Genomic DNA, 57,106 nt, shown 5'->3' with positions numbered 1-57,106 from the left:
CGACGTGCTGGACTGCGCGCAACTGGTCGAACGTGCTTTGCATGAGCAGTTCGGCCGCATAGACATCCACTTCCCGAGGCGCCAGGCAGACGACCTGGCCCACCGCTCGGCCTTGATCACGGCCAACCAGGCTGATTTCGCCAAGCGGATCGAGGAGCCCGTCGATGGATGTGGCGTGCTGATGCTGGCACGCGGCCGCCAGGCCCACATCGGGCTGTATTGCTTGATTCAGGGCGTGCCCTATGTGCTGCACAGCGATGCGCTGTTCGGGTCGAGCATGCGCCAGCCCCTGGCACGCTTGCCTCGGTGCTACCGTGTGGAGGGTTTTTACCAATGGCTCTGATGCCCACACTCTCAGTCATCTGGTGTCCAAACCCGTTGCGCCCAGCCAGTGACCGGAAGGTACTGTCCATTGCCCTGGCCGGTACCGAAACTCTGCAGGGCATCATCCAGCGTCTGGGCCTGGCTGAAACACCCCTAGCCGTCATGTTCAATGGTCTGCCCGTGGCGGCCGAGGATTGGGCCGCGACGCCCGTGACCGTATCTGACCTGATCGTCATCCACCAGGTAGCCAAGGGTATCGTCGAGGGCAGCACAATCGCAGCCAAGCTGGTTATGTATGGCGAGATTGGCTGGACTGCTGCCTTCGCTCTGGGAACTGTGGCCGCGTTTGCTGCCAATGCCGTGATCGCCTTCGCCATTTCCGCCTTGGCCGGCAGCTTGTCCGCCCGGAGCGCTGCCTCTGCCCAGGGTGATGATGCGCCCACGGCGTACAGCATTGAGGGCGGCTCCAACTCGGCCCGCAACTATGAGCCGCTGCAACTGGTACTGGGCGAACACCGTGTATTCCCAGACTACGCTGGCCGTCCGTTTGGCGAATTCGTCCCGGACCCTAGCACGGCCACCGAGGTGATCAACAACACCCCGGTCTATGAAACCCGTACCCATCCGCAATTCGGCTTCGAGGGCACAGCAGTCATTGCACCATGGGTGCTCATTCGCACAGATGTCTGGGAAAGCGGAACGATTGAGTACTACGGAGACCAAGCCAGCCGCACCTATACCAGCAGCAGCGGCGGAACGGTCACCCAGCCGCATACCTTTGTAATTAGTCACCAAGGGCTGTTCGACTCGGTGACGACCTATGAGGACTACCTGGTGCAGATCACCCCACCAGAAAGTGGTGGAGGAGACTGATATGGCTTGGAATCCTTTGGGCACGCCGATGCCAGTCCTGGTGCGCTATGGCTACACCATCATCTACAACACGGAGCGCGTCACGAGTGTCTTCAATTATGGGTTTGGCGACCTGACCATCAGCGACGAACGCATCGGTGCCAACGCTGTCAGCCAGTACAACGCCATTGAGCTGCACAGCAGTGCAACTCCGCCTGGCCAGGCCGACCGCACAGTGCTGCGTGGTTACGCAAGCGCTGGCTGGCCGACGGATATCTACCCTGGCAACGTGCAGACCGTCGATGGCGGCGCCTTGGAACAGCGGGCAAATGTCGAGAATGACGGCTGGATAGAACGCCGAGGCTCTGTCGCCGGCAGATTCATACAGATGGATATTTCGGGTCGTCTGCTGCGGCAAGCAAGCGGCGGCTTCGAGAATCTGACCTGCCAGGTGGTGGCTGAGTATCAACTGCCAGGATCGAACGCCTGGCAACCGATGCCGTTTTCTCCCATGACTCTCAGCAATGGCAGCACCCGGCCGTTGCGTGAGACGTTTTCGGCCATGCTCCCTCAGGCTGTGGCCAAGTTCCGCGTGCGGCGTGTCACCCCTGAGTACACCGATGCCAGCAATGTGGCCGAGATCGAATGGACACGCCTCAAGATCTTCCGCGATACCGATGCTCTGTACCCAGCGCAGTTGCGTCGGGGGATGATGGTCAAGGCGACAGGCCAGCTCAATGGCCGAATCGACCGCTACTCGGCCCTGCTGCGCCATAAATGCTGGGTCTGGAATTCGTCGGCTCCATGGGACGGCTCCATGCCGGCAGTAGGTGCCGGTGCCTGGCAGTGGACATACAGCACGAATCCTGCCTGGCTGTTCCTCTATTTCTCGCGCGGCGGGTTCCTCAACCCCACCGCTGCACCGGCCCACCTGGGCCAGGCAGGCTGGCTGGATGAACCATCAGCCAGCAATGGCGAGCGGCTTTTCGGTGCCGGCCTGCCTAATGCCCGCATCGACTACGGCACGTTGGTTGCCTGGGGGCAGTACTGCGCCGCAGCCCAACTGACCTGCCGCATGCTGCTGAGCGGCGCGCGCAGCGCTGGCACTGTGCTCGATGACATCGCTGCAGCCGGCCGAGCCAGGAAAACCTGGGCGCCCGGCAAGCTGTCGGTTTGGTGGGAAAGAGATGGCCAGCCCTGGGTGGCGGCCTTCGGTGCGAGCAACATCATCGCGGGCACGTTCAAGATCGCCTACATCACGGACGACACGGTCGACGAGTTCGGGCTCTCATACAGCCAGGCCGATAACGACTATGAGGCAGACACGGTCTATGCCAAGGTTCCAGGCGTCACGCTGCCCGTCAATCAGCAGGTCAGCCAGGCTACGTACAGCATGCCAAAGGCCCAGGCCCAGCGCCTGGTCAACCTGCTGGCAGCCTCGAAGTACTACCACCGCCGCACGATCACCTGGGAGAGTTCCATCATGGGGCTGACCGTGGCGACGGGCGACATCATCCAGCTCGGCCACGATCTGACCCGCTGGGCCTTCAGCGGTCGCCTGATCGGCTTGGGCTTGACGGGCACCCGCGTAGCTTGGGTGGATTTGTCGGCTGAGGTGGAGCTGCCAGACGGCAATGACTTCTATTTGATGGTCACACCGCCAGGTGGCGACCCTTTCAGCGTGCGGTGCGCCAAGCCTGTAGGCCGTACGCGCCGGCTGGCCCTGGTGGGCAACTGGCTCGCCTCGGCCGCGCCAGGCTGGCTGGATGCAGGCACACCGAACCCGCAGGCGTCCGTAGAGTGGGAGGACACGGCACCCGAAGACTGGACGTTCCTGGGCGGCCCACAGCAGACGCCCGGTAAGCGCGTGCGCGTGATCAGCATGGAGCCAAGCAGCTCCAGGCGCGTGCGTATGACGGTCAGAGACGAGTATGAGCAGTACTACCCACTGGAGTGGGGCTTGGGTGTTGTGCCCGAGGTGCCCAGCGGTGAGCGTCGTGTGGCCAGGGCCTTCAATCTGTCGGCCGCACCGCTGCCCGATGGCGGGACACGCCTGGCCTGGGAGCTGGAAGCCGCTCATGGCGCCGATGTGCGAGTCTCGGTGAATGGCGGGCCCAGCCAGCAAGTACCAGTGGCTGGCCACATCACAGTCCTCGGCCGCGAGCTGCTCCTGCCACCGTATCCAGCCGGCACGCGCCTGGCTGTTTCTCTGCTGCCGGTGACGGCCGGGGCGCCGGTAGGCGTTGAAGGCGACCAAATGGAGATCAGCCTATGACCTAAACGAAAAAAAGACGGGCGACCTAGTCAGGTGCTACGAACACCTGGCCAAGCCCCAAACCGCAGAACACGCCTGCAAGTCTGGCAAGACCCGCCACCCTGTACAGAGTGCGGTGAAGCCTATCAGAGTTTCGCCACAGAAAAGAGACTTGCAATGCAGGAAATACGATGCGGCTCATGCCGTCGTAAGTTGGGCGAGGGGGAGTACTCCCGCCTATCCATCAAGTGCCCCAGGTGTGGGGCCTTCAATCAGCTGAGCGCCACGAGCGCCCCAACCGAGCCCCATCGAGGGCCATCAGCTGAGATAAATGACAAATCCCATCATCCCCTGGATCGGCGGCAAGCGCCGCCTGGTCGATCTCCTGCTCAAGAGGTTCCCGCCGCATAGCTGCTATGTCGAGGTGTTCGCCGGCGGGGCGGCTGTGTTCTTCGCACGCCACCCGGCCGACGTCGAAGTGCTGAACGACGTCAACGGCGACCTGGTCAATCTATATAGAGTGGTCACCCATCACCTGGAGGAGTTCGTCCGCCAGTTCAAATGGGCTTTGACCAGCCGCCAAGTCTTCAAATGGCTACAGGAGACACGGCCCGAGACCCTGACGGACGTGCAGCGAGCCGCGCGCTTCTTCTACTTGCAGCAGCAGAGCTTCGGCGGGAAAGTCTCCGGGCAGACTTTCGGCACAGCGACGACGGCACCGGCTATCAACCTCCTGCGGATCGAGGAGAACCTCTCGGCCGCGCACCTGCGGCTGGCGGCGGGCACTTATATTGAGCAGCTCGACTGGTCGGCCTGCATCGACCGCTACGACCGAGCTCACACGCTCTTCTACATGGACCCGCCGTATTGGGAGACAGAGGGTTATGGCGTGCCGTTCCCTTGGGAGCAGTACGAGCTGATGGCCGCCAAGCTGCGGACGATCAAGGGTAAGGCTGTTATCAGCATCAACGACCACCCAGCGATCAGGGAGTGCTTCAAGGACTTTGAGATGGAGGCGCTCAAGCTGGACTACACGGTCGGAGGCGGTGCAAACCGCGTCGAGCGGGGTGAGCTGGTGATCTACAGCTGGAACCGGGAGGACGAGCCGGCTGGGCTGTTCTAGGCGCTCCGCCCCCAAGCCTGCAGAAACAACGAAGCCGGCAGACGCCGGCTTTTCTTTCGTGGCAGGTCATTTTGTAATTCTCTTTCGTCGTGCGAAAGTTCAGGCCTTTGCATTTATCGCACCGTGAAGCTGGCATTTATCGCGCGCGGCTTCAATATTGATGAGAAAACACAAGGCGATGACAAACCATTGGTATGCCGACATTGGCTTGTCATCCATTTTTCCCACGACTGAAGGGTTCATGGTTGTATCCTTTATAAGTTGCTACGTCAGGCGTAGCTCGGCCTTGGCCTGCTCATCGCTAAAGCAGTCCATCTCGGTTTTGATGAAGCGGATTTGGGTGGTGATCAGACGCGGGATGGATACCGGCTGATTACCGTTGATGCAGGGGTACGCTTGAGAGGGTTGGGCCAGAGCAGCCCATGCCTTTCGCGTTGGCAGTTAGGCCATAAGCCTTTCAATAATCCGTCGAGCGCGATTCGCTCCCACGTCGACATGGATATCAATCATGGACTTGGGGCCGAAGCGAACCATGTTCTGATACTGCGCTTCAATCACGACCTTGTCCTCGTCAAAAGTGAGTTCAGTTTGCTCCAGTACCTTGCGTTTGACCTCCTCCACGTCCTTGGTCGGATTGGTCGCCATGGTCCAAAAGTAGTGACAGGTCGTCTCGCTCTCTGGCGTGACCCCGTGAAAGCCACGCATGTGAAACCCGCCTCTTTGCGGATCATCCATTGCGTCGGTTCCCTGATCGACAGCACCTGTCCAGATCAGCAGATGGGATACGCGAAATTCGATCTCTTGCCAACGGTCCACATTCCCTCTGAAAGGGAAAGCTGCGGAGTAAGTCGGAGGCGGTACCGAGTCGGGCATATACCGCACCACTCTTACAAAGTCTCCTTCGCTTTCGACCTTCATTTCTGCATTCATATGCAGCTTGGCATTGCCCCCGATGGTGTGCAGATGCACATAACCGAGGTGACTGAGATCCAACAGGTTGTCGTGAATGAGCTGGTACGGTGCGTTGTAGTGGTAAACATCACCTCCATAGACATACTCTGGCGAGCTGTGGACCGGATACGACGGTGCGTCGCACAGGGGCTCAGGATTCTCTGCCTTTCCGAACCAGATCCAAACGAGGCCGTCCCGCTCTTGCACGTGATAGGCCGAAACTTTGGCTTTGGAGGGAATTTTGTCTTGGCCGGGGATCTCTATGCACTTCCCCTCAGGGTTGTAGAGCAGACCGTGGTAGCCGCAGCGCAATCCGCAACTCTCCACCGTTCCAGAGGACAGAGGCAAGGCACGATGGCAGCAACGGTCTTCCAGTGCCGCCACCGTGCCGTCGCCCAGGCGAAAAAGCACCACAGCTTCTCCCAGCAACTTACGCCCGACCGGCTTGTCTGCCAGTTCTGATGCATGTGCTGCGACATACCACTGATTGAGAGGAAATTTGCTCCTTTCCGGCGCAGAGCTCTCTCGAACGGGATGAATCGAAATGGTAGTCATCGTGGTCTCCTTGGAAAATCGTTGTGGGGAAGCTGAAATCAAAGATCGAGCACCAGCAGCTTGCTGTGCGCTCGGGAGCAGCAAGGCGTGAAGCACTTGTTCGTGGCCTTCTCTGCATCCGTCAGATACTGGTCGCGGTGATCGGGAATGCCATCGAGTACCTGAGTCACGCAGGTTCCGCATATGCCTTGCTCACAAGACACGGGGATATCCAGGCCAGCTTGATCAAGCACTTCGAATACCGATGCACCGACAGGTATCTCGTATCGGCGTCCTGTGCTGGCGATCTGCACTTCGAACAGCTGATCGCCTTCCTGCGGCGATGAGTCAGCGGCAAAGAACTCCTTGTGAACATTGCCTGATGGCCAATCACGCTCCGAGGCAGTAGCAAGCACACAGTCCATAAAGCCACCTGGGCCACACACGTAGATGTGAGTGTCGGGATCTGGTCTTTTTAATAGTTCTGCAAGATGGACGTCGGCATTGCCATCCAGGTGCAAATGCACCGACTGCGCCAAGAATTCCGATCTCAGCAGTTCACCAAAGGCCGCGCGGGCCTGAGATCGACAGAAGTAGTGAAGCTCAAAGTCATGTTGCCGCAGGGCGAGTGCTTGCGCCATGCAGATCAGCGGCGTAATCCCGATACCTCCAGCTAGAAGCAGATGCTTTCTCGCTGCAGGTGCCAGTTCAAACAGATTTCTGGGTTCGCTGGCATGAACCCTAGATCCAACCGTGAGCTGCTCATGCACGGAAATCGAGCCACCGCGTGACTCTTTCTCGCGCTGAACTGCGATCGTGTACTTGGCTGAAGATCGGGATTCGCTTGGATGGCACAAGGAATATTGCCGGACTAGACCATTCGGCAAATGAACATCAATGTGGGCTCCAGGTTCAAATGCAGGAAGAACCATTCCTTGCGCAGAGATGAAGTCAAGGCTGATGATGTCCTCAGCCTCCTGCACTCTTCGTTGAACAACAAGCTCTAGCATGAGGGACTCTCTATTGAAAAAGCCAACGCCTCTCCCTGACACAGAGCGTCATGGACTTTGGCTGTAATTGGGTTGCCTGTTCCAAGTTGCCGCTACCGGGCAGCTGGACTCGCGGAGCAAGGCTTAGCGTTTGATCGATTGATGGCTCATGTTCATGATCCTGTTCACAGTTGACTGATTGGTTTCGCAAATTTAGTTGAGATATCAACCAATAAAACGCAGCTATAGTGCAATCAGAGATACGTCAGTGTATGAAAATCGGTTGAGATATCAACCAATATTTACCCTAAGTTGGGCCTACAGTGCATGAAGAAAAAAAAGAAACTTGACCTTGAGCGCTACGCGCCAGCCTTGCTGGCTTTCATCGCGAACAAGCTGTCTTCCGGGGCATCGCAGGTCTATCGAGAGAACTTCGATGTGGGCATCGTCGAGTGGCGTGTCTTGTCCATGCTGGCGGTGGAAAACCATATTCCTGCGCAGCGGATTTGCCAGGTAGTCGGATTGGACAAGAGTGCGGTGAGCAAATCTGTTCAAGTGCTGCAAAACGCAGGCTATGTGCAGGCGCAAGTCGATGCGGTAGATGCGAGGCGATACACCCTCAGTCTCACCGCAGAGGGCCAACATTTGCATGATCAGATCTTCGATGTGGCAAAAGAAAGAGAGCGTCGTCTTCTGCAAACACTGACTCCCGAAGAAGTGGAGTTGCTGATCGATATGCTCAACCGCCTCCACAAGCAGGTTGATCACGTCAATGCGTACAGACCCTAGGGATACAAAGCCACGCCGCTTCGCGGCGCGGCTGAATTCAGATGCTATAGCTGTCTGCTCTGGGTAATCATCACCCTGTCGCTGAGCACAGAAGCGGTAGTTCGATTCAGTACGCGCCTAGTTGCACCGTCGAGTGACTGGCTCCAAAGATAAAGCAGCCGTTGTAGGTGCTGCCGAGCCTCCGCAGAATTTCGGATGCTGCAAATAGTGCGGGATGAGAGCATCAAGCTTAAAGCTCGTCAGCCGTGTGACTGGTTCCCCGGGGCACGCAAGCCTTCTGCAGCATGCAATGGCAGGTGAAAAATCTCGTGGAGGCGATTGACGTGTTTCGATAAGCGGTCATCCCAACTATCAATCCTGAAACCTGCTTCATTTGCAACACTACTGCCGCCTAAGCGGTAGTCAGTGTGTTGCATCGACTGGTTGAATCCGCCACCGCTTGGGGCTGTCGCTGTTCAACACAAAGCAGTCGTTCCGAAGTGAAATCGCCGGCAAGCGTATGACATGATTCAGCGCCACCCTCGCCGCAGGCATACCCTGCCCCACCCGCAGCGTCTCGCAAGCGGTGCGCTTTCTTGTTTGCCGCTGTCCATCAACATCCCTCCGCCATGAGCACCGCCATCCCCCTTCAGCCCCGCCCTTTCATGACCGTGGATGTCTTCACGATCGTGCCCTACCGCGGTAACCCCGTAACTGTAGTGCTTGATGGGCGCGGCCTTGACGATGCACAGATGCAAAACTTTGCGCGCTGGACCAACCTGTCCGAGACCACCTTTGTCCTACCCCCGACGGACACGGGCCGTGCCCAGGGAGCCGACTATCGGGTTCGCATCTTCACCCCGGCCGCCGAAATGCCGTTTGCCGGCTACCCGACACTGGGCACCTGCCACGCTTGGCTCGCCCAGGGCGGGGTCCCCAACCATCCAGAGCGCATCGTGCAAGAGTGCGCCAAGGGTCTGATCCCCATCCAGCGCTCGATCCACGGCCTGGCCTTCGCCACTCCGCCCCACCAGGCCCTGCCCCTGCCTGACCACTTGCACCTGATCTACGAGGCTCTGGGCATAGACGCAGCCCAGGTACAGGATGCCGCCTACCTGGACAATGGAGCACGGTGGCTATGCCTGTTGCTGGACAACACGGACAGCGTTCTCGGCCTGGAGCCCGACTTGGCACGCATCAAGGCCATGGGCCACAAGGTGGGAGTGGCGGCTCTGTATCAGGCCGCCAATGCGATGCCACTGATCGGCGGCGCCTGCCAGGAGACACAGGCACAGTTGGAAGTGCGCGCCTTTTCCACCACCGGTGTGGAAGACCCGGTTACCGGCAGTCTGAATGGCAGCCTGGCTCAGTGGCTAATCGCCCAGAAGCATATGCAGGCGCCCTACGTGGCAAGCCAAGGGATCCGCGTGGGCCGCAACGGCCGAGTGTCCGTGCAGAAGGATGCACAGCAACAACTGTGGATTGGAGGCCACACAGTCACCTGCATGCAAGGCACGGTCCAACTGTAAGAGCGCCCCCGATCCATGAGGCGTGCGCCAATGATCAATGCAGCCAACTTCAGCAGCGCCTCGTGGACACCAGTAGCGACTTGTACAAGTTGGCTGGCAACTTGACCAAGCTTGAGATCACCTTGAAGTGAGATGCAGTGTACAAGGTGGCATTACAGACGCCGAACCGGTGTCTGAACGGCTGGGCCGATTGAGTCTGTCGCTGTTCGATCGAGAAGACCGCAATAGCCTTGGTAGCTGGGCCTGAAGTAGGCTCAGCTCGAAAGCACCGCACGAATCAATGCCTCTACGTGGATTTCGACGGTATCGAGGCAGGGAACAGGGCTGTTGCGGTCACTAAGGATCAGCGGCAGTTCAGTGCAGGCGAGTGCTACATGGTCGATACCTTCACGTTGCTGCAAATCCTGAATGATGGCAACGAACTCCTGGCGAGTGTTCTCTTTGACAAGGCCGTGCTCCAGTTCGGCCTCGATCTTGGCCTGGATTTGCGCAATCTGATGCTCACTGGGCACGATAACTTGTATGCCCCGATCTTCAAAAGGTGTCTTGAAGAATGTATTTGTCATGGTGAACACGGTACCCAGCAAACCGACTCTTCGTGCGCCTCGCTCCTTTGCCGCGTTGCAGGTGGCATCAATGGCACTCACTATGGGAACCGGCGACAGCGGGAGTATGCGGTCCAGAACGATGTTGGGCGTATTGCCAGTCAACCCCACCATGTCCGCACCACCGGCGGCCAGGCTGTGAATTGCGCCGAGCACATAGTCGGCAAGCTGCGCGAACTCGCGCTCACGACAAAGGCTGAACACCTTGAAAGCGTTGAGGCTTTCGATGGACAGGCGAGGCAGATTCTCCTTGCCAGTCTGTGCCTGAACGCCGTGAATGATCTTTCGGTAATAGGCCACGGTGGACTCCGGGCCGATGCCACCAATGAGGCCGAGTTTCCTCATTTCGCCGTTCCTTGAGGTAATTCCGGGTGGTTGTCCATGGCGACATTCAGCGAGGCGGCTGAATTGCCTGCTGAAACGGTGTCAACATGGGTTTCGATGAAGCGCTTTAGCAGCATCAACGGCGTTGGTGTCGGACTAACGCCTTGCAGCATGGCCGCTGGATCCAGACCTTCCGCGCGCAGCACTTGCGCTCTTGCATTGATGCAGGCTGCCATGATTTCAGATGTGAACTCTGGATGAAACTGCACGGACACTGCGGTAGGGCTGTATCGGACTACCTGATGGGGATCGTGAGTTGAGCGAGCCAGTGCCCTGGCTCCATTGGGCAGGCGCAGGATGGTCTGAAGATGTGTGAGGTGGGCCTGGAAGCGAGGTGGGCATCCGGCAAGCCAGGCGTCCGGCTCTGCAACCGCCAGTTGTTCGATCTCCAGACTCCCCATCTCTCTGCCGTCAGGGTGGTAATCCACTGCTCCTCCCAGTGCATGAGCCATAAGCTGATGCCCATAGCAAACGCCCATGAGAGGCATCCCCTGTGTCACAGCCTGCCGTATCCATATGGCGGTCGCTTCACTCCAGGGATGCTGATCGGTCACCATGGACCACGAGCCCGTGATGATCGCCGCACGATGCTGTCCGGGCTCGGGCATAGGCTCTCCTTCATACACCTTCACAATGTCCATGGTTTCGGGCCTGCAGCCGACGGCTGCCAGAAACCACTGGGGAAGATCGCCTGCGATGACTCGGATGTCCTCGGGCGGCGTGCCCGCCTGGATCAGCAGCAAAGATGGAGAGTCCACGAGAAATGTAGGAAGGTGGCAAGACCTCACACTTTAGTGAAACAAATCCATCATGAATACTGAATTCCAATGATGAGCAAATCTTTAAATGAGAAAGATCGATCTGGAATCGCTGGCGTTCTTCAGGTCTGTTGTCGATACCGGTAGTGTCACCCAGGCTGCCAGGCAGATGAACCGCGTGCAGTCCAATGTCACCACGCGCATCCGCAATCTGGAGGAGCGTCTGGGCGTGCAACTCTTTTTGCGGCATGGCAACCGGCTCAAGCTCTCGGCCGAAGGCGAGGTACTGCGCGGCTACGCCGAACGGATATTGCGACTGTCGTCAGAGGCCGAGTCCGCAATGCTGCTTCGAGCGCCGCAGGGTACGCTACGACTGGGCACACTGGAGAGCGCGGCAGCGGCGCGACTGCCTCCGTTTCTATCCAGATTTCATGAGCGCTACCCGGATGTGTTCATCGAACTGGTTACCGGATCCACATCACGGTTGCTGGACATGGTTCAGCGTTATGAAGTGGATGCAGCGCTGATTTCTGAGCCCTTTACGACACCGGGACTGGCGACCCAGAAAGCATTCGATGAGGAACTGGTGCTCATCGCCGCACGCTCGGCTACCGGTGTGCTGGATTTGGAACAGTTGTCACGCTGCACAGTGATTGCATTCCCAGCAGGCTGTTCGTACCGTCGAATCCTGGAGGAATGGTTTGCCAGTATCGGAACTGCCCCTCACCGCATTCTGGAGATGGCGTCCTACCACGCCATCGTGGCCTGCATTGCAGCCGGTACGGGCGTTGGCATCATGCCGCGCTCCATCTTGAGGGCCGTACATGCTGAACCACAGTTGCAAGTGCTTCCCCTGCCCAGACACTATGCAGAAGTGACCACGCATCTGGTCTGGTTGCCACAGCAGGAGTCAGCCTCCATGGAGGCGTTGAGGCAAATGCTGGCCGCCGACCACCTAAAGAGTGGACCTTAAGCTCCTTGAGCTTAAGCAGCCGCTTCTGGTCGTTTCCGACCAGACTCCATGCCGCAGCCGCAGCTGCCTGCTCCGAGACACTCTCGCCTGCCCGACGGGCCGCCGATCAAAATCGGCCACAAGCGCATCTACCCAACTTCTTGCAGCACCTGAAGTCCCACAACAACGACTAGCCCAGCTCATCAAAGTTCCGCATGAATAACTGATGCAGGCCAACCACGTCAACTCCTTCGACAATCCCAGTTGAAATCGATGCCAACGCCACACGCGCGATGATTGCGGTCGATGAATGGGAAATGCCTTTGGTTGAAGGATGCTGGACTTACCCAGTCAATACTAGGCGATCGGAACCTCCTGGAGTGGCTGGGCGACAAGACCGTGCAGCGTCTAAAGGAAGATCCTTGGAGTGCCAGGCAGGAAATAGCGGCATTCGCACAAAATGAGGTTCTTGCTGCTAATCACGGCGCCAGCCAAGGCCTCCAGAAGTGTCATCCCCGCCTGCCCACAGCGGCATGCTGCCTGGACCTTGATACGCTCCACGCCCCCATTCATAGCGCATATCACTGCTTCCCATCGTCTGCTGGGCACCTTGCGCTGGCATGTGTCCGGCATCACGCCCCGGCATCATCGAGCAACCCGCCAGCGTACTGGCGACTGCCGCAATTAAAAGTAGCGCTTTCATGACAACTCCTTGAGAAGAAGGAGTCTTCAAGGCTATTCCTGAGGCGTGTGCCCGCTGTAAGTTCTTGTTGAACGGCTACTTTGCTTACCTAATTCATACAACAGTCAGTATTGATGCGCTCTGTTTTTTGAAGCTTTGAAGCCATAAAACCTGGCTGTCTACCTGATGACGAGGCTGATCGGCTCTTTCTGGCAGGCTGATGAGCCCTTTGTTCCAGTGAAGGCACTGCGCGACGAATTCGTGTGCCCAGGCACGTATGCCGAGCGGCTGGACGAAAGGACCGTGCAGTGCCTCGAAGCAAAACCTTGACCCTGCTATTCACCTACATGTTCTGAGCCCCATAGAAGGCACCATCACCTCCGGTCCAAGGACGTCCATTGTCGTCATGCATCCAGCGATCCCGGTCGCCGCTCGTATTCATGCCGCCCATCGTCTGGCTGGAACTCTCGGCAGGCATAGACCCGGAACTACGTCCCGGCATCATTGAGCATCCTGCCAGCAGGCTGGCAAGTGCCGCGATTAAAAGTAGCGCTTTCATAGCAACTCCTTAAGAACGTGGAGCATTGCAGGCTAGTCTTGCCGCGCGCACCGCATGTAAGTTCTTGTTGAACTTCCTGTTTGCCTACCCAATTCGTGCACCGTCCCGGTTCAAGCGGGCTTTTTTGTTTCTGGAGCGCAATGTTCAAGAGCATGATCATTTACCGCAGTGCCGTAGGTCGGCATGTCGAGTTAAAGGCGCCAGGAAACGCTTCTACCGACATAGCCTTCCAATGACTCTGGGTCACCTTGCCGTATGCACCGATAGCTATCAAGTTCGAGCCAAGCTTTGCCAGGTCACTCACCGTAATTTTCCGGGGCCAGAATTCGGGCAAACTGTTATTTGTAACAACCAACCGCACTTTAGCGACCATTAACCGGCAATGGCTCACTCCCCTGAAAAAACACGCGGACCACCTTTGTGGGGCCCTAAGTCTTCATCGCCTCTTGCCAATGAAACTCAGCATTTCGAACGCTGGCGCAAGCGCACATGGCAGTTGCACGCTTCGGTCCTATTGAGCCATCTATATGCCTTCATGCTATTCCTCGGCCACTGCTGGGCAGGCTACGTGCCGTTGCATGCAGTGCTGCTGTATGGGCTCTGGATAGGTGCAGGGATGGCCTTCATCACCTGGGCCTACGCCAGTGGTTGGAGCCAGACACGGAGTGACCCTGGCTTGTTCTTCTGGCACCAACTGGTCTCGGTTACAGGGGTGCTGGGCTTGCTTGTCGCAGCTCCTCCGGTTGCGTTCCAGGCACTGGTTATGCTTCTGGTCTTCAGTACCGACGGCTTTCTTGCGCCGCGGCGGACCAGTTTCTGGATGACCTGGAGTTGCACGCTCATTGCAGTTGCGCTGGCTGTCTACTGGGTAGGGCCACAGATGCGCATGACCACCGACACCCTCATCGGACAGTCCCTCACTGTCGGTGTCATGCTCGGAGCAGTCGTCCGATGCAGCGTGCTGGTCACCTACTTTCGCGGCATGCAATATCGACTCAGTGCGAGTAATGAAAAACTGGCCATCGCGCTGAAGCAGATTGAAAACTTGGTGCGCAACGATGACTTGACGGGACTGGCAAACCGCCGAGGGGTCATGGATCGACTGCAACAATGTATTCATGCGGCTCAACGCAGAGACGCCCCGTTTTGCATCGCATTGCTTGACATTGACTTCTTCAAACAGGTCAATGACCGTTACGGTCATGAAGGAGGAGATCAAGTGCTTCGAGCCTTTGGACAACTTCTGTCTTCGCAGATTCGTGCAACCGATTGCGCTGGTCGTTACGGCGGAGAAGAATTTCTTCTGGTGCTCTGTGATACCCAACTGACCCAGGCAGGAGTGCTGCTCGAAAGAATTCGCGAAAGCACAGAAGCACTCCCGTGGACACAGTTAGTGCACAAAGATCTGCAAGTGACGTGTACGTTGGGTGTGACTCAGTATCGACAGGGAGAAACCGCAGAAGCCCTCATCTCGCGCGCTGATGCTGCTATGTATCGAGGCAAGGCCGCTGGACGCAATCGCGTAGTTCTCGCCTAGTTCAAATCTACCGCTAACCAAGACCCTGAGCCGTCAGCCGTCAGATCACTGCCTTGTGAATGGTCATTCCCGCCCACTGCCCACCGCCATCAAGCACTTTGCGCTTCTTGATGCGGGTATGGACGCCGAGAGCCTGCACGATCGCAGCTTTCCTTGAAATAGGAGGTGCCATTGCCAGGGACAAGCCCTCGCGCCTGACGTTCGTGAATCGCCATTGCCTTACCGGGCCTATTGCAAGAGCAGGTACTGATGCCGCTTGAATGTTTATGGCCTGACATCTACGTCGCTGGAGCTCAATCAACATCTCACTACCAATGCATGTGGCATGCTTGGCACCATTCACATTTTTTAACCGTGGAGGCTCAATGAAGATGAATATGCCGTGTATCCGCCCTCGTGTGGCAGCCTTGCTGCTTGGAGTTTCAGGTCTAGCAGCCATGTCCAGCTCCTGGGCATGCACAAGGCTGGTATTTCACGGAGCCAACGGCCAAGTGATCACTGCACGATCCATGGACTGGAAGAGCGACATCGTCAGCAACCTATGGGTCCTGCCGCGAGGCATGCAGCGCACTGGCGAAACCGGCCCCAATACTGTGCGCTGGACGTCCAAGTACGGTAGCGTCATCACTTCAGGCTATGACATTTCCACTACCGACGGAGTCAACGAAGCCGGTCTGAATGCCAACCTTCTATGGCTCGTCGAGTCGCAATATCCTGCATTTGGCACCAATAGCAAGCCAGGCCTGTCGATTGCCGCCTGGGCTCAATATGTACTGGACAACTTTGCGACAGTGCAGCAGGCAGTAGCCGCGCTAATTCAGGAACCATTCACCCTCGTATCCGACACCATGCCTGGTGAAAACCGGCTGACAACCGTACACCTTTCAATCTCCGACGCCAGCGGCGATAGCGCGATCGTGGAATACATCGCAGGCAAGCAAGTCATTCATCATGGTCGCCAATACCAGGTCATGACAAACTCGCCAACCTTCGACCAGCAACTGGCGCTCAATGCATACTGGAAACAGATTGGGGGCACCACAATGCTGCCTGGCACCAACCGTGCAGCAGACCGCTTCGCCCGCGCTTCGTTCTACGTGAACGCAATACCCAAGGATCAAAGCCCGAACAAGGCACTCGCCAGCGTGTTCAGTGTGATTCGCAATGCCTCTGTTCCTTATGGCCTGAATACTCCGGAGGAACCCAATATTTCCTCTACACGCTGGCGCACCGTGTTTGATCACGAGCGCAAGCTGTATTTCTTTGAGTCGGCACTGACACCCAACACATTCTGGGTGGACCTGAAGGCACTGGACTTCAGCAAGGAAAAAGGCAAGGTCATGAAGATCGATCTGGGACCGGACCAGAATCACACTTATTCAGGGGATGCCACTGGCCAATTCAAGGCATCCGAGCCGTTTAAATTTCAAGGCATCTGATCATTTCTCAGCAAATGATTCTGCCCTGATACAAACCCGCGCCGTGCGGGTTTTTCTTTCTGGAGCGCGATGTCTCAGCCAAGGCTGGCGGTCAGCCCCCCCGCCTCTTAGTTGCCACTGCTCCAACGCAAAAAGGCGTACCGACCTCTTCCACTTGCACTCAGCGCACCCCAGAAGATCTCTGACTGACAAGCCAGCAGGAACCCTTCAATGGGCGCGTGTCCCTAGTCCCATCAGACGATTTTCCTCAACTTCGCCACTTCAAGAATTTGGCCGATGAGTTGCTCGATCTTCAACGGCTGCATCGTCCTTGATGCGCAAACTGGAGAGCAGGAGCATCAAGCCAGACCGAAGAATCTTGATTCGTCTGAATGTTCCGGGTCCCTATCGTAAGGAAGTGGCATGTCGTATACGTTGACTGGTTTTGAAGGCAAAGTGGCCGTGGTCACCGGTGCAGGCCGGATGCGCAGCATCGGTCGCCCCATTGCACTGGCATTGGCGCAAGCCGGTTGTGATGTTGTCCTGACGGGCACGGGCCGCGCCCCCGACACTTATCCGGAAGATGAGCGCGAGGCGCATTGGCGCGATATCGAATCGGTGGCAGATGAAATCCGTCAGCTCGGGCGCCGCGCCCTGCCTATGGTCTCCGATGTCAGCAATCCAGAGTCCATCGATGCATTGCTTGCATGCACGATTGCAGAATGGGGTCGTGTGGATTTTCTGATCAACAACGCGGGCGCAACCCGCGGCGACGACCGCATCCCGGTGACAGAGCTATCCATCGATACATGGCATCGGGTGATGAATGTCAACCTGAATGGAACCTTCTATATGTCTCGTGCGTTCGCAAAACAAATGGAGGCACAGGGAGAAGGCGGCGCCATCGTCAATATTTCATCGCTGGCCGCGCAGCTGCTGGCACCCGACACTGGCGCCTACGCCACCACCAAGGTGGCCATCAATGGCCTGACCACCATCATGGCGCGAGAGCTTGGCCCCAAGAAGATTCGCGTGAATGTCGTGGCTCCAGGCATCGTGGAAACAAGTCGCCTGGATGATGTGCCTCGCGGCAAAGTGTGGGACGACATGATCGCCAGCTACATCTCTCTGGGTCGCGCAGGTACCGGCGAAGATATCGCCCACTTGGTCGCATTCCTGTGCAGTGACCAAGGCGAATGGATCACTGGTCAAAACATCTACGTCGACGGCGGCCATCTGCCAACGCCACGACGCCCAACATGAATTAACTACACTCCAACCGTGAGCCGCATGAGTGGGCTCTGACAAACCACTTCAATCAACAAACAGGCTCGCCATCGTGCGAGCTTTTTGTTTCCTGGAGCGCCGGAGCGCCATGCGCACTGCACCACTAAGCAAGCCCCATAGCCTTTACAGCCGCTTCGTAAGGTACGGAGCGGGCCACCAAGGCCGAATGGCCTGACGTCCAGATTCAGGAAGCAAGAAAGATTGCCACCTGACTCCTTCATGAGCACAGAGAGCCTGGCACAGAACCCACATCACTCTATCGAGCTTGAATATCACCGACGCGAATGACGACAGGCCCCTGACCTTGATCGTGCTTTGTCGCCGCCAGCCCATGAATTGCTTGCCAATGGGCTCTGTATGCCGCCAAGTTCTGCCCCGCTCCAGCAAGTTCCTTGGCTCTCGTCAGGCGCTCAAGCGCATCGCCACTGATAGCTGCTGATCGAGCCTCACCGTTGGTCCTGTACTCAAACACAACCCTGCGCGGGCTCATTTCATACGTTGCACTGGCATCCATTCGATCCATACATGCCTCACTGAATTAATCAGCAATAGTTTACCCATAGCTCTCCACTATGTTGCTTTTACTTTCTGGAGTCCTGTACTCAACACTCAATCTGGTAAGCGCTGCCGCAGCTGCCATTCGTCCATCTCCTCCAGCTTTCAAGAAGACCAGGGACGAGCACCACCCTACAGCCACTGCCCACAAACACCTCAGCCCGTCGCGTGCTTTTCTCATTCGAGGAGCCGAAGCTGGTTTCAACCTTGCAGGCAGCGTCTCCGCCGTGAAAGTGCCGACCTCTAAGGCAGGACCCAGCCAGTGAATGACGACTTCACGCGTCATGACTGCGACTCCAGCAGCCACGAGGCGATGACAAATGCAAGCCCCACGCTGGCAACCGCTTCCAACCAGACACAAGAAACAGCCCGCATGCGGGCCTTTTTTGCCTGTTTTCCGGGCTGGAATCAATGATTGCCCAACCAGGCCACGCTGTTGAGAAAGAGTCGCACCAGTTCGGTCTGACGACGAACCCCTGTCTTGGAGAAGATGGAGCGCAAATGGGCGCGGGCAGTATTGGGTTTGATACCCAGAGCCTCGGCCGCCTCCTCCAAAGACATGCCGTTGCTCAGATGCGTGGCCACTGCCGTCTCTGCAGGAGTCAGATGGAAAAGCTGCTGCGTGAGCTTGACGGGTGGCTCTGCCTTGCCCGTCGTATCACGCAGAAAAACCGCTACGCTGGGACGTTGCTTGCCTTCGGTCCATTCATCGGGAGAGATGCTTTGCACCACCACGCCCCAGTTGAGTTGACCGGACTGGCGAGTGATGGACATGCCCTCGGTCATGGAGATGCTCTCCAGCTTGGGAGAAAGCAAGGCATCACGGATCAGACGCTGCAGCCGGCGATTGTCATTGGCATAGACGGCCTCGAGCGCACCGTTGTTGACCCGTATTCCATCGCCCACGTTCAGAATGGTGGTGGCTGCTGGGTTGGCCTCGATCATTTTCCCCGTCTGATCGAGAATGACCACGCCCATCATCAGCTGCGCAGTGGCACGCCCGTACAGCGAAATGACCTGCCGGTCACGATGCAGATTCAGTTGCATGTTCAACACCCGCTTGAGGTGCGGCACCAACATGCGCACCACGTCCAGATGTGTTGACTCGAATGCTCCCGCCGCCGCAGGCCGCGTGATACGCCAACCATAGGAGCAGCCGTTATCGGTCATGACATCCACGGCCAGAATGTGCTCGATGTCCACCCCCTTGCACCAGTCGGTGTAGTAGCGACAGGAATGCCATTCGGCCTCCGTCATCACATCCAACAGGGTGAGCACCTTGTCCTTGACGATACCGAGAAACGGACTCCATTGCGCATAAGGGTCGTAAGGAATGACCTCGGAGCGACCGCCCGTTGCTGAAATCACCCAGCCCACATTCTCACCATGAGGGTCGCGCACCACGAGCGAGGCATAGTTGCCATTGGCGCTTGAGCGCAACAGCTCCAGAAATACCCTCCAGTTCTGAGGGTCCATGGCTGACTCGTACAGCGCAGTAATCAGTTGACTCAGGGCTTCGGTACCGATGACCGAGGCCTGTTCCGGCGAAGAAGCTGCCTCAGGCTCCACAGCATACGGAACGGGAAAGCCGGTGACGGCCTGAAGAGCATTCGGGCGATAGTTGTAGAAATCAAAAGTTGCGTAATCGCTTTTGGGCATTTGCTGTCTCAAAAAATCCGGCCCATCAAATACCGCACAGTTACTCAACTCTGCGCGCGTTCTTCATTGATGCACGCACCCGGAAGTCGGCCCAAGAAATGGCTTGATTTTGCTGAGTCCTCACAAACTGCGCATCGTCAAATCAGACGATAGGAAACCTAGCAAAAAAAAGCATGCCCTCCGACTATTGCAGCCCTGCAATATGAATACCACTGGCATCGTCATCCGACGAATACTGCTGAACTCTCGGCTCCTGCTCGGATGCACCCAGCTCCAAGCGCTTTCGGAATTGCTCCGCTGGCAAGGCTGGCGAGCACAGATAGCCCTGAAAGTAGTCACCCTGTAACTGCTCAATGGCCTGGCATTGTTCCTGCGTTTCCACACCTTCTGCCACAAGTTCCACACCCAGTGCCTGCCCCATGCTGATGATGGCGCCCACAATGGCCTTGTCTCCCGCATCGTGCGGCAGGCCGCGCACAAAACTCTGGTCGATCTTGATCTTGGAGATCGGCAGTTTTTTCAAATAAGCCAAGCTCGAATAGCCGGTACCGAAGTCGTCAATGACCAGGCCCACACCCAGTTCTGCGATCTGATGCACGCGCAAAGCCATTTCCTGCGCCTCCTGCAGCAAAATGCTCTCGGTCAGCTCCAGCTCCAGCCACTGTGCCGGCAAGCCGCTGGCTTCCAGCACGTATTTGAGGCGATCCACAAAGTCCGGCTGCCTGAACTCCAGCGCGGAGACATTCACCGATACCTTGACGGGCATGCCCATAGCCAGCCAGCGCGCCGCCTCTTGCACTGATTGCTCCAGCACCCAGGCATCCAGCGCAACCACATAGCCGGACTCCTCCGCCAGCGGAATGAAGGCAGCAGGAGAGATCACCCCGAGTTCGGGGTCCGTCCATCGAAGCAAAGCCTCTGCCGCCACGATGCGACCCGAACGGATATGTACCTGTGGCTGAAAGTGCACGGCCATATGCCCCTTGTCCAGCGCCTGGCGCATGGCATGCTCCAGCTTCATGCGCGAGAGCAGCCCCGCACTCATTTGCGGCTGGTAGAAGCTGAAATTGCCGCGTCCACGCTCCTTGACACGATACATGGCGATATCGGCCTGACGAATCAGCTCGTCCAGCGTCAAACCATCCGCTGGAAATTGCGCAGCCCCAATGCTGCACTGAACGGAAAAACCCAGACCGTCAAGCATGAAGGGCTGGCGCATTTCGTCCAGAATACGGGCGGCCACGGCCGAAGCCCCTTCCCCCGTGCAATCGTGCAGATAGAGAACAAATTCGTCCCCGCCCTGACGACACAGCACATCGGCAGGGCGCAGCAGGCCGCTCAGCCGCTGAGCAACCAGCTTGAGCACCCGGTCGCCGAAGTCATGGCCCAGTGAATCGTTGATGATCTTGAAACGGTCCAGGTCCAGAAACAGAATGCTGAAGGGCTGCTGTGTGAAGCGCGCAGCAGTGATGGCGGCTTGCACATGACGGCTCAAACTCAGGCGATTGGGCAGCCCTGTCAACGCATCACTGTAAGCTAGCTGTTCAATCTGCTTTTGGGCACTGCGCTGCATGGTCATGTCGCGCATAAAGCCAATGCTTTGTACCAGACGCCCATAGCCGTCACGCAATGCCACCCAGGACAGCCAGACCGCGCAGCGCTGACCTTCACTCTGCTTGAGCCAAAGATTGCCCTCCCAGAAGCTGCCCACATCCCAGCGCGCGGCGGCCAGTTCCAGCAGGTCGGACACAGGCCCTCCCTCGGACTCGAACAGCGTCCAGGCAGCGAGCCCAAGCACCGCCTTGCCATGCAGCAACTGCCCGCCAGCCGGGTTGACCTGAACGATGACACCATCGGCATCGGCAATGAAGATACCGTCCAGGCTGGACTCGAACACTCTTGCAGCCAGACGCAGTTCTGTCGCCGAGCTGGATTCCACCGTGATGTCTCGATAGGAGTAGATACGCCCTATCGCCACACCGCGACTGAGCTGAGGCACGGAGCGGCGCTCCAGAACCCTGCCACTGAGCAGTTGCAGAACCTCCGAGGTTTCAGGAGCCGACAGGTCCTGTGCATCCTGTAAAAGAGTGAACTGGCTCTCGCTGCTGATGGTCTGCGCCTCCAAATGGGCAAAGACGGCCGCATCATCTCGCTGCACGAGCAGGGGTTCGGGTAGTTGCCACAGCTCCGCGAAACGGTGATTGAATGCCCGAATGCCGCCGCGCAGATCACAGACCAGCATGCCATCTGCAGCGGACTCAAGTGTCGCCCGCAACTCTGCAAGCAGCATGTCCAGTTCGCTCTCGTGCCGCAACTGCTCGCTGCGGTCGAGCATGGTGAGCATCAACCAGCGTGGATTCAGGGCGATGGAGCTCACCCCCATCTCCACAGCTGTCAATGAGCCAGTGGCTGTACAAATTTCTGTGAGAAATTTCGCCCCACCCACCCAGTTTGAGGCATCCTGCCAGAACGCTTTTTGCACCAGGGAGGCGCACAGCACATCGACGTACTGCTCCTGCGCCTGCTCGGGCGTGTAGCCTGTGAGCTGCATACTGGCTGCATTGGCATGCACGACACGCAATGTCTGCGCATCCAGCAGCCAGACCGCCTCCTGCAAACCATCGAGCATGGAGGCAAGCAGAGGGTCAATCAGAAAACTCTGCTGCAAAGTCACGCGAGGTCTTTCTCGGCAGCAGGTGCTGCAGAACTGTCAAAAAAGTAGCAAAGACGCCTTTGCGGCTGTAAAGCTTCTAACGCATTTCGAGAAAGCTGATTTCGCGTCAAACCTCGGCGAATACCCAGACCCACATATTCAAGCAAATCCACGAACCGCAGCTTCTGCGGGGCCTGCATGTCATAGGTCAGCACCTGCGGCTTGAGCGACTGGCTGGTGTTGACAGACACCACTACGCCCATCCGCCCATCGCTTAGTTCCACCAAAGAACCCGGCGGATAGACCCCCAAGGTCTGCACGAATGCCTTGAGCACATCGGGCGCATATCGCTGGCGATACTGTCCGTACAGCGCAGCCATGGCTTCATGAGGCGTCATTTCGTTGCCTTGCAGTGGCAGATTGCACAAGCGCTCAAAATTATTGACCAGCGCCAGGATCTGTCCGGCAATGTCCATATCTTCGGCCAGCAAGCCAAGTGGAAAGCCTGACCCATCGGCCCATTCATGATGCTGGGCAATGGCCGTCGTGACGGAAGGAGGATAGCCCATGGATAGAGCCAATGCCACCGACTCTCCGACATGCCGCGCATACACGGTCTCTCGCAGAGGCGTGCGGCCCGTGCCTTGATTCAGTGCATTGGCCGATGCAGAAATCTCAAGCCCCGGCTTGCCGATGTCATGCAACAGGGCTGCCGAGCCCAGATCCTTCAATACGTCATCGCACAGGCCCAGCGTCTTACCCAGCAGCAGGCTCAGTACAGAGACGTTGACACCATGAACGCCAAAGGTGGCCCCCCCCGTATCCGCGAGCAGATGCAAACTCAGATCACGAGCCTGCGCCAGTTTGACGACTTGCTGCGCAACCAGCATATCCGTCGTTGTCCGCGCCTTCTCGGGGTTGGCTGGCAACAAGGCCTGCACGTCATCAAATACGGAAACCGCACCCAGAAACCTGGATTGCACGCTCAAAATGCTGTTGCGCCATGCATGCGCATCATTCTCGGGGGGGGGAGGAACGAGTTGAGGGTCTGCCGCCGGAGGCGCAGCCGCTGATTCCAGATCGCTTCTCGATAGATCAACCTGGACTGCCTTGAGCTTCAGGGTTCTGAGTGTCTGCAACTGCTCGTCATTGACAATCTTGAAGCTGCTGACGGGAAACGGATGGCGCAACCAGCCAGTCTCCAGATGGACATACATGCCGATACGCAGTTGTCCGATATCAATAGCAACGAAACGATTCACTTTGAGCGCTACACACAAGATAAGACATTATTCCGCAGTTCCATGACTGCTCAAGCATGACTAGGGTCTGTTGGGATGCAAACAGCGTCAACAACCCCCTCTTGTGTGACTTATCGGCACCAAAGGCTGGGTTTGTAGACCAGGTCCATCCACAAAGCCCAACTCGCAACACCAATCAGCATCAGACCTGCAACTCTGGTGCCCCACCTGGCCCGCAATGCATTGACATGCGACTGCCCCAGTTGCCACAGCCAAGGCCCCGCCAGCAGCCACAGTGCACCACCAACGGCAAAGGCTGCCATTGACAAAGCACCTTGCCAGGCGCCGCCACTCAAGGCCGCCACCAACACCGCCGAATACAGCAAACCACAAGGCATCAGTGCCCAGGCAAAGCCTGCTGCCAGACTGCCGCCCGGCGCGGTGACCCAGGGCTGAACCCTGGCCCAGACGGAACGCCCCGCCCGCTCCAGCCAGGCTGGCTGCCGCGCCTGCACCACCATGGCCAGTCCCCAGGCCATGACCGCCACATGCATCAGCGTCCACAGTTTCTGCAATGCCGTTGTCTGACTGGTCAGCCAGGACAGACTTTCCATGGCCACGGCCGCAATTCCTCCCAGCAGGGCATAGGCAGCGATGCGGCCCAGATGAAACAGGCTGGTACGCAGCCATTGGCGTTTTTGCAGGCCGAGCACGACAACTGGCTGCCCGCCGCCGACAGGCTTCGCTGCTGTGACCACACTGCAGGGAGCAGCGCACATCACAAGACAATGGGGCCCACCCACGAGCCCCATGATCAAAGCAGTCCAGACCAGCGAAAACAACATGCGCTAGATGATGCGCGAAAAGCGGGCGCGGTTCCGGTCGGCCTGCAAATATCGGTCAAACAGCATGGCTACTCCGCGCACAAAAAACCAGCCCAGGCCAGTGACCCTGAAGCCCTCGACGGACAGCTCGACCAAGCCGTTGCGCTGCATCTCTGCCAGCGCATCCAGCTCCGCAGCGAAGTACTCGCGGAAATTGATGAGCCAGGCCTGCTCCATGGGCTCATACAGGACAGAGCCCTGGCACATGATGGACATGATGACGGCTCTGCGCACCAGATCATCACGCGAAAGCGCCAGTCCGCGCTGCACGGGCAACATGCCGCCATCGACGGCATCGTAATACTCTTCAAGAGTCTTGACGTTCTGACTGTAGGTCGCACCCACTTTGCCGATAGCCGATACGCCCAGTGCAATCAGGTCGCAATCAGGCTGGGTACTGTAGCCCTGAAAGTTGCGATGCAGGCGCCCCTGGCGCTTGGCAATGGCCAGAGAGTCGTCAGGCAATGCAAAGTGGTCCATGCCTACATAGACATAGCCGCCATTCATGAATGCATCAATGGCGCCGGAGAGCATGTTCAGCTTGTCCTGTCCCATGGGCAGGTCTGCCGATTCGATACGCCTTTGCGGCTTGAAGCGCTCGGGCAGATGCGCATAGGCATACAGTGCAATGCGATCGGGACGCAGCTCATTGACCTGTGCCAGCGTGCGCGCAAAAGACTCGGGCGTTTGTCTGGGCAAGCCGTAGATCAGATCCACATTGATGGAGACAAAGCCCAGGCGGCGTGCCTCGGCCACCAGCGCAAATACTTGCTCGGCGGGCTGCTCGCGGTGCACCGCTTTCTGCACCGCGGGATCAAAGTCCTGCACGCCAAAGCTCAGTCGATTGAACCCCATGTCCTTGAGAGCTCTCAGCCGCTCGTTGCTGACGGTGCGCGGATCGACCTCGATGGAGTACTCGCCCGCGGGATCCAGCTTGAAATGCTCACGCATCAAGACCATCAGCTGCTGCAACTCTGCATCGCTGAAGAAGGTCGGTGTGCCTCCGCCCAGATGCAGCTGGCTTACGAGCTGGCCTTTGCCGCAATGCTCGGTATGCATGGCCAGCTCGCGGCTCAAGTAGTCCAGATACTCGGCAGCCTTTTCATGATGCTTGGTCACGATCTTGTTGCAGGCGCAGTAATAGCAAAGCGACTCACAGAACGGCACATGCACATAAACGGACAGGGGCAAAGCGCGCGAGCCAGAATGCGTCTTGCGCTGCTTGAGTGCCAGTATGTAGTCGTCTGCACCAAAAGCCTCAACAAAACGGTCGGCTGTTGGGAACGATGTGTAGCGTGGGCCGGGGATATCGAAGCGGCTCAGCAACTCAGGTGTGACTGCGGTCATAACTGGGAGTTAGGGTGCGCCCACACTCTGTATGGAGCATATTTCAATGGAAATCAGATCCTGAAAATCATGCCCAAAATAGGCAAAAGCGCATGTTTTTGAACGAATATAGGCAATGTGCCCCAAGGCAATCACCCTGTCCTTGATGAAAATCAAGAGACCTCAAGGCAAGTGCTGCGACAATTTGATCCATCTCATCTTCAACCACGAGGTCAATGACCAGCGCGACTCTCCACTCTGTGTCTGTCTGCGCCGTTGCTAAAAGCCCATGAATCTTCAGACCATCAAAGCATCCTGCTCCAACTGCAATCTGCGTGAACTGTGCATGCCCATGGGCCTGGACGATGAACAAATGGAGCGCATTGACGAGATTGTGGCCACGCGCCGCAAGGTCAAGCGCGGCGGGCTGCTGTTTCGCAATGGCGAAGAGTTCACCTCGCTGTATGCCATTCGAACCGGCTTCTTCAAGACCAGCGTGGCCACCGAAGACGGACGCGATCAGGTCACAGGCTTTCAGATGGCTGGCGAAATCATTGGTCTGGACGGCATCGTCAACGACCACCACACTTGTGATGCCGTGGCTCTGGAAGACGCCGAGGTCTGCGTCATGCCGTTTGACAAACTGGAGCAGCTCTCGCGCGAGGTCACGGCCCTGCAGAACCATGTGCACAAGGTCATGAGCCGCGAAATCGTGCGCGAGCATGGCGTGATGCTGCTGCTGGGCAGCATGCGGGCCGAAGAGCGCCTGGCGGCCTTTGTGCTGAACCTGGTTCAGCGTCTGTCGGCACGCGGCTTTTCCAAGTCGGAGCTGGTGCTGCGCATGACGCGCGAAGAAATCGGCAGTTACCTGGGCCTCAAGCTCGAGACCGTGAGCCGCACTTTCTCCAAATTTGCAGAGGAAGGCATTGTGGAAGTCAAGCAGCGCCACCTGCGCATCCTGGATACCGAGGCGCTCAAACGCATCGTCAACAGCCAGCAATGTCAGAGCTGAACCAAGTCGGCAGACACTCTCAGGACAAAGCCCGCGGACAGCGGGCTTTTTTGTCTGCGCGAGTTACTCGGGCAGAGGCTCCGAAACGATGCCGCCATTGAGATCGCTGACGGAGCGCCCCAGCATCACCGTCATCGCACCTCCGACCAGGGTCACGACCCAGAAGGCAAAAAAAGCGACCGTATAGATGGCCTGGCGCGACCAGTCCAGGGGGGAACCCAGCCAGTGCACATCCAGCGGATCCACAAAGGCGAAAACCACCATCTCCATGATTGCCGCCGCCAGAAAGGCCGGCCAGACAATCCACATCCAGCGTCGAGCATCCATCCTGATTCTCCTTGGGCTGTGGGCTTGGTCATATTTTGCACAACAGTGGTGACCGTTCATGCAGGACTTCGGGCATGCACCGTGGCGGGAAACCCTGAATTGCTCTCTTTTCAGTAGCATCCTGCGCTATCTGAATATCAAAAAACCATTTACGTCTACATCAACGTTATACGGAGCATGCGCACCACGCTCTGATTTTGATATCGGCAACAAAAAAGGCCGCAAAAGCGACCTTGGCGGAGCAAGGAGCAAGCTCCGGAGCGCTCAGCGATCCAGCGGATGGTCCTTGGCTGGCGTGGCCGCATGATTGCGGCCGGTGACTGCTGGGGCCAGGCTTTTTTCACTTTCGCTCAGGCGCTGGTTGATTTCCATGCCATGGCGGTAGTAGTCAGGGTCAATCACGGGATCGGGCCTGCTCAGTGCGATGTATGCCGTGGCAAAGCCGGCAATCACCACGATTACCGGACCGGCGATGATGAGCCAGACATGGGCAAACTTCCACCAGGGCTTGCCGTCCTCGGGGTGGATGATCTTGGCCGTTTGCGAGACCTTGGCTTGTGCTGCCGACATGATGAAACCTCTTTCCAAAATTCTGGCCACCCAGGCACACATGGCAGGGTGGCATAAATTGTTGCCGATTGGCGGTGCCCTTGTCCGGCCTCCGTGATGGCTCACGAAAACCGGCAAGACCTGGCATTAACGCGGCACCAGGAACACCGTCTTCTCGGAAATACGCCCTGCTCCGGCAGTCACTGCGTCCACATTGAAGTGTACGGGGTGCGAGCCGGGAGTTGCTGAGCCATACGGAATCTGCAGCCGCACTGCAATGCCGCGTGTCTCTGCAGGGCCAACGCTCACTTCCTGCTCGGATGCGACTTCCAGATTCTCCAGGCCCACGGCGCTGATACGGTAGCGCTGCTCGGACTCGGTGGCATTCATGATCTGCAGACGGTAGACGTTCTCCAGCTTGCCGCCCGCCACGATGCGCGAAAGCGCAGCACGATCGCGAATCACGTCGACCTTGAGCGGCTCGCGCAGCACCAGACTGGCGATCATGGCAGCGCTGAGGGCCACCAGCACGGCTGAGTAGATCAGCACACGCGGACGGAAAATGCGGCGAATCATCTGCACCTGCTTCCACGCCTTCGCCACGGCATTCTGAGTGGTCAATCGGATCAGGCCACGCGGATACTCCATCTTGTCCATCACGGAGTTGCAGGCATCGATGCACAGACCGCAGCCGATGCACTCGTACTGCAGCCCTTTGCGGATATCGATGCCCACGGGACAGACCTGAACGCAAAGCTTGCAATCTATGCAGTCCCCCAGGCCCTGCGCCTTGTAGTCAACGTCTTTCTTGCGCGGGCCGCGAGCTTCACCACGTTCGGCGTCGTAGCTGACGATCATGGTGTCCTTGTCGAACATGGCACTCTGAAAGCGTGCATAGGGACACATGTACTTGCAGACCTGCTCACGCATATAGCCGGCGTTGCCGTAGGTGGCGAACCCATAGAACGCCACCCAGAAAATCTGCCAACTGCCCTGGAAGGCCATCAACTCCAAACCCAATTCACGGATGGGCACGAAGTAGCCGACAAAGGTGAAGCCTGTCCAAAGAGACAGAACGATCCAGAGAAACTGCTTGAGCGACTTTTTCCAGATCTTCTCCAAAGTCCAGCCGCTCTTGTCGATACGCATGCGGGCACTGCGATCGCCCTCGACCTTGCTTTCGATCCACACGAAGATCTCGGTGTAGACCGTCTGCGGACAGGAGAAGCCACACCACAGACGCCCCGCCACGGCGGTAAACAGGAACAGCCCCAGCGCGCTGATGATCAGCAGCCCCGTCAGATAGATGAAGTCCTGCGGGTACAGCACCAGTCCGAACAGATAGAAGCGCCGGGCCCCCAGATCGAACAGCACCATCTGGCGCTCGCCCCACTGCAGCCAGGGCAGGCCGTAGAAGACGATCTGGGTCAGAAACACCATGGCCCAGCGCCACCGTGAGAACACGCCACTGATGGAGCGTGAGTACACTTTTTGCTCGGAAGCGAACATAGGCACCAACTCAGGCCCGCCCTCATGGGGCTCAGGCGTGATCGGTATGACTTTTCGGGGCTTCCCCTGATCGCACGGCATCGCAGTTCCTTAATATTTTTGTAATTACTGAAAATTGAAACGCGAAAAAGGCGGTGCCAGGGCACCGCCTTTTAAAAACGCATTACTTCTGGTTTTGCGTATTCGAAAGACTCCAGACATAGGAAGCCAACACGGCAATTTGAGCCTCCGTCAACTTCTCTTTCTGGGCAGGCATCTCATTGTGCTTGCCGTTGTTGACGATGTTGACGATTGCCGCCTCACCCCAGCCATGCAGCCAGATGTCATCGGTCAGGTTAGGCGCTCCCAGCGCTGGGTTACCCTTGCCGTCCATGCCGTGACAAGCCGCACAGGCCACGAACTTGGACTTGCCTTGCGAAGCCTTGACGGCATCGTGAGGGCTGCCCGACAGGCTCAGCACATAGTGCGCCACATTGCGCACATCGTCCGCCGAGCCCACGGCTGCCGCCATGGGCGGCATCATGCCGATACGGCCGTTGGTGATGGTCTCCCTGATCTTCTCGGGAGATCCACCATGCAACCAGTCACCGTCCGCCAGGTTCGGGAAGGACTTGCTGCCGCGAGCGTCAGAGCCGTGGCATTGCGCACAGTTGTTCATGAACAGACGCTCGCCAATGGCCATGGCCTGAGGGTCCTTGGCCATTTCTTCGGTGGGCATGCTGGTGAACTTGGCATACAGAGGCTCCAGGTCTGCCTTGGCCTTGGCCATTTCCTTGTCGTAGGCGCCGGTCTGGCTCCAGTCCAGCTTGCCGCCGAAGCCGCCCAGACCTGGGTAGACCACAAGATAGCCCAAGCTGAAAACCACGGTGATCACGAACAGACCCATCCACCACTTGGGCATGGGGTTGTTGAGTTCACGCAGGTCTTCGTCCCAGACATGGCCTGTGGTGTTGTCGCCCGAGGGAACGACCTTCTTGCGGGCCACCAGAATCAGCAGCAGCAAGCAGCCAAAGATGCCGATCAGCGTAATCGCCGCGACATACACCGACCAGAAATTGTTAATGAAATCGCTCATGGGATGTTCTCGTTGTGGTGATCAGACTCAGTCTTCCAGGAATGGAACCTGAGCTGCCTCGTCAAAACGGGCCTGGTTGCGGCGGGCATACGCCCACCACCAGATGCCCACGAAACACGCCAGCGATGCCAGCGTGGCCACGATACGCATGGTGGTGATATCCATTTCCAGCCCTTTCTCTCTTACTTGACGGCGCGACCAAGGACCTGCAGATAGGCAATCACTGCCTCCATCTCTGTCTTATCCTTGACCTCGGCCTGAGCACCGGCGATTTCCGCATCGGTGTACGGCACACCCACCTTGCGCAGCGCGCTCATGCGCGTTGCCACGGCCGTGTCATCCACCTTGTTGGCTTCCAGCCAGGGGTAAGCAGGCATGTTGGACTCGGGCACCACGTCACGCGGGTTGTTCAGGTGGATGCGATGCCATTCGTCGCTGTACTTGCCGCCCACGCGATGCAGGTCGGGGCCGGTACGCTTGGAGCCCCACTGGAAGGGGTGGTCGTACACGAACTCGCCAGCCACCGAGTAGTGGCCGTAGCGCATGGTCTCGGCGCGGAAGGGACGGATCATCTGCGAGTGGCAGTTGTAGCAACCCTCGCGCAGATAGACGTCGCGCCCCATCAGCTGCAACGGCGTGTAGGGCTTGAGACCCGCCACGGCTTCGGTCGTGGACTTCTGGAAGAACAGCGGCACGATTTCCACCAGGCCGCCAATGGTCAGCACGAACAGCGTCAGCGCGATCAGCAGAAAATTGCTGGTCTCGATCTTCTCGTGCGAAAAGCTCTTGGGAGCTGCGTTATTTTGATCAGACATTGCTTTTGCTCCTCAATGCTCAGGCGTGAGCCACCACGGCAGGCACTGCCACCTTGACGGAACGGCCGGCCATTGCGGTCTTCCAGGTGTTCCATGCCATCACCAGCATGCCGCCCAGATACAGCAGACCGCCAGTCACGCGAATCACGTAGAAGGGATAGGTCGCCTTCACGCTTTCCACGAAGGTGTAAGTCAGCGTACCGTCGGGGTTGACTGCGCGCCACATCAGGCCCTGCATCACCCCGGCAATCCACATTGCGGCGATGTACAGCACGATGCCGATGGTCGCCATCCAGAAGTGCAGCTCGATCGCGGGCACGGAGTGCATCTTCTCGCGTCCGAACAGACGGGGGATCAGGTAGTACAGAGAGCCCATGGTGATCAGACCCACCCAGCCCAGAGCGCCGGAGTGCACGTGGCCCACGGTCCAATCGGTGTAGTGGCTCAGCGCGTTCACGGTCTTGATCGCCATCATCGGGCCTTCGAAGGTGGACATGCCGTAGAACGACAGGGACACGATCAGGAAGCGCAGGATGGGATCGTCGCGCAGCTTGTGCCAGGCACCCGACAGCGTCATGATGCCGTTGATCATGCCGCCCCAGCTGGGAGCCAGCAGGATCAGCGAGAACACCATGCCCACGGACTGGGTCCAGTCAGGCAGAGCGGTGTAGTGCAGGTGGTGAGGACCCGCCCACATGTACGTGAAGATCAGCGCCCAGAAGTGCACGATCGACAGGCGATACGAATACACGGGACGGCCCGCCTGCTTGGGGATGAAGTAATACATCATGCCCAGGAAGCCGGCGGTCAGGAAGAAGCCCACGGCGTTGTGCCCGTACCACCACTGAACCATCGCGTCCTGCACGCCGGCGTAAGCCGAGTAGCTCTTCATCCAGCCTGCGGGGATGGAAATATTGTTGACGATGTGCAGCAGGGCCACGGCCAGAATGAAAGCACCGAAGAACCAGTTGGCCACATAGATGTGCTTGACCTTGCGGATGCCGATAGTGCCGAAGAACACGATGGCATAGGACACCCAGGTCACGGCGATCAGCAGGTCCAGGGGCCACTCCAGCTCGGCGTATTCCTTGCCCTGGGTGTAACCCAGAGGCAGGCTGATGGCAGCGCCGACGATAACCAGTTGCCAGGCCCAGAAGGTCAGGCTGGCCAGCTTGGGCATGAACAGCTTGGTCTGGCAGGTGCGTTGCACCACATAGTAGCTGGTCGCGAACAGCGCCGAGCCACCAAAAGCGAAGATCACGGCATTGGTATGCAGCGGACGCAGACGTCCGTAGCTCAGCCATGGAATGCCGAAGTTGAGTTCCGGCCAGGCCAGCTGGGACGCGATAAACACGCCCACCGCCATACCTACCACCCCCCATACCACGGCCATGATAGAGAACTGTCTTACGACGGTGTCGTCGTAATAGACAGCATTGTTATTTGTTGCTTCCATCGGGCACCTCTTAGATATCTTGCAAAGTGTTCATTGGTTTCTGGTCGGACTCGTTGAGCCACATCAATCGTCGCGAAGAATGCGCTCGCCTTCTTGTTCCACGCTCTCGAACTGGCCCCGGTACACGGCCCACCACAGGGCAGCCACAATGGCCATGACCAGAACAACCGACAGCGGAATCAATACATACAAAATGTCCATCAATGGCCTCCTTGAGTCAGTGGCATGACGGTGCCCCGCGGCGCAAGGTGCGCGGGGGCGGACGCGTTGCTATCAGCTGCCTGCAGCGGCAACGCACGTGCAAGACGAGCTGCGTTGGCGACGACCAGCAAGGAGCTCAGCGCCATGCCGAGCCCTGCCAGCCAGGCAGGCATCCAGCCCACGAGGGCCAGAGGAATAGAGATCGCGTTATAGGCTGCTGCCCAGCCCAGGTTCTGGCGCACCACGGACAGGGTCCGTCGGGCCAGCAACAGGCTTTGCAACACTAACTCCAGGCTGTCTCCCAGTACCACGAAGTCTGCTCGCGATTGTGCCAGCGGCACTGCTTTACCAAAAGCAAAAGAGACATGCGCTCCGGCTAAAACTGGGCCGTCATTCAGGCCGTCGCCCACCATGGCAACCTTATGCCCTGCAGCCTGTGCCGCCTGCATGGCGGCCAGCTTGTCCTGCGGTTTGCAGTCGCCCTGCGCCTGCTCTATGCCCAGCTTGGCGGCTACGGTTTGCACCGCTGCAGAGCGGTCGCCCGAGAGCAGTTGCACCGCCACGCCTTGCTGCCTGAGGTCGGCAATGACCCGGGCCGCTTCGGGTCGCACATCCTCGCTCAGATGGAACTGCGCCAGGGGCAGCCAGCCACCTTGCGATTCTTCGGCCAGCACCACGCTCTGCCCCAGCTCATGCGGTGCCAGTTCAGGCACGCCGCAATGCGCGATCGAGCCCAGACGAAGATGGCGACGCAAGGCGGTATTGCTGCGCGCCTGCACCCAGACATCGAGGCCGCTGCCAGCGATTTCCTGGACGGAATCCAGCAGCCATGCGCTGGCAGGCAACTCGGCCACCTCGGCCGCCTGCGCCAGTGCCCTGGAAGCGGGATGCATGGACTGGCGCGCCAGCAAGGCTGCCAACGCCAGCAGCTCATCAGTGTTTTGACCTTCAGCAGGTGTCAGCGCGCGCAGCACCAGGCCGTCGCGCGTCAGCGTTCCGGTCTTGTCGAACACCAGCGTATCCACAGCAGCCAGCGCCTCCAGCCCCTGCAGATTGCGCACCAGCACGCCGCTGCGCGCCAGGGTGCCGGCCGCCGTCAGCATGGCCACGGGCGTGGCCAGAGAAAGCGCACAGGGGCAGGTGACGATGAGCACAGCCACGGCCACCATCATGGCCTTACCGGGGTCGGTGGGCCACCACCAGATGGCGGCAGCCAGCGCCGCCAGCAGCACCACGACGAGAAAAGGCCGGGCCACCTTGTCGGCCAGCTGGGCCAGTGTTGGCTTTTGCAGCGAAGCGCTTTCCATCAGATTCACGATCTGCGCAAAGCGGGTGCCCTCACCCACACTGTCCACACTCACCTCGACAACACTGTCCAGGTTGTAGCTGCCGGCGGTGACTGCATCGCCCTGTGCACGCAAAACAGGCGTGGATTCGCCAGTCAGAAGAGCCTCATCGGCATGGGTGGTGCCGCGCAGAATCCGGCCGTCTGCGGGAAAAGCCTCGCCCGTGAGCACACGCACCACATCACCTACGCGCAGGCGGCGCGTGGCTACACGCTCGAACTCTCCCGAGTCGGGCTGCTGGCGCAGCACCGAATCCGGCAGCCGGTTCATCACGGCTTCCAATGCACCGGCCGTGCGGTCGCGCAGGCGCAGCTCCAGCCAGCGCCCTGTGAGCAGGAAGAAGACAAACATGGTCAGCGAGTCGAAGAAGACTTCCTGACCGAAGGGACCGGAGGGATCAAAAGTGCCCAGCGTGCTGATGACAAAGGTGATCAGCATGCCCAGTGCCACAGGCAGGTCCATGCTAACGCGGCGCTGGGTGATGTCCTTGAGCGCGCTCTTGAAGAACGGGCCGCAGCAAAACAGCACCACGGGCAGAGAAATCACCCAGGATGCCCAGCGCAGCAAGGTCTCCATCTCCAGCGACAGGTCGCCGGGCCGAGCCGTGTAGGCTGGCCATGCATACATCATCACCTGCATCATGCACAGGCCGGCCACCAGCCAGCGCCACAGGGCACGGCGCGTCTCGGCCTGGCGCAGCTCGCGCGCGAACGCGTCGCGCGCGGGCAAGGCGCGATAACCGGCACGCGATACGGCCTCCATCCATTGCGATGGAAGCACCTGGGCAGGACGCCACTCGACACGGGCTCGGCGCGTTGCGGCACTGACTTCGGCTGCCTGCACTCCGGGGACGGCCCGAAGCGCCTCCTCGATGGTCAGCGCACATGCAGCACAGTGCATGCCCTCCAGAACCACAAAGGAATCCCACACCGGGGACTCGGTTGCGTTCTCGGAGATTGGGGCCTTGGGGCTCTGGCCGGCGGGGCGGCCAAACGAGCTCCATTCTTGCGGATCGTCCAGCAGATGACTGTGCATCTGGGACAAGTTCAGGAAACCGGTGTCAGCAACAGCATGCTCTGCCGCGGAAGACTGGACAGTAGTGTGTTGGGACATGTTTCAAGCGTAACGACGCCAGATGATACCCACCTTGACATTAATCAACCGTTAACTGCCCAATCGACATATGCTTGTATTTACAACGCATGCAACCCAAGGAGAAAGCTATGTACAACCGCATTTTGATTGCTACCGACGGCACCGAACTCTCAGACAAGGCTGTGCATGCAGGCCTGGATCTGGCCGCTTTGTGCGGCGCCAGCGTGATTGCGCTCAAGGTTGTCTCGCACTATCCGCGCAGCTACCTGGAAGGCAGCGACTTGCTGGACATCAAGGAAGCCAAGCGCATTGAGGAGCAATGGACCAATCAGGCCCAGACCCTGCTGAACGGCGTCAAAGCCTTTGGCCATGAGCGCAAGGTCAACGTCACCACCGAAATCGCCCACTCAGACCTGGTGGCCGAGTCGATTGTGGAGATGGCCAAAAAGCATGACTGCGACCTGATCGTCATGGCTTCGCACGGTCGCAAGGGTCTGCAGCGCCTGCTGCTGGGCAGCGAAACCCAGCATGTGCTGACGCACTCACCTGTGCCGGTGCTGGTGCTGCGCTGATCGGATCCCCCTGAGCCGCTTAGCGGCTTCCCTTGAGGGGATGGCATCTGTACTGGGGGACGGTCCTGGCCGGTCGCCCCTCGCAGGGCGCCCCTGGCCGGGCTTGCCCCTGATATCCAGTGACACAGGCCGCTCACGGACCGCCATTTGCCACTCACAAATTAAAAGCAGCTTGCGCGCAAGCTGCTTTATTTTTAGCCCGATTCAATGCTGAATATGCCTTGCAATCTGCGAAATCAGCTCACTTTTCAGGAGTCAAGTCAAAAGACAAGCGCCTGAAACACAGGCAATATTGCAGCTAAAAACCAACGCTTGGCGTCCGCTTCGACCGGGTTCAGGAGAACTCTTGCTGATACTGGTCGCGCAGCAGCTTCTTCTGAACCTTGCCCATGGTGTTGCGCGGCAGGCTGTCCACCACATAGCAGCGCTTGGGCACCTTGAAATTGGCCAGCCTGGCCTTGAGCGACTCCAGAATCTTCAGCCCATCCAGCTGCGCGCCCTTGCGCGGCACGATGACGGCAACGCCAACCTCGCCAAAGTCCGGATGCGGCACGCCCACCAGGGCGCTTTCGTCCACGCCGGGCAGATCGTTGATGAAGCCCTCAACCTCTGCCGGATAGACGTTGTAGCCGCCCGAGATGATCAAGTCCTTGCTGCGCCCCACGATGCTGAAATAGCCGCGCGCATCCTGCATGCCCACATCGCCGGTCTTGAACCAGCCGTCGGCAGTGAACTCCTCTGCCGTCTTCTCGGGCATGCGCCAGTAGCCCTTGAAGACATTGGGCCCCTGAACCTCGATATTGCCGATCTCGCCTGCGGGCAGGGCCTTGCCGTCGTCGCCATGAATGCGTACACCCACGCCCGGCAACGGGAAGCCCACGGTTGCGCCGCGGCGCTCGGCTTCGTTGCCGTAGCGCGCATCGGCCTGATAGGGGTTGGAGGTCAGCATGATGGTCTCGCTCATGCCGTAGCGCTCCAGGATGGTGTGGCCGGTACGCGTCTTCCAGGCGCGGAAGGTCTCGATCAGCATGGGTGCCGAACCCGAGATGAAGAGGCGCATGTGCGCTGCCATGTCGCGGTCCAGCCGGGCGTCGGCCAGCATGCGTACATAAAGGGTTGGCACACCCATGAAGACGGTCGCATCCTTGAAGCGAGCCATGACGGCCTCGGGCTCGAAGCGGGCAAACCAGATCATGGGACTGCCGTTGAGCAAGGCCCCGTGAATGGCGACAAACAGGCCATGCACATGGAAGATGGGCAGCGCGTGAATTAGCACATCGCCTTCCTGCCAGCCCCAGTACACCTTGAGCATGGCCGCATTGCTCAGCAGATTGCCGTGGCTGAGCATGGCGCCCTTGCTGCGCCCCGTGGTGCCGCTGGTGTAGAGAATCGCCGCCAGATCGTCGGCGCGACGTGGCACGACCTGGTGCTCGTCGCCGTGGTGGGCCGCGCGCTCCAGCAGGCTGCCCGTGCGGTCGGTGCCCAGGGTGTAGACATGGCCCACGCCGTGGTTGAAGGCAATCTTGGACACCCAGCCAAAACAGCCGGGGGCGCACACCACCACGGCCGGCTCGGCATTGGTGATGAAGTACTCCATCTCGGCGCTTTGGTAGGCGGTGTTCAGCGGCAGGAACACATGGCCGCTGCGCAGCGTGGCCAGGTAGAGCATCATGGCTTCGACCGACTTTTCCACCTGCACCGCAATGCGGCTGCCCTCGGGCAGATCCAGCGAGGCCAGCAGATTGGCCATGCGTGCACTGCCCTGCTCCAGATCGGCCCAGGTGTAGTAGAGGCTGGAGCCATCGGGCTCGATGGCCTCCACGGCGATTTTCGTCAGATCCGCAGGAAACGCAGCGCGCAACGCGCTGAAAAGATTGGCTTGAGGCATGTCGGTCATCGTGATGCTGTCGAACTCGGAAACGGTGAAAGCAAAAGGTCCATGGCCATCATAGGCCCGGCCCTGGCCTGGCCGGTGGCGCCAGGCACTGAAAAAATCACTTCTTCAAAATGGGGTGCCAGCAAAGGCCACCCCGTAAAGCAGCCAGCGGGCTCAGGAGTCAATCTTCACATTCGCCGCCTTGACCACATGGGCCCAGCGCTGGATCTCGCTTTGCACCATGGCGGCAAACTGCGGCTGGCTCAGCTGGCCGTAATCGGCGCCATTCTTGGCCCAGGCCGCCTTGATGTCCTCAGCGGCACCGATCTTGCGCACCTCGTCCAGCATCTGCTGCTGCACGGCAGCAGGCGTTCCCTTGGGCGCCCATAGCCCATACCAGGTGGTGACGGTGAAGTCCGGCAGGCCGCACTCGGCCGCGCTGGGCACATCGGGGAAGGCGGGGTTGCGCTTGGCGCCCGCCACCATCAAGGCCTTGATGCGGCCGCCCTTGATATGCTGGGCCGATGAGCCCAGGCCATCGAACAGCATGTCCACATTGCCGGCAATCAGGTCCTGCAGCGCAGGCCCTGCGCCTTTGTAGGGGATATGGGTGATCTGGGTCTTGGTCTGCAGCTTGAACAACTCGCCAGCCAGATGGTGCGAGGAACCCGGCCCTGCCGAGGCATAGTTGTACTTGCCGGGGTTGGCACGCAGGTCCTGTACAAGAGCCTGCAAGCTGGCATGCGTCACCTTCTTGGGATTGACCACCACGACCTGCGACACGCTGGCCAGCAGCGCCAGCGGAATGAAGTCGCGCTCCAGATCGTATTCGAGCTTGGGGTAGACCGATGGCGCAATCACATGGTGGGTGCCGCCCATGAAGAAGTTGTAGCCGTCGGGTGCGGCCTTGGCCGCAATGCTGGCCCCCAGCGTGCCGCCCGCGCCACCGCGGTTGTCTATCACCAGGGTCTTGCCCGAGGTCTTGGCGAACTGGGCAGAGAACGGCCTGGCAAAGGTGTCGGTGCCGCCGCCGGCAGGAAAAGGCACGATCAGATTGACAGGCCTGCTCGGCCAATCCGATGCCTGGGCCATGCCCGTCCAGCCCGATGCCCCGGCCGCCAGCATCGCCCCCGTCGACCTAAGCAGCGTGCGCCGCTGCAATCCCACGCTCTTTTCCCAAGAATCCTGCATCGATGTCTCCTCTGCGCGCCCGGTCAGCAGCATCGCTGCAGCCGGGCTTGTGGTTGGAAGACGCAGCAGCAACAAGCCGGCTCAGGCCGGGTGCAGCGCGAGCCGCGATGCACTCAACCCTTGCACAGCGATTCGATCTCCGAGGAAACGGGAATCTTGCTCTGCGCCAACAGGCTGCGGTGCTTGTCCAGGCGCTTGAGGTCATACAGATAGTTGACCATCAGCCCCATGGATTGCTTGAGCCCCTTGGACGACAGGTCCGCCGCCCAGTTCAGGCGCTCCACGCGCGCACCGTTGCCAAGGTGAAAGCGTGCCACGGCATCCAGCGGACGGCCCTTGGCAGTTTCCCGACCCAGATAGCGCGCAGCGCAAAACATGGCGGCCTGGCGCACCACCGATTTCTCCGGCAGCGAACCGGGATCGTCCAGCGCAGCCAGCAATTGCGCGGCGCTCACTCCTCCGGCGACTTTTTCCAGGGCTGCCTTCTGTTTGTCGTCCAGCTCCGCCAGCGCCGCATCGCCGTTCTTGCTCAGCCAGCTGCGCAGTCCCGGAATCGGCGACAGCGTGGCGAACTGCTTGAGCTTGGGAAACTCCTGCGTGAGCGTCTCCACCACATGCTTGATGAGCGAGTCGCCGAAGCTCACGCCCTTGAGTCCGGTCTGGGTGTTGCTGATGGAATAGAAGATGGCGGTGTTGGCCTTGGCCAGATCGGCAGCCGCTGCGGCCTCGTCCAGCAACGGAGCCATGCTGCCTGCCATCTTGTCCAGCAGTGCCACCTCCACAAAGATCAGCGGCACATTGGGCATGCGCGGGTGAAAGAAGCCATAGCAGCGGCGGTCGCTGTCGAGGCGATTCTTCAGATCGGCCCAGCTGCGGATATCGTGCACTGCCTCGTACTTGATCAGCTTTTCGAGCAGCGATGCGGGCGAATCCCAGTTCAGGCTTCTGAGCTCCAGCAAGGCCACATCGAACCAGCTGGAAAACAGATGCTCCAGCTCGGCGTCCAGCGCCACATAGTGCTGCTCCGCCTTGGGCAAGGCCAGCAGTTCGGCACGCATATCGACCAGAAAGCCCATACCGCCCTTGGGCTGGGCAAAACGCTGCAGCAGCCGCGTGCGCGATGAAACCAGGGCGCGGCGCAGGCTCATCTCGGCCTCGCCGCGCTCCACATCGCTGCCCGCCTTGTCGTAGCGTTCGCGGGCCGCCTGCAGGGCCTTGGCATCGGGGCCGAACTTTTCTATCGCCAACAACCAAAAGTCCTTGCGTGCGGGCAGGTCGGCCTTGCCATACCAATCCATCAGCAGCTGCGCATGACGGCCGCCTTCCACGTCGCTGAGCGCGGTATCCGCCACCTGCTGCATGTCCTGCAGCAAGCGACGCAGCTCGCGCGGCGACAGCGCCTCCTCCCCACGACGCAAGGTGGCCTCCAGACGCTGCGCCAGCGGGCGATGCTGGCCGTCGCCCTTCTCGCCCTCCGCACCGCGCACCCACAGCTTGGTTTGCTCAATCCACTCGGCTGCCCACCCCATATGCATCTCCTTGTTCCAGCACCATCATGCTCTCATTGAAGAAGCAGATACCGCAATTGCAGTAACGCTTTGAGCCATTATGTGCAGTTTTTCGGCCTCGCACACCGCACCATGAAAAACGCAGACCGAAGTCTGCGTTTTTCAGGATTTGGCCTTCAGGCCGTAGTCCGCTGAACCGCGTAGGCCTGGCGCTTGCCACACCACACCCACATGAGCACACCGGCCACGATCATGGGAATGCACAGCCACTGCCCCATGCTCATGCCCAGCGACAGAATGCCCAGAAAGTCGTCGGGCTCGCGGAAGTACTCTGCGATGAAGCGGAAGGCCCCATAGCCGATCAGAAAAACTGCCGCGACCTGGCCGGGCTTGCGCTCCTTGCGCGCATACAGCCACAGAATGATGAACAGCAGCAACCCTTCCATCAGGAACTGATAGATCTGCGAGGGATGACGCGGCAGCATGGAGCCGCTTTGCGGGAACACCATGGCCCAGGGCAGATCTGCACTCGCAAAACGCCCCCAGAGCTCACCGTTGATGAAGTTGCCGATCCGCCCCGCAGCCAGCCCTGTGGGCACGCATGGCGCCACGAAATCTGCGACTTCCAGCCAGTTGCGCTTGCGCGAGCGCGCAAACCAGATCATGGAGCCGATGACGCCCAGCAGGCCGCCGTGAAAACTCATGCCGCCCTGCCAGACGGCAAGAATCTCCAGCGGATGCGAGAGGTAGTAACCAGGCTTGTAGAACAGGCAGTAGCCGATGCGCCCGCCCACGACCACGCCCAGCACACCGAGGAAGAGAATATCCTCCACATCCTTGCGCGCCCAGGCACGATCGCCCGTCATGTATTTGAATGGAGGGTGGTGCAGTCGGCGCGTGCCCAGAAACAGGAACAGACCAAAGGCCACCAGATAGGTAATGCCATACCAGTGCACGGCCAGCGGGCCAATCTGCACGGCTACAGGATCAATGTGCGGATACATCAGCATGTCAGGCATTGTGCCGCAGGCCGATGACGTTTCTGCAAAACTGCATGCTCCGAGAACGCTGCAGGGCCTCATTCACCAGCTCAAAGCCCCATGATGCGAAAAACCCCGACCTGGCATCCTGCTGCATCCGGCGCCAGCGGCGCCAGCGGCGCTCTTTCAAGCGTCAATGCGGCTTTTCCACCGCCAGGCCCTGCTCGCGCACGGTCTGGCGCACGACCTTGGCGGTCTCATCCATCATGGAGCTCAATCGCTGCGGTGTGCCGCCCAATACATGCACGCCCATGGACTGCAACCGTTCCTGCACGTCAGGCTCCTGCAGGGCCGCGTTGGCAGCGCTGTTGAGCCTGGTCACCACGGCCTGCGGCGTTCCTGCCGGAGCAACGATACCGAACCAGGTGATGGCCAGATCGTTGAGCACAGGGTGACCCAACTCCCTGAACGTAGGCACCTGCGGCAGGGCAGGCAGGCGCTCCTGTGCGGCCACGGCGAACGCAACCAGACGGCCCGCAGCCACATGCGGAGCCGACGAAGGGTATTGATCGCTGAGCACCTGGGTCTCGCCCGACAGCGCGCCGCTGATCACCGGCCCCTGCCCCTTGTAGGGAATGTGGTGCAGCTTGAGCTTGAGATCGGCATTGAGGCGCTCGGCAATCAGATGGCCTATGGAGCCGATTCCGGCCGATCCGATATTGAACTGACCCGGCTTGCTGCGCGCAAGAGTGAGGAACTGGGCGTAGTTCTGCACCCCCATATTGGGATGTACGGAGAACACCGACGGAATGGACGCCAGTGCAAGCACCGGCACAAAGGCCTTGGCAGGATCTATGCGTGCCGACTGGGGCAGCATGACGGGATTGACCACCAGCGTGCTGATGGTGCCCAGGCCTATCGTGTAGCCGTCAGGCGCCGCATTGGCCACGGCCTCGGCCCCGATGAAGCCGCTGGCGCCGGACCGGTTGTCGACCACCACGGGCTGACCCAGAGTCGTGTGCATGGCATCGGCAACCAGACGCGCCACGATATCGGTGGAGCCTCCGGGCGTGAAAGGGACCACCAGACGCACGGGGCGCTGCGGGTAACGCCCTTCAGCCGCCTGCGCCGTCAATGCCCCCAGCAAGGCCAGCAGCCCTGCTGTCTTCAACAAGAAGGAGGGGCGAACAGCGAAAGACATGGAGATCACTTTCTGGCAAGACAATAAAAAACAGCCGCGCGACTTGCATCGAGCGGCTGTGGGATTGTCCGTCAGCAGGTAAAGTCCGCGCTGACGAAATGACGAAACAAACGTAACTTAATCGTCGAGCAGCGACAGATCGCGCACGGCGCCGGTGTCGGCGCTGGTCACCAGCTTGGCATAGGCCTTGAGGGCCGCAGAGATCTTGCGGGGACGCGCCTGGGCAGGCTTCCAGCCCTTGGCATTCTGCGCTTCACGGCGGCGGGCCAGCTCTTCGTCGCTGACCAGCATATTGATGCTGCGGTTGGGAATGTCGATGCGGATGATGTCGCCGTTCTGCACCAGACCGATCGCGCCGCCGGCTGCCGCCTCGGGCGAGCAGTGACCGATGGACAGGCCGGAGGTACCGCCAGAGAAGCGGCCGTCCGTCAGCAGCGCACAGGCCTTGCCCAGCCCCTTGGACTTGATGTAGCTGGTGGGGTAGAGCATTTCCTGCATGCCAGGGCCGCCCTTGGGACCTTCATAACGCACGATGACCACATCGCCTGCCTTGACCTTGTCGGCCAGGATGTTGGCCACGGCCTCGTCCTGCGACTCGACCACATGGGCCGGGCCTTCGAAGACCAGGATCGACTCATCCACGCCTGCGGACTTCACCACGCAGCCGTCCAGCGCGATGTTGCCGCGCAGCACGGCCAGGCCGCCTTCCTTGCTGAAAGCATGCTCGTAGCTGCGGATGCAGCCTTCGGCACGATCCAGGTCCAGGCTGGGCCAGCGGGTGTTCTGGCTGAACGCCACCTGCGTGGGAATGCCGGCGGGGCCGGCCATGTAGAAGTGGCGAACGGCCTCGTCCTGCGTGCGCATGATGTCCCACTGCTCCAGCGCATCCTTCATGGTCTTGGCGTGCACCGTGGGCACATCGGTGTGCAGTTTGCCGGCACGGTCCAGCTCGCCCAGGATGGCCATGATGCCGCCGGCGCGGTGCACGTCTTCGATGTGGTACTTGGGCGTGTTGGGCGCCACCTTGCACAGCTGGGGCACGACGCGCGAGAGGCGGTCGATGTCGGCCATGGTGAAGTCGATACCCGCTTCCTGGGCGATGGCCAGCAGGTGCAGGATGGTATTGGTGGAGCCGCCCATGGCGATGTCCAGCGTGATGCAGTTTTCGAAGGCCTTGAAGCCCACGGAGCGCGGCAGCACGTTGTCGTTGTCGTTCTCGTAGTAGTCGCGGGCCAGCTCGACGATGCGGCGGCCGGCACGCAGGAACAGTTCTTCGCGGTCGGCATGCGTGGCCACCACGGTGCCATTGCCGGGCAGGGACAGGCCCAGCGCTTCGGTCAGGCAGTTCATCGAATTGGCGGTGAACATGCCCGAGCAGGAACCGCAGGTCGGGCAGGCGGAGCGTTCCACCTCAGCCACTTCAGCGTCGGAATAGCGCTGATCGGCCGCGATCACCATGGCGTCCACCAGGTCCAGCTTCTTGAACTCGATGGTCTTGGTTTCGGGGTTGGCCAGCTTGGTCTTGCCGGCTTCCATAGGGCCGCCGGAAACAAAGATCACCGGAATGTTCAGGCGCATCGCGGCCATCAGCATGCCGGGGGTGATCTTGTCGCAGTTGGAGATGCACACCAGCGCATCGGCGCAATGGGCATTGACCATGTACTCGACCGAGTCCGCGATCAGGTCGCGGCTGGGCAGCGAATACAGCATGCCGTCATGACCCATGGCGATGCCATCGTCCACGGCGATGGTGTTGAACTCCTTGGCCACACCGCCGGCCTTTTCGATCTCGCGCGCGACCAACTGGCCCAGATCCTTCAGGTGCACATGGCCGGGCACGAACTGGGTGAAGGAATTGGCAATCGCAATGATGGGCTTGTCAAAATCGCCATCTTTCATGCCGGTGGCACGCCACAGGGCGCGCGCACCGGCCATGTTGCGGCCGCCAGTGGAGGTTTTGGAACGGTATGCGGGCATGGGGTTCGCTATAAGACGTTATCGGGAAATGATTCTTTGGATTATGGCCCAGCACTGCAAGGCAGGGATGCCTAGCCCATGGCGGGCTGTCAGGCAAAACAATCGCGAGGCATCGTCAATCACGATGCCTGATTCACTGCTCAACGACGTCGCTGACCCGGCGCCATGGCCTGCTTCTGACGTTCGATACGCTCTTTCTTGCGCTGGTCCATCTTCTCCATGGCCTTGCGCTTGGTATAGCCGGAAGCATCGGCCCAGGCCCACCAGGCGGCAGCCGCGCCATAAACGCCCAGAATCGGCCACCAGCTCCAGCCTGCGACAGGCCCGATCTCAGCAAGCTTGAGCAGCGACAACACGATCGCCAAACCTAACAGATACATACATCCCCTTTTTTGTTGATTTTCCAGAACACAGAGTGCACTGGAGAGTACACAAGCCAAGCACTACAATGCGCTAAAAGATCAACTTTAACCCCGCACCCTGGGAACTCATGATGAAGCAATTTCTGATCGCTTTCGCCCTTTCCGCCGCTGCCGTGGCCCCTGCCATGGCCGATCAGGCCCTGGCGCAGTCCAAGAACTGCATGGCCTGCCACGCTGTTGACAAGAAGCTGGTTGGTCCCGCATTCAAGGATGTGGCCGCCAAGTATGCAGGCCAAAAGGATGCTGCCGACAAGCTGGCTGCCAAGGTCATCAAGGGCGGCTCCGGCGTGTGGGGCCCCGTGCCCATGCCCGCCAATCCCCAGGTGAACGACGCCGATGCCAAGAAGCTGGTGGCCTGGATTCTGACGCAGAAGTAAAGCGACGGCTTCTCAACGGCGCGAGACAGGGCCGTTATCAAAAACCGCATGGCTCCCATGCGGTTTTTTGTTTCTGAAGCTACAGCGACTCAGCGGATCCCCTGCTCTTTCATCAGCTCCTCCGGAGCCAGGCGTCCAGACTTCGCTCCGGACCCGTGAGGTCAGCCCCCGCGACACTTGACTGCTGCAGCCTGGCAGCAACCCGGTTCATGGTTCGCATAGCGACGAGTCGATACCGCAGTGATTGCGATGTCTTGGGTCAGGCAGCAGCGCGCAATAAAAAAGGCCCCGAAGGGCCCTTTTTGGGATTCACAGCCTAGACCAGTGAATTACGCGTCGCGCGAAGCACGCTTGCGATCGTGCTCCTTCAGGTGACGCTTGCGCACGCGCAGGCTGGTGGGAGTGATTTCCAGCAGCTCGTCGTCTTCGATGAATTCCACACCGTATTCCAGCGACAGGTCGATGGGAGGCGTGATCTTGATCGCATCTTCCTTGCCGCTGACGCGGAAGTTGGTCAGCTGCTTGGTACGCGTGGCGTTCACCACCAGGTCATTGTCACGGCTGTGGATGCCGATGATCATGCCTTCGTACACGGGATCGCCGGCCTTCACGAACATGCGACCGCGGTCGTCCAGCTTGCCCAGGGCGTAGGTGAAGATTTCACCGTCGTCCATGGAGATCAGCACGCCGTTCTTGCGGCCGCCGATGTCGCCCTTATGGGGTTCGTAGCTGTCGAAGATGTTGGCGATCAGGCCGGAACCACGTGTCAGGTTCAGGAATTCGTTGGTGAAGCCGATCAGGCCGCGGGCCGGAATACGGTATTCCAGACGGACGCGACCGCGGCCATCGGGTTCCATATTCACCAGCTCGCCCTTGCGCTCGCCCAGTGCCTGCATCACACCGCCCTGATGGCCTTCTTCGATATCGGCAGTCACCAGCTCGATAGGCTCGTGCTTTTCGCCGTCGATCATCTGCATCACGACGCGGGGCTTGGACACGGCCAGCTCGTAGCCTTCGCGGCGCATTTCTTCCAGCAAAATGGTCAGGTGCAGTTCGCCACGGCCGGACACTTCAAAGATACCGTCTTCGTCGGTTTCCTTGACGCGCAGAGCCACGTTGGAACGCAGTTCCTTTTGCAGACGGTCCCAGATCTGGCGGCTGGTCACGAACTTGCCTTCACGACCTGCCAGGGGCGAGGTGTTCACGCAGAAGTTCATGGTCAGGGTGGGCTCGTCAATCTTCAGCATGGGCAGAGGCTGGGGATTGACAGGGTCGGTGACGGTTTCGCCGATACCGATGTTTTCGATACCGCTGATCAGCACGATCTCGGAAGGACCGGCTTCGGTGGCCTGCACGCGATCGATACCCTGGAAGGTGTGAACCTGGTTGATCTTGCCGCTGTAGCTCTTGCCGTCAGGACCGGCCATCACAGCCACTTGCTGACCGGGCTTGAGCGTGCCCTGGGTGATACGGCCCACGCCGATACGACCCACGAAGGTGGAGTAGTCCAGAGCGGAAACCTGCAGCTGCAAAGGAGCGCTGGCATCGCCCTGCACGGAAGGCACGTGATCCAGGATGGTGTCGAACAGGGCGGACATGTCCTCACCCCACTTGGCACCGGGCTCGCCCTCTTCCTTGGACGACCAGCCGTTGATGCCGGAGGCGTAGACCACGGGGAAGTCCAGCTGCTCATCGGTGGCGCCCAGCTTGTCGAACAGGTCGAAAGCGGCGTTGATCACCTTGTCGGGGTTGGCACCGGGCTTGTCCACCTTGTTCACCACCACGATGGGGCGCAGGCCCAGGGCCAGAGCCTTCTTGGTCACGAAGCGCGTCTGGGGCATGGGGCCTTCCTGCGCATCGATCAGCAGCACCACGCCGTCGACCATGGACAGGGCACGTTCCACTTCGCCGCCGAAGTCCGCGTGACCGGGCGTGTCGAGAATGTTGATGTGGGTGTCCTTCCAGGACACGGCACAGTTCTTGGCCAGAATGGTGATGCCGCGCTCACGTTCGATGGCATGGTTGTCCATCACGGTGTCGACGACTTTTTCGTGCTCGGCAAAAGTGCCGGACTGGCGCAGCAGCTGGTCCACCATGGTGGTCTTACCGTGGTCAACGTGCGCGATGATCGCAATGTTGCGGATTTGTTTGCTCATAATGTTTCCAAAATGCCGCTTGCTTGTGGACGCGGCGTTCCTTCCAAAATTTGTTGAATTTCTAGCGGACTGAGCAGGCGCTCGGGAATCAATTCCCCGCTCGCCACACGGCCTACCCCTAAAAGGGCATGCGGGCGCTCACCATACACCGCCACGGCCGGGGCATCCGCCCAAGACCCTCGACGGCGCAAGCCTGATAGAAAGCGTCCTGCATCCTCTTCACCCAAGGTGACGACGGCATGACGATGCAGCAGGGTATCGACAGGCTGGACCTGCGCGATGCGCTCTTCATCGTTCATGGCTTCCAGCGCCTGCAGCGTCACGCAGCGCGACACTTCAAGACCGCCGGTTTCCACACGGCGCAGAAAACGCAAATGGGCGCCACAGCCCAAGGCCTCGCCCACGTCTTCGCCCAATGTGCGGATGTAAGTGCCCTTGCTGCAGGTCACTCTCATCTTGACGGCCGGATGCCCCTGATCGTCCTGCACCAGCGTCAGGTCCAATGCATGAATCGTGACATCGCGTGCGGGGCGCTCCACTTCCACGCCCGCACGGGCGTATTCATAGAGTGCCTTGCCATCCTTCTTCAGCGCACTGTGCATGGGCGGCACCTGCTTGATGTCACCCGTGAACTGGGCCTGCACCTGCGCCAGGCGCTCGGGCGTGATGGCGGCCAGATCCACGGCACGCTCCAGCACCACATCGCCCTCGGCATCGGCCGTGGTCGTGGTCTGGCCCAGGCGGGCAATGGCTTCGTAGGTTTTCTCGGCTTCGAGCTGAAGCTGACTGAATTTGGTGGCAGCGCCGAAACACAGCGGCAGCACGCCACTGGCCAGCGGATCAAGCGTGCCTGTATGCCCGGCCTTTTCGGCGCGCAGCAGCCACTTGACCTTCTGCAAGATATCGTTGCTGGACCAGCCCAGCGGTTTATCGAGCAGCAACACCCCATGCACAGGGCGCCGCTGCACCCGGGTGCGAGGGGCGTTCATGTGCTTATTCCTGTTCGGGTCCGCGCGACGCCACAGCCTTGGCGATCAAGGCATTCATGTCGGCAGCGCGCTCTGTAGTGCGGTCGTAGACGAAATGCAGCGTGGGCACAGTATGAATGTGCAGACGCTTGAACAGGCCGTTGCGCAGAAAGCCTGCGGCCTGATTGAGTGCTGCCAGCGTCACTTCGGGATCGCCGACAAGCACGCTGAAGAACACCTTGGCGTGGGCATAGTCAGGAGTCACCTCCACGCCTTGCAGCGTGACCATACCGACGCGCGGGTCCTTCAACTCGCGGGCGATCAGCTCCGACAGATCACGCTGGATCTGGTCGGAAACTTTGAAGCTGCGGTTGGGAGCAGCAGATTTGCGTTTGGTTGCCATGAATAAAAAAGGAGCTATTTGCGCTTGCTGCACAAGGATTTCAAGGCATTTTCAGCCTCAAACCCTTGTGCAACAGGCGCTAGCAGCTATTGCTTTTACAGCGTACGAGCGATTTCCTTGATCTCGAAGACTTCCAGCATGTCGCCTTCCTTGATGTCGTTGTAGTTGCGCAGCTTGATACCGCACTCGAAGCCTTCCTTGACTTCCTTGACATCGTCCTTCATGCGGCGCAGCGACTCGATCTCGCCCGTGTAGATGACCACGTTGTCGCGCAGCAGACGGAAGTGTGCGTTGCGGGTGACGTGACCTTGCGTGATGTACGAGCCGGCAATGGTGCCGATCTTCGTTGCCACGAACACGGTGCGGATCTCGGCCATACCGATGATCTCTTCGCGCTTCTCGGGAGCCAGCATGCCGGACATCGCAGCCTTCACCTCATCCACGGCGTCGTAGATGATGTTGTAGTAGCGAATATCGACATCATTGCCTTCGGCGGTCTTGCGGGCCTGAGCATCCGCACGCACGTTGAAGCCGATGATGATGGCCTTGGAAGCCAGTGCCAGGTTGACGTCGGACTCGGAAATACCGCCCACGCCGGAGTACACCAGCTGAACCTTGATCTCGTCGGTCGACAGCTTGAGCAGCGAGGCTGCCAGAGCTTCCTGCGAGCCTTGCATGTCGGCCTTGATGATGATGGGCAGAGTCTGCACATCGCCAGCGGACATTTCGGCGAACATGTTTTCCAGCTTCGCAGCTTGCTGCTTGGCCAGCTTGGTGTTGCGGAACTTGCCAGCGCGGTAGGTCGCGATTTCACGGGCACGGCGCTCATCGCTCAGCACCATGAAGTCGTCACCGGCCTGGGGCACTTCGCTCAGACCCTGAATTTCCACAGGGATGGAAGGACCTGCTGTCTTGGTCTGCTTGCCGTCTTCGTCCAGCATGGCACGAACGCGACCATAGGTCTGGCCCGCCAGCACCACGTCGCCGACCTTCAGCGTACCGGACTGCACCAGCACCGTAGCCACGGTACCGCGGCCCTTGTCCAGCTGGGCTTCGATCACGATACCCTTGGCTGCGGCGTCCACGGGAGCCTTGAGCTCCAGCACTTCGGCCTGCAGCAGCACTTGCTCCAGCAACTCGTCGATGCCCTGACCGGTCTTGGAGGACACGGCCACGAAGGGAGAGTCGCCGCCGTACTCTTCGGGCAGCACCTCTTCCACGACCAGCTCCTGCTTGACGCGGTCGGGGTTGGCTTCGGGCTTGTCGGCCTTGGTGATGGCCACGACGATAGGAACACCGGCCGCCTTGGCGTGCTTGATGGCTTCCTTGGTCTGAGGCATCACGCCGTCGTCGGCAGCAGCCACCAGAATCACGATGTCGGTGGACTTGGCACCGCGAGCACGCATGGCCGTGAAGGCCTCGTGACCCGGAGTGTCCAGGAAGGTGATGATGCCGCGAGGCGTCTTCACATGGTAGGCACCGATGTGCTGGGTAATGCCGCCGGCTTCGCCCGACGCCACCTTGGTGCGACGGATATAGTCCAGCAGCGAGGTCTTGCCGTGGTCCACGTGGCCCATCACGGTCACCACAGGAGCACGCGACAGCAGCTCGGCTTCGGCACTGGAGACTTCTTCATCGGTGAAGGCCTCCAGGTCGTCCAGCGCTGCCACCTTGGCGGTGTGGCCCATTTCTTCCACCACGATCATGGCGGTGTCCTGGTCCAGCGGCTGGTTGATGGTGACCATCTGGCCCATCTTCATCAGCACCTTGATCAGTTCGGATGCCTTGATGGCCATCTTGTGGGCCAGTTCGGCCACGGTGATGGTCTCGGGCACCGAGATCTCCAGCTGACGGAACTCGGGAGCCTGCTGCTGTTGCTGCTCGTGACGGTCATTGCCACGACGGCCACCCCTGGGACCACCGCGCCAGTTGGAGCGGCCAGCCACTCCACCGGAGCTGTCGCCACGGGTCTTGATTTCCTTCTTCTTGGCCGCATCGTTGGACCAGCTCGAAGACAGCTTGGCGGACTTGACTTCCTTGCCGGGACGGGCACCGCCGCCTGCGTTGGCCGCACCAGCGGCGCCTGCGGGCTTGTTGCCATCCTTGGCGGCAACAGGCTTCTTGGCATCCGCAGCGACCGGAGCAGCCTTCTTGGGCTCTTCCGGCTTCTTGGCGACCAGCACCTTCTTGGGCGCAGCCATCATGGCACGGATGGCTTCCGCCTCGGCCAGGGCCTTGCGGCGGCGTTCATCCAGATCCTTGGCGCGGCTGGCTTCTTCAGCCGCCTTGGCCTGGGATTCGGCTTCGGCCTTGGAGCGTGCCTCGGCCTGGGCCGCAGCACGTGCGGCAGCGCCAGCGGCGTGCTCGCGCTTTTCCTCTTCCTTAGCCGCCTTGGCTTCAGCCACCTTGGCAACTTCCGCGGCTGCATAGGCTGCAGCACGTTCCTCGGCTTCGCGCTCGCGGCGCTCGCGCTCTTCGCGCTCTTGACGTTCCTTGGCCAATTGTTCTTCCTGATGGCTCAACAGCTCGGCCTCGCGGCGAGCATCTTCTTCACGGCGTACCAGCTCTTGACTAGCGGCACGCTCCTGCACAGCCTTAGCCATGCTTTCCGCATTGGCCTGAGCCTCGGCGGGAGTGTCTTCCCGCTTCACGAAAGTGCGCTTCTTGCGCACTTCCACCTGAATCGTACGGGCACGGCCCGATGAATCCGCCTGCTTGATTTCGCTGGTGGACTTCTTGGTCAGCGTGATCTTCTTGGCACCGCTGCCATGGCTTGCCTGCAGGTGAGACAGCAAGCGCTGCTTGTCACCTTCGGTCAGCGCATCAGCCGCATTGGCCTTGTCAACCCCGGCGGCCTTGAGCTGCTGCAGCAAGGTATCAGGGGTCGTGTTGCGCTCTTTCGCAAATTCTGCAACCGTATTACTCGACATAAATGCTCTGTACCTCCCTGACCTTACTCTTGCCCATCGGTAAACCAGTGCTCACGCGCCTTCATGATCAAGGCCTTGGCTTCTTCGGCGGTCTGACCGGTAATTTCGGTCAGCTCGTCGATCGCCAGGTCGGCCAGATCGTCACGGGTGTGCACATCAGCTTGCGCCAGCTTGTCCAGCAGTTCGGCAGTCATGCCGTCCAGAGACACCAGATCCTCGGATGCCTTGCTCACATTTTCTTCGCGAGCAATTTCCTGACTCAGCAGTGCATCCTTGGCGCGGCTACGCAGCTCGTTCACCGTCTCTTCGTCGAAGGATTCGATTTCGAGCATTTCCTGCAGCGGCACATAGGCCACTTCTTCCAGGGTCTCGAAACCTTCTTCGATCAGGATGTTGGCGATTTCCTCGTCCACATCCAGCTTTTCCATGAACAGCTTGCGCGAGACAGCCGACTCGTCAGCCTGCTTCTGAGCAGACTCGGCAGCGTCCATGATGTTGATCTTCCAGCCTGTCAGCTCGGAGGCCAGACGTACGTTCTGACCGCCGCGACCGATGGCGATAGCCAGATTTTCCTCGTCCACCACCACGTCCATGGCGTGCTTTTCCTCGTCCACGACGATGGAAGAGACATTGGCAGGAGCCAGAGCACCGATCACGAACTGGGCGGGGTCTTCGGACCACAGCACGATATCCACACGCTCGCCGGCCAGTTCGTTGGTCACGGCGTTCACACGGGTACCACGCACGCCGACGCAGGTACCGATGGGATCCACGCGCTTGTCGTGGCTCAGTACGGCGATCTTGGCACGAGAGCCGGCGTCACGGGCGCAGCTCTTGATCTCCAGCAGGCCTTGCTCGATCTCAGGCACTTCATTGCGGAACAATTCCACCATGAATTCGGGAGCCGAGCGCGACAGCAGGATGGGAGCGCCGCGCAAGGTGGCATCGACTTCCATGATCATGGCGCGCACGCGGTCGCCATTGCGCAGATTTTCCTTGGGGATCATCTCGCCGCGCTTGAGTCGGCCTTCCACACGGCCGGATTCGACAATGATGTCGCCCTTGTCCATGCGCTTGACGGTACCAGTAAAGATCTTCTCGCCACGGGCCAGGAATTCGTTGAGCAGCATTTCGCGCTCGGCGTCGCGAATCTTCTGCAGGATGACCTGCTTGGCAGCCATGGCACCGATACGGCCGATGGGCAGCGACTCGATCTGCTCTTCAATGAACTCACCAATTTGAATGCCGGGCACGCGGTCTTCCGCATCCATCAGCATTTCTTCGGCGTCGGGGTTCTGCAGACCGGCATCGTCAGACACCACCACCCAGCGGCGGAAGGTGTCGTAGTCGCCGCTTTCGCGATCGATGGACACGCGGATGTCTACTTCACCTTGGTACAGCTTCTTGGTGGCCTGTGCCAGTGCGGATTCCACGGCACCAAAAACCACATCGCGTTCCACGTTCTTTTCACGCGAAATGGCTTCAACCAACATCAACAGTTCGCGATTCATGCGACGACTCTCCTATTTCAATCACACAAAGAGGATTTGCATGCGACCTCTTTGCCCCAAAAGATTCAAACGCTTCAGCTGCCTCATTCGGGCTTGGCTGCGCGTCCTTTGAAATTCACAATCGGTGCCAGACGAGCTTCGCGCAACTCGTCAAGCGTAAAGCCCATCGCGTTCAACGGCGCTGGCTCACGCTTCTTGCTGACGCGCACGCCCGGCTTGGGAGGCGGCTCATCGCTCCAGACGATCTGCCAGCCACCTTCTTCAGTCCGTTCCAGCGTGCCACGAAATTTCTTGCGGTTTGCATTGATCTTGTCGCCACCTGCAGCCCCGATGGGAGCCTTGAGCGTCAGATCCACCTCCGAGCCTTCAAAGCGGATGAAGTCCTGCTCATGGCGCAGCAAACGATCAATGCCTGGAGAAGAGACCTCCAGGCGGGCGTAGTCCGCACCATCGACTTCCAGCGCAAACTGAAGCTGGCGCGTGACCTTTTCGCAGTCTTCCACTGTCACGAACTGCTCGGGCAGCTCAGGCGCACCTTCCTCCGGCGCCTGCCAAGGCAAATCAATCGTGATGCGCAGCAGGCCGCCGGCCGAGCGCTCGATTTCAACCAGGTCATAGCCCAGACCTGTCACGGTTTGTTCAACGATTTGCTGTAGTGCCACGTGTATTCAGTTCAATCCCGAAAAATCTGTCAAATCATGGACTTAGCTCTGCCAAAAACAGGTTTCGCCATGAATTGCCCAAAAAAAACGGGCGGTATGTACCCGCCCGTTTGGTCGTGAAGCCGTGATTGTAGCCGCAAACCATTGTTTTCGCAAAAAGTGTCTCGCATAAAACAGCGATCAACGCAAGACTTCCTGCAGGTCATCAGCGCGCAACAATCGCTGCAGCAAATCCTGGGCCTCCTGCACATCGGCAGGCCTCGCCGCTGCATCTGCGGGCAGGGATTGCAGCATCCGCGCCAGCACCCCCGTCTGCGGAAGCACAGGCCCCAGGAATCTGGCCTGCTCGCCCTGCGCCACCAAAATGGACGGGAAGGTTTCTATGTCCAGATCGCCAGCGACATCCTCACGGTCTTCCACATCGAGCCAGACAAAACGCATCTGCGGGAACTGGGCAGCAAGAGCCTCGAAAGGCTGCCGGTACTGTTTACAGGTACCGCACCAGTCAGCACAGAGGCAGACAACCAGCCATGCGTCTGCTTTTGTAATTTCTTGTTTCATTTCACGAACTCTGGGCAGGCCTTCGCACACGCCCCTGCATTGATCCCAGCAATGGTAGCGCCAGATGCCCCCAAGGACTCAAACCCCGGTCATCACCCCACCAGCGCGCATTGAGACCCTTGAAGCTGTCGCACTCTATCCCTATTATTTTCCTGAATGCGGGCGCAGCAATGGCAGCAGCCAAGGCAACAGTCTTGCGCCCATCTTTTGACAAGAAGATTGGTGACTCCATGGATTACAAGGACTATTACAAGATACTTGGCGTGGACAAAAAGGCCTCCACCGAGGAGATCAAAAAGGCCTATCGCAAACTCGCCCGCAAATACCACCCCGACATCAGCAAGGAAAAAGACGCGGCTGCTCGCATGGCCGAGGTCAACGAAGCCAACACCGTGCTCTCCGACCCCGAAAAGCGCGCCGCCTACGACGCCATGGGCGACGAGATGCAGTTTGCTCAAAATGCCAGAGCTCAGGGCAGCGGAGGCTTTCGCCCGCCGCCCGACTGGGATCAGCAGGACTTTCACTTCAGCAGCCAGGGCGATGCCGGCAGCGACGCCGATTTCAGCGACTTCTTCTCGCAGATGTTCGGCCAGGCCGCTCGTGCACGGCGCCATCAGGGCCAGCAAGGTGCGCGCAGCACCCCAGACATGCGCGGCCAGGACCAGCATGCCAGCATAGAGCTGGATCTGCAGGACAGCTACAGCGGTGCCGTGCGCTCGCTGCATCTGCGCAGCACTGTGCTCGACGACCAGGGCATCCCCACCCACAAGGAAAAGGAGTTGCAGGTCACCATTCCCAAGGGCGTGCGCGAGGGCCAGATGATTCGCCTTGCCGGTCAGGGCAACCCGGGCCTGGGCAAGGGCGCTCCAGGCGATCTGCTGCTGGAGGTGCACTTCCGCAGCGACCCGCGCTGGTGGTCCGAGGGCAAGGATGTCTATCAGCGAGTCCCGCTCGCGCCCTGGGAAGCCGAGCTGGGCGGCCCCGTCCCCTTCAAGACGCTGGCCGGGGAACTGGAAGTCACCGTGCCCGCCGGCTATCGCTCGGGTCGCAAGCTGCGCCTCAAGGGCAAGGGCCTGCCCGCAGCCACGCCGGGTGATCTGTATCTGGTGCTGGATGTGGTCTTCCCGCCCGCAGCGACACCCGCGCAAAAGCAGGCGTATGCCGACTTTGCCAAGGCCTTCCCGCAGTTCGATGCCCGCAGCCTGAGTTGAAAGGTTTTCCCATGAGCCCCTCCCACTACCCTTTCTACGAGCCTGCCGAGCTGCTGGAACAGGCCGTGCTCGATCTGCACGAGCTGGCGCGCCATTGCTGCACCAGCCCGCAATGGGTGATCGAGCATGTGCAGACAGGCGTCATCAGCTACGACAACGAAGGTCAGCTGCGCGAGATCAGCCACGAGCAATGGCGCTTCAGCAGCCAGACGCTGGTACGTGCGCGCCGCATTGCGCAGCTGGAACACAGCTTCGACGCCGACCCTCAGCTCGCCGCCCTGACTACCGATCTCATCGAGGAAGTGCAGCAACTGCGCCGCAAGCTAAAAAATCTGCAGGGATGAGCAAACCAACACCCTGAAGCCGTGAAAAGCAAAAAGCCCTCGTACCGAAGTGACGAGGGCTTTTTTGCGGGCCGCACACCAGGGCGCGGCCTGCCGCAGGAATTAGCCGTGGCGCTTGCCGGGCTGCTTCTTGCTGCGAGTGTGCGAACCACGCTCCAGGCTCACGCGCTGGCCACGGCCGGGAGTGGGCAGGGTCACGCCATTGGGTGCCTGGGGACGGGGAGTGGCCTTGCGGTCTGCTTCGGTAACGATCTTATTGCCCATGTCGAATTCTCAATTGGGAGGTTGAAAAGGATCAATTAGGCCACAGCCAGAGAATTCGCGCCAAATAAATACAAACTTTCGAGTGCGGATTCAGTGTTTTTCAGCGAATACCTGCCTCGCGAATCAGCGAATCGGCAGCAATTGCGGGCATTCAAAGCCTCAAACCTTTGAAGGGAAAGCGCTGCCCGCTATCAAATTCAGACAGCCGCCGCCCCGGCAACGACCCCGGCGGCCTCGACCAGCTGGCGCGTATAGGCCTGCCGCGGCGCAGTCAACACCGCCTGCACATCGCCCTGCTCCACGATCTGCCCGTCCTTCATGACCAGCACCTCATGGGCCATGGCGCGAATCACGTCCACATCGTGGGTGATGAGCAGATAGGCCAGACCACGCTCCTTCTGCAGCCGCTGCAGCAGGGCCAGCACCTGCTGCTGAATGGTGACATCGAGTGCACTCGTGGGTTCGTCCAGCACCAGGACCTCGGGCTCCATGATGAGCGCGCGCGAGATCGCCAGGCGCTGCCGCTGCCCGCCAGAGAATTCATGCGGATAGCGCTGCAGCAGGCCGGGAAACTGGGTCTCGGTCAAGCCCACCTCTTCCAGCATCTTGAGCACGCGCTCGCGCCGCGGCCCGGCAGCGAGCTCAGGGGCATGGATCTGCAGGCCTTCGCCGACGATCTCCTCCACAGTCATGCGCGGAGAGAGCGAGGAGAACGGATCCTGAAACACCACCTGGATCTTGCGCCGCAGCGCCAGGTTGGCGGCGCTGTTGCGGATTGCCGGC

52 protein-coding genes (2 of these 52 running past the window's edge) are annotated in these 57,106 nt (G+C 59.5%); 16 read left to right on the top strand and 36 right to left on the bottom strand.

Annotation, left to right across the window (positions count from 1 at the left end):
* The 5 genes from CTR2_RS09985 to CTR2_RS09965 all read left to right on the top strand — a co-directional run.
* On the top strand, positions 1–343 hold the 3' portion of the coding sequence (locus CTR2_RS09985; protein ID WP_059440637.1) for a hypothetical protein. Its footprint begins 35 nt before the window's first position; 343 of the gene's 378 nt are visible here — the last part of the coding sequence; the start codon falls outside the window, past its left edge; the stop codon is at positions 341–343.
* Positions 343–1,197: a hypothetical protein gene (locus tag CTR2_RS09980; protein ID WP_140401061.1), complete on the top strand. Its 855-nt coding sequence runs from the start codon at positions 343–345 to the stop codon at positions 1,195–1,197. Before CTR2_RS09985 ends, CTR2_RS09980 begins: the two co-directional genes overlap by 1 nt.
* 1 nt (position 1,198) lies before the next feature.
* The gene (locus tag CTR2_RS09975; RefSeq protein WP_176391680.1) at positions 1,199–3,451 is read left to right on the top strand and encodes a phage tail protein; all 2,253 of its coding nucleotides are present in this window, start codon (positions 1,199–1,201) and stop codon (positions 3,449–3,451) included.
* 156 nt (positions 3,452–3,607) lie between these two features.
* Entirely contained in the window at positions 3,608–3,841 is a 234-nt protein-coding gene (locus tag CTR2_RS09970) for a Com family DNA-binding transcriptional regulator (RefSeq protein ID WP_087084215.1), read from the top strand.
* Positions 3,762–4,553 (top strand): DNA adenine methylase, encoded by a 792-nt coding sequence (locus CTR2_RS09965; protein WP_087084216.1) that lies wholly within the window; start codon positions 3,762–3,764, stop codon positions 4,551–4,553. Before CTR2_RS09970 ends, CTR2_RS09965 begins: the two co-directional genes overlap by 80 nt.
* Before the next feature lie 99 nt (positions 4,554–4,652).
* On the opposite strand, the gene CTR2_RS09960 is transcribed toward CTR2_RS09965, so the two are convergent.
* From CTR2_RS09960 to CTR2_RS09950, 3 genes are all read right to left on the bottom strand, one after another.
* Positions 4,653–4,796 carry a hypothetical protein gene (locus tag CTR2_RS09960; protein WP_176391681.1) on the bottom strand — a complete coding sequence of 48 codons (144 nt, stop codon included), beginning with the start codon at positions 4,794–4,796 and terminating at the stop codon, positions 4,653–4,655.
* Positions 4,797–4,994: 198 nt separating this feature from the next.
* Positions 4,995–6,059, bottom strand: coding sequence for an aromatic ring-hydroxylating dioxygenase subunit alpha (locus CTR2_RS09955; protein WP_087084218.1), 1,065 nt, complete (start codon positions 6,057–6,059; stop codon positions 4,995–4,997).
* A 38-nt stretch (positions 6,060–6,097) separates the two neighbouring features.
* Positions 6,098–7,048 (bottom strand): PDR/VanB family oxidoreductase, encoded by a 951-nt coding sequence (locus tag CTR2_RS09950; RefSeq protein WP_087084219.1) that lies wholly within the window; start codon positions 7,046–7,048, stop codon positions 6,098–6,100.
* 306 nt (positions 7,049–7,354) lie between these two features.
* On the opposite strand from CTR2_RS09950, the gene CTR2_RS09945 reads away from it, so the two are divergent.
* The gene (locus tag CTR2_RS09945) at positions 7,355–7,816 is read left to right on the top strand and encodes a MarR family winged helix-turn-helix transcriptional regulator (protein WP_087084661.1); all 462 of its coding nucleotides are present in this window, start codon (positions 7,355–7,357) and stop codon (positions 7,814–7,816) included.
* 608 nt (positions 7,817–8,424) lie between these two features.
* Positions 8,425–9,324: a PhzF family phenazine biosynthesis protein gene (locus CTR2_RS09940; RefSeq protein WP_087084220.1), complete on the top strand. Its 900-nt coding sequence runs from the start codon at positions 8,425–8,427 to the stop codon at positions 9,322–9,324.
* A gap of 254 nt (positions 9,325–9,578) precedes the next feature.
* Here CTR2_RS09940 and CTR2_RS09935 read toward each other — a convergent pair whose 3' ends face one another.
* Both CTR2_RS09935 and CTR2_RS09930 read right to left on the bottom strand, forming a co-directional pair.
* A complete protein-coding gene (locus CTR2_RS09935; RefSeq protein WP_087084221.1) occupies positions 9,579–10,274 on the bottom strand; it encodes an aspartate/glutamate racemase family protein in 696 nt (231 codons plus the stop codon).
* Complete coding sequence (locus CTR2_RS09930; protein ID WP_087084222.1) at positions 10,271–11,056, bottom strand: glutamine amidotransferase; 786 nt, start codon at positions 11,054–11,056, stop codon at positions 10,271–10,273. The genes CTR2_RS09935 and CTR2_RS09930 overlap by 4 nt, the downstream gene beginning before the upstream one ends.
* 103 nt (positions 11,057–11,159) lie before the next feature.
* Here CTR2_RS09930 and CTR2_RS09925 point away from each other — a divergent pair, with 103 nt between their 5' ends.
* A complete protein-coding gene (locus tag CTR2_RS09925) occupies positions 11,160–12,044 on the top strand; it encodes a LysR family transcriptional regulator (protein WP_087084223.1) in 885 nt (294 codons plus the stop codon).
* Positions 12,045–13,646: 1,602 nt separating this feature from the next.
* Complete coding sequence (locus CTR2_RS09920; RefSeq protein ID WP_254913395.1) at positions 13,647–14,801, top strand: GGDEF domain-containing protein; 1,155 nt, start codon at positions 13,647–13,649, stop codon at positions 14,799–14,801.
* Between the two features lie 40 nt (positions 14,802–14,841).
* Here CTR2_RS09920 and CTR2_RS09915 read toward each other — a convergent pair whose 3' ends face one another.
* Positions 14,842–15,240, bottom strand: a complete 399-nt coding sequence (locus CTR2_RS09915; protein WP_176391558.1) for a hypothetical protein — start codon at positions 15,238–15,240, stop codon at positions 14,842–14,844.
* Between CTR2_RS09915 and CTR2_RS09910 the strand changes: the two genes are divergently transcribed.
* The gene (locus CTR2_RS09910; protein WP_087084227.1) at positions 15,167–16,240 is read left to right on the top strand and encodes a linear amide C-N hydrolase; all 1,074 of its coding nucleotides are present in this window, start codon (positions 15,167–15,169) and stop codon (positions 16,238–16,240) included. The two genes, CTR2_RS09915 and CTR2_RS09910, sit on opposite strands and share 74 nt — an antisense overlap.
* 402 nt (positions 16,241–16,642) lie before the next feature.
* Complete coding sequence (locus CTR2_RS09905) at positions 16,643–17,482, top strand: SDR family NAD(P)-dependent oxidoreductase (protein ID WP_087084228.1); 840 nt, start codon at positions 16,643–16,645, stop codon at positions 17,480–17,482.
* Between the two features lie 987 nt (positions 17,483–18,469).
* On the opposite strand, the gene CTR2_RS09900 is transcribed toward CTR2_RS09905, so the two are convergent.
* From CTR2_RS09900 to hemN, 5 genes are all read right to left on the bottom strand, one after another.
* Entirely contained in the window at positions 18,470–19,720 is a 1,251-nt protein-coding gene (locus tag CTR2_RS09900) for a helix-turn-helix transcriptional regulator (protein ID WP_087084229.1), read from the bottom strand.
* Positions 19,721–19,904: 184 nt separating this feature from the next.
* On the bottom strand, positions 19,905–22,394 hold the full coding sequence (locus tag CTR2_RS09895) for a sensor domain-containing protein (RefSeq protein ID WP_087084230.1): 2,490 nt from the start codon (positions 22,392–22,394) through the stop codon (positions 19,905–19,907).
* Positions 22,391–23,635 carry an HD-GYP domain-containing protein gene (locus CTR2_RS09890; protein ID WP_254913396.1) on the bottom strand — a complete coding sequence of 415 codons (1,245 nt, stop codon included), beginning with the start codon at positions 23,633–23,635 and terminating at the stop codon, positions 22,391–22,393. Before CTR2_RS09890 ends, CTR2_RS09895 begins: the two co-directional genes overlap by 4 nt.
* A 110-nt stretch (positions 23,636–23,745) precedes the next feature.
* Positions 23,746–24,459 (bottom strand): sulfite exporter TauE/SafE family protein, encoded by a 714-nt coding sequence (locus CTR2_RS09885; protein ID WP_087084232.1) that lies wholly within the window; start codon positions 24,457–24,459, stop codon positions 23,746–23,748.
* A gap of 3 nt (positions 24,460–24,462) precedes the next feature.
* On the bottom strand, positions 24,463–25,845 hold the full coding sequence (hemN, locus tag CTR2_RS09880; protein WP_087084233.1) for an oxygen-independent coproporphyrinogen III oxidase: 1,383 nt from the start codon (positions 25,843–25,845) through the stop codon (positions 24,463–24,465).
* Positions 25,846–26,113: 268 nt separating this feature from the next.
* Between hemN and fnr the strand changes: the two genes are divergently transcribed.
* Entirely contained in the window at positions 26,114–26,836 is a 723-nt protein-coding gene (fnr, locus tag CTR2_RS09875; RefSeq protein WP_034369963.1) for a fumarate/nitrate reduction transcriptional regulator Fnr, read from the top strand.
* 63 nt (positions 26,837–26,899) lie between these two features.
* Here fnr and CTR2_RS09870 read toward each other — a convergent pair whose 3' ends face one another.
* The 9 genes from CTR2_RS09870 to CTR2_RS09830 form a co-directional block, all read right to left on the bottom strand.
* The gene (locus tag CTR2_RS09870) at positions 26,900–27,163 is read right to left on the bottom strand and encodes a hypothetical protein (protein ID WP_087084234.1); all 264 of its coding nucleotides are present in this window, start codon (positions 27,161–27,163) and stop codon (positions 26,900–26,902) included.
* A 264-nt stretch (positions 27,164–27,427) separates the two neighbouring features.
* Positions 27,428–27,733: a FixH family protein gene (locus CTR2_RS09865; protein ID WP_087084235.1), complete on the bottom strand. Its 306-nt coding sequence runs from the start codon at positions 27,731–27,733 to the stop codon at positions 27,428–27,430.
* A 126-nt stretch (positions 27,734–27,859) separates the two neighbouring features.
* Positions 27,860–29,302 carry a cytochrome c oxidase accessory protein CcoG gene (ccoG, locus tag CTR2_RS09860; protein ID WP_087084236.1) on the bottom strand — a complete coding sequence of 481 codons (1,443 nt, stop codon included), beginning with the start codon at positions 29,300–29,302 and terminating at the stop codon, positions 27,860–27,862.
* Positions 29,303–29,384: 82 nt separating this feature from the next.
* On the bottom strand, positions 29,385–30,296 hold the full coding sequence (ccoP, locus tag CTR2_RS09855; RefSeq protein ID WP_087084237.1) for a cytochrome-c oxidase, cbb3-type subunit III: 912 nt from the start codon (positions 30,294–30,296) through the stop codon (positions 29,385–29,387).
* 27 nt (positions 30,297–30,323) lie between these two features.
* Positions 30,324–30,461: a cbb3-type cytochrome oxidase subunit 3 gene (locus CTR2_RS09850; protein ID WP_003063128.1), complete on the bottom strand. Its 138-nt coding sequence runs from the start codon at positions 30,459–30,461 to the stop codon at positions 30,324–30,326.
* A 17-nt stretch (positions 30,462–30,478) separates the two neighbouring features.
* A complete protein-coding gene (gene ccoO / locus CTR2_RS09845; RefSeq protein WP_003063130.1) occupies positions 30,479–31,111 on the bottom strand; it encodes a cytochrome-c oxidase, cbb3-type subunit II in 633 nt (210 codons plus the stop codon).
* Positions 31,112–31,130: 19 nt separating this feature from the next.
* On the bottom strand, positions 31,131–32,567 hold the full coding sequence (gene ccoN, locus CTR2_RS09840) for a cytochrome-c oxidase, cbb3-type subunit I (RefSeq protein ID WP_034351806.1): 1,437 nt from the start codon (positions 32,565–32,567) through the stop codon (positions 31,131–31,133).
* Between the two features lie 63 nt (positions 32,568–32,630).
* The gene (gene ccoS, locus CTR2_RS09835; protein WP_003056328.1) at positions 32,631–32,768 is read right to left on the bottom strand and encodes a cbb3-type cytochrome oxidase assembly protein CcoS; all 138 of its coding nucleotides are present in this window, start codon (positions 32,766–32,768) and stop codon (positions 32,631–32,633) included.
* Positions 32,768–35,149 carry a heavy metal translocating P-type ATPase gene (locus CTR2_RS09830; protein WP_087084238.1) on the bottom strand — a complete coding sequence of 794 codons (2,382 nt, stop codon included), beginning with the start codon at positions 35,147–35,149 and terminating at the stop codon, positions 32,768–32,770. The genes ccoS and CTR2_RS09830 overlap by 1 nt, the downstream gene beginning before the upstream one ends.
* A gap of 188 nt (positions 35,150–35,337) precedes the next feature.
* Between CTR2_RS09830 and CTR2_RS09825 the strand changes: the two genes are divergently transcribed.
* Positions 35,338–35,781: a universal stress protein gene (locus tag CTR2_RS09825; protein ID WP_003063135.1), complete on the top strand. Its 444-nt coding sequence runs from the start codon at positions 35,338–35,340 to the stop codon at positions 35,779–35,781.
* A gap of 334 nt (positions 35,782–36,115) precedes the next feature.
* On the opposite strand, the gene CTR2_RS09820 is transcribed toward CTR2_RS09825, so the two are convergent.
* The 7 genes from CTR2_RS09820 to CTR2_RS09790 form a co-directional block, all read right to left on the bottom strand.
* Positions 36,116–37,669, bottom strand: a complete 1,554-nt coding sequence (locus CTR2_RS09820) for a malonate--CoA ligase (protein WP_087084663.1) — start codon at positions 37,667–37,669, stop codon at positions 36,116–36,118.
* Between the two features lie 162 nt (positions 37,670–37,831).
* Entirely contained in the window at positions 37,832–38,848 is a 1,017-nt protein-coding gene (locus CTR2_RS09815) for a Bug family tripartite tricarboxylate transporter substrate binding protein (protein ID WP_087084664.1), read from the bottom strand.
* Between the two features lie 113 nt (positions 38,849–38,961).
* Complete coding sequence (locus CTR2_RS09810) at positions 38,962–40,377, bottom strand: malonyl-CoA decarboxylase (RefSeq protein WP_087084665.1); 1,416 nt, start codon at positions 40,375–40,377, stop codon at positions 38,962–38,964.
* 155 nt (positions 40,378–40,532) lie between these two features.
* Positions 40,533–41,375 carry a prolipoprotein diacylglyceryl transferase gene (lgt, locus tag CTR2_RS09805; RefSeq protein WP_059440812.1) on the bottom strand — a complete coding sequence of 281 codons (843 nt, stop codon included), beginning with the start codon at positions 41,373–41,375 and terminating at the stop codon, positions 40,533–40,535.
* Between the two features lie 154 nt (positions 41,376–41,529).
* Complete coding sequence (locus CTR2_RS09800) at positions 41,530–42,537, bottom strand: Bug family tripartite tricarboxylate transporter substrate binding protein (protein WP_087084666.1); 1,008 nt, start codon at positions 42,535–42,537, stop codon at positions 41,530–41,532.
* Positions 42,538–42,654: 117 nt separating this feature from the next.
* The gene (gene ilvD / locus CTR2_RS09795; RefSeq protein WP_087084239.1) at positions 42,655–44,514 is read right to left on the bottom strand and encodes a dihydroxy-acid dehydratase; all 1,860 of its coding nucleotides are present in this window, start codon (positions 44,512–44,514) and stop codon (positions 42,655–42,657) included.
* A 140-nt stretch (positions 44,515–44,654) separates the two neighbouring features.
* A complete protein-coding gene (locus CTR2_RS09790) occupies positions 44,655–44,894 on the bottom strand; it encodes a TIGR04438 family Trp-rich protein (protein WP_087084240.1) in 240 nt (79 codons plus the stop codon).
* A gap of 113 nt (positions 44,895–45,007) precedes the next feature.
* Between CTR2_RS09790 and CTR2_RS09785 the strand changes: the two genes are divergently transcribed.
* Positions 45,008–45,313: a c-type cytochrome gene (locus tag CTR2_RS09785; protein WP_003063149.1), complete on the top strand. Its 306-nt coding sequence runs from the start codon at positions 45,008–45,010 to the stop codon at positions 45,311–45,313.
* Positions 45,314–45,642: 329 nt separating this feature from the next.
* Here the strand turns inward: CTR2_RS09785 and typA are convergent, their stop codons facing one another.
* The 7 genes from typA to CTR2_RS09750 form a co-directional block, all read right to left on the bottom strand.
* Positions 45,643–47,469 (bottom strand): translational GTPase TypA, encoded by a 1,827-nt coding sequence (gene typA, locus CTR2_RS09780; RefSeq protein ID WP_003080479.1) that lies wholly within the window; start codon positions 47,467–47,469, stop codon positions 45,643–45,645.
* Complete coding sequence (truB, locus tag CTR2_RS09775) at positions 47,466–48,458, bottom strand: tRNA pseudouridine(55) synthase TruB (protein ID WP_003056351.1); 993 nt, start codon at positions 48,456–48,458, stop codon at positions 47,466–47,468. The genes typA and truB overlap by 4 nt, the downstream gene beginning before the upstream one ends.
* Before the next feature lie 4 nt (positions 48,459–48,462).
* A complete protein-coding gene (gene rbfA / locus CTR2_RS09770) occupies positions 48,463–48,840 on the bottom strand; it encodes a 30S ribosome-binding factor RbfA (protein ID WP_003056352.1) in 378 nt (125 codons plus the stop codon).
* A 95-nt stretch (positions 48,841–48,935) separates the two neighbouring features.
* Positions 48,936–51,770 carry a translation initiation factor IF-2 gene (gene infB / locus CTR2_RS09765; RefSeq protein ID WP_087084241.1) on the bottom strand — a complete coding sequence of 945 codons (2,835 nt, stop codon included), beginning with the start codon at positions 51,768–51,770 and terminating at the stop codon, positions 48,936–48,938.
* A gap of 23 nt (positions 51,771–51,793) precedes the next feature.
* Entirely contained in the window at positions 51,794–53,281 is a 1,488-nt protein-coding gene (gene nusA / locus CTR2_RS09760) for a transcription termination factor NusA (RefSeq protein WP_003063156.1), read from the bottom strand.
* 83 nt (positions 53,282–53,364) lie between these two features.
* Entirely contained in the window at positions 53,365–53,943 is a 579-nt protein-coding gene (gene rimP, locus CTR2_RS09755; RefSeq protein ID WP_003080490.1) for a ribosome maturation factor RimP, read from the bottom strand.
* A gap of 180 nt (positions 53,944–54,123) precedes the next feature.
* Positions 54,124–54,504 carry a thioredoxin family protein gene (locus CTR2_RS09750; protein ID WP_034349992.1) on the bottom strand — a complete coding sequence of 127 codons (381 nt, stop codon included), beginning with the start codon at positions 54,502–54,504 and terminating at the stop codon, positions 54,124–54,126.
* 230 nt (positions 54,505–54,734) lie between these two features.
* Between CTR2_RS09750 and CTR2_RS09745 the strand changes: the two genes are divergently transcribed.
* On the top strand, positions 54,735–55,715 hold the full coding sequence (locus CTR2_RS09745) for a DnaJ C-terminal domain-containing protein (protein ID WP_087084667.1): 981 nt from the start codon (positions 54,735–54,737) through the stop codon (positions 55,713–55,715).
* An 11-nt stretch (positions 55,716–55,726) separates the two neighbouring features.
* Positions 55,727–56,059 (top strand): chaperone modulator CbpM, encoded by a 333-nt coding sequence (locus tag CTR2_RS09740; RefSeq protein ID WP_003063164.1) that lies wholly within the window; start codon positions 55,727–55,729, stop codon positions 56,057–56,059.
* Between the two features lie 102 nt (positions 56,060–56,161).
* Here CTR2_RS09740 and CTR2_RS09735 read toward each other — a convergent pair whose 3' ends face one another.
* Complete coding sequence (locus tag CTR2_RS09735; RefSeq protein WP_003056362.1) at positions 56,162–56,323, bottom strand: hypothetical protein; 162 nt, start codon at positions 56,321–56,323, stop codon at positions 56,162–56,164.
* 197 nt (positions 56,324–56,520) lie between these two features.
* On the bottom strand, positions 56,521–57,106 hold the 3' end of the coding sequence (locus tag CTR2_RS09730; RefSeq protein ID WP_087084242.1) for an ABC transporter ATP-binding protein. It continues 1,070 nt past the right edge of the window; only the last 586 of its 1,656 coding nucleotides appear in the window; the start codon falls outside the window, past its right edge — the gene reads right to left on this strand; its stop codon occupies positions 56,521–56,523.

It is taken from the genome of Comamonas thiooxydans, assembly GCF_002157685.2.
In the GTDB taxonomy this organism is placed as follows: domain Bacteria; phylum Pseudomonadota; class Gammaproteobacteria; order Burkholderiales; family Burkholderiaceae_C; genus Comamonas; species Comamonas testosteroni_H.
This window is presented reverse-complemented; position numbering and strand designations above follow the sequence as displayed.

Excerpts from the sequence above, each read along its gene's own strand:
- CTR2_RS09980 (WP_140401061.1), top strand. The coding sequence starts at position 343 with ATGCCCACACTCTCAGTCATCTGGTGTCCAAACCCGTTGCGCCCAGCC.
- CTR2_RS09975 (WP_176391680.1), top strand. The coding sequence starts at position 1,199 with ATGGCTTGGAATCCTTTGGGCACGCCGATGCCAGTCCTGGTGCGCTAT.
- CTR2_RS09970 (WP_087084215.1), top strand. The coding sequence starts at position 3,608 with ATGCAGGAAATACGATGCGGCTCATGCCGTCGTAAGTTGGGCGAGGGG.
- CTR2_RS09965 (WP_087084216.1), top strand. The coding sequence starts at position 3,762 with ATGACAAATCCCATCATCCCCTGGATCGGCGGCAAGCGCCGCCTGGTC.
- CTR2_RS09960 (WP_176391681.1), bottom strand. The coding sequence starts at position 4,796 with ATGAACCCTTCAGTCGTGGGAAAAATGGATGACAAGCCAATGTCGGCA.
- CTR2_RS09955 (WP_087084218.1), bottom strand. The coding sequence starts at position 6,059 with ATGACTACCATTTCGATTCATCCCGTTCGAGAGAGCTCTGCGCCGGAA.
- CTR2_RS09950 (WP_087084219.1), bottom strand. The coding sequence starts at position 7,048 with ATGCTAGAGCTTGTTGTTCAACGAAGAGTGCAGGAGGCTGAGGACATC.
- CTR2_RS09945 (WP_087084661.1), top strand. The coding sequence starts at position 7,355 with ATGAAGAAAAAAAAGAAACTTGACCTTGAGCGCTACGCGCCAGCCTTG.
- CTR2_RS09940 (WP_087084220.1), top strand. The coding sequence starts at position 8,425 with ATGAGCACCGCCATCCCCCTTCAGCCCCGCCCTTTCATGACCGTGGAT.
- CTR2_RS09935 (WP_087084221.1), bottom strand. The coding sequence starts at position 10,274 with ATGAGGAAACTCGGCCTCATTGGTGGCATCGGCCCGGAGTCCACCGTG.
- CTR2_RS09925 (WP_087084223.1), top strand. The coding sequence starts at position 11,160 with ATGAGAAAGATCGATCTGGAATCGCTGGCGTTCTTCAGGTCTGTTGTC.
- CTR2_RS09920 (WP_254913395.1), top strand. The coding sequence starts at position 13,647 with ATGGCTCACTCCCCTGAAAAAACACGCGGACCACCTTTGTGGGGCCCT.
- CTR2_RS09910 (WP_087084227.1), top strand. The coding sequence starts at position 15,167 with ATGAAGATGAATATGCCGTGTATCCGCCCTCGTGTGGCAGCCTTGCTG.
- CTR2_RS09915 (WP_176391558.1), bottom strand. The coding sequence starts at position 15,240 with ATGGCTGCTAGACCTGAAACTCCAAGCAGCAAGGCTGCCACACGAGGG.
- CTR2_RS09905 (WP_087084228.1), top strand. The coding sequence starts at position 16,643 with ATGTCGTATACGTTGACTGGTTTTGAAGGCAAAGTGGCCGTGGTCACC.
- CTR2_RS09900 (WP_087084229.1), bottom strand. The coding sequence starts at position 19,720 with ATGCCCAAAAGCGATTACGCAACTTTTGATTTCTACAACTATCGCCCG.
- CTR2_RS09885 (WP_087084232.1), bottom strand. The coding sequence starts at position 24,459 with ATGTTGTTTTCGCTGGTCTGGACTGCTTTGATCATGGGGCTCGTGGGT.
- hemN (WP_087084233.1), bottom strand. The coding sequence starts at position 25,845 with ATGACCGCAGTCACACCTGAGTTGCTGAGCCGCTTCGATATCCCCGGC.
- fnr (WP_034369963.1), top strand. The coding sequence starts at position 26,114 with ATGAATCTTCAGACCATCAAAGCATCCTGCTCCAACTGCAATCTGCGT.
- CTR2_RS09870 (WP_087084234.1), bottom strand. The coding sequence starts at position 27,163 with ATGGATGCTCGACGCTGGATGTGGATTGTCTGGCCGGCCTTTCTGGCG.
- CTR2_RS09865 (WP_087084235.1), bottom strand. The coding sequence starts at position 27,733 with ATGTCGGCAGCACAAGCCAAGGTCTCGCAAACGGCCAAGATCATCCAC.
- ccoG (WP_087084236.1), bottom strand. The coding sequence starts at position 29,302 with ATGCCGTGCGATCAGGGGAAGCCCCGAAAAGTCATACCGATCACGCCT.
- ccoP (WP_087084237.1), bottom strand. The coding sequence starts at position 30,296 with ATGAGCGATTTCATTAACAATTTCTGGTCGGTGTATGTCGCGGCGATT.
- CTR2_RS09850 (WP_003063128.1), bottom strand. The coding sequence starts at position 30,461 with ATGGATATCACCACCATGCGTATCGTGGCCACGCTGGCATCGCTGGCG.
- ccoO (WP_003063130.1), bottom strand. The coding sequence starts at position 31,111 with ATGTCTGATCAAAATAACGCAGCTCCCAAGAGCTTTTCGCACGAGAAG.
- ccoN (WP_034351806.1), bottom strand. The coding sequence starts at position 32,567 with ATGGAAGCAACAAATAACAATGCTGTCTATTACGACGACACCGTCGTA.
- ccoS (WP_003056328.1), bottom strand. The coding sequence starts at position 32,768 with ATGGACATTTTGTATGTATTGATTCCGCTGTCGGTTGTTCTGGTCATG.
- CTR2_RS09830 (WP_087084238.1), bottom strand. The coding sequence starts at position 35,149 with ATGCACAGTCATCTGCTGGACGATCCGCAAGAATGGAGCTCGTTTGGC.
- CTR2_RS09825 (WP_003063135.1), top strand. The coding sequence starts at position 35,338 with ATGTACAACCGCATTTTGATTGCTACCGACGGCACCGAACTCTCAGAC.
- CTR2_RS09820 (WP_087084663.1), bottom strand. The coding sequence starts at position 37,669 with ATGCCTCAAGCCAATCTTTTCAGCGCGTTGCGCGCTGCGTTTCCTGCG.
- CTR2_RS09815 (WP_087084664.1), bottom strand. The coding sequence starts at position 38,848 with ATGCAGGATTCTTGGGAAAAGAGCGTGGGATTGCAGCGGCGCACGCTG.
- CTR2_RS09810 (WP_087084665.1), bottom strand. The coding sequence starts at position 40,377 with ATGGGGTGGGCAGCCGAGTGGATTGAGCAAACCAAGCTGTGGGTGCGC.
- lgt (WP_059440812.1), bottom strand. The coding sequence starts at position 41,375 with ATGCCTGACATGCTGATGTATCCGCACATTGATCCTGTAGCCGTGCAG.
- CTR2_RS09800 (WP_087084666.1), bottom strand. The coding sequence starts at position 42,537 with ATGTCTTTCGCTGTTCGCCCCTCCTTCTTGTTGAAGACAGCAGGGCTG.
- ilvD (WP_087084239.1), bottom strand. The coding sequence starts at position 44,514 with ATGCCCGCATACCGTTCCAAAACCTCCACTGGCGGCCGCAACATGGCC.
- CTR2_RS09790 (WP_087084240.1), bottom strand. The coding sequence starts at position 44,894 with ATGTATCTGTTAGGTTTGGCGATCGTGTTGTCGCTGCTCAAGCTTGCT.
- CTR2_RS09785 (WP_003063149.1), top strand. The coding sequence starts at position 45,008 with ATGAAGCAATTTCTGATCGCTTTCGCCCTTTCCGCCGCTGCCGTGGCC.
- typA (WP_003080479.1), bottom strand. The coding sequence starts at position 47,469 with ATGAGCAAACAAATCCGCAACATTGCGATCATCGCGCACGTTGACCAC.
- truB (WP_003056351.1), bottom strand. The coding sequence starts at position 48,458 with ATGAACGCCCCTCGCACCCGGGTGCAGCGGCGCCCTGTGCATGGGGTG.
- rbfA (WP_003056352.1), bottom strand. The coding sequence starts at position 48,840 with ATGGCAACCAAACGCAAATCTGCTGCTCCCAACCGCAGCTTCAAAGTT.
- infB (WP_087084241.1), bottom strand. The coding sequence starts at position 51,770 with ATGTCGAGTAATACGGTTGCAGAATTTGCGAAAGAGCGCAACACGACC.
- nusA (WP_003063156.1), bottom strand. The coding sequence starts at position 53,281 with ATGAATCGCGAACTGTTGATGTTGGTTGAAGCCATTTCGCGTGAAAAG.
- CTR2_RS09750 (WP_034349992.1), bottom strand. The coding sequence starts at position 54,504 with ATGAAACAAGAAATTACAAAAGCAGACGCATGGCTGGTTGTCTGCCTC.
- CTR2_RS09745 (WP_087084667.1), top strand. The coding sequence starts at position 54,735 with ATGGATTACAAGGACTATTACAAGATACTTGGCGTGGACAAAAAGGCC.
- CTR2_RS09740 (WP_003063164.1), top strand. The coding sequence starts at position 55,727 with ATGAGCCCCTCCCACTACCCTTTCTACGAGCCTGCCGAGCTGCTGGAA.
- CTR2_RS09735 (WP_003056362.1), bottom strand. The coding sequence starts at position 56,323 with ATGGGCAATAAGATCGTTACCGAAGCAGACCGCAAGGCCACTCCCCGT.